At 71.6% G+C, this 57,671-nt stretch carries 48 protein-coding genes (2 of these 48 cut by a window edge); 30 read left to right on the forward strand and 18 right to left on the reverse strand.

Annotation, left to right across the window (positions count from 1 at the left end; translation table 11 throughout):
* The 6 genes from betA to HC031_RS23440 all read left to right on the forward strand — a co-directional run.
* Positions 1–1,275, forward strand: the 3' portion of a protein-coding gene (gene betA / locus HC031_RS23415; protein WP_167927553.1) for a choline dehydrogenase. It extends 384 nt beyond the left edge of the window; only the last 1,275 of its 1,659 coding nucleotides appear in the window; its start codon lies beyond the left edge, outside the window; the stop codon is at positions 1,273–1,275.
* Between the two features lie 192 nt (positions 1,276–1,467).
* Positions 1,468–2,937 carry an aldehyde dehydrogenase family protein gene (locus HC031_RS23420; protein ID WP_167927554.1) on the forward strand — a complete coding sequence of 490 codons (1,470 nt, stop codon included), beginning with the start codon at positions 1,468–1,470 and terminating at the stop codon, positions 2,935–2,937.
* 45 nt (positions 2,938–2,982) lie between these two features.
* Positions 2,983–4,062, forward strand: a complete 1,080-nt coding sequence (locus HC031_RS23425) for a quaternary amine ABC transporter ATP-binding protein (protein ID WP_167927555.1) — start codon at positions 2,983–2,985, stop codon at positions 4,060–4,062.
* A complete protein-coding gene (locus HC031_RS23430; protein WP_167927556.1) occupies positions 4,062–6,113 on the forward strand; it encodes an ABC transporter permease in 2,052 nt (683 codons plus the stop codon). The genes HC031_RS23425 and HC031_RS23430 overlap by 1 nt, the downstream gene beginning before the upstream one ends.
* 100 nt (positions 6,114–6,213) lie before the next feature.
* Complete coding sequence (locus HC031_RS23435) at positions 6,214–7,200, forward strand: ABC transporter substrate-binding protein (protein WP_167927557.1); 987 nt, start codon at positions 6,214–6,216, stop codon at positions 7,198–7,200.
* An 86-nt stretch (positions 7,201–7,286) separates the two neighbouring features.
* Positions 7,287–8,891: a Na+/H+ antiporter gene (locus HC031_RS23440; RefSeq protein WP_167927558.1), complete on the forward strand. Its 1,605-nt coding sequence runs from the start codon at positions 7,287–7,289 to the stop codon at positions 8,889–8,891.
* A gap of 30 nt (positions 8,892–8,921) precedes the next feature.
* Here HC031_RS23440 and HC031_RS23445 read toward each other — a convergent pair whose 3' ends face one another.
* Both HC031_RS23445 and HC031_RS23450 read right to left on the reverse strand, forming a co-directional pair.
* Positions 8,922–9,905 carry a phosphotriesterase family protein gene (locus HC031_RS23445; protein ID WP_167927559.1) on the reverse strand — a complete coding sequence of 328 codons (984 nt, stop codon included), beginning with the start codon at positions 9,903–9,905 and terminating at the stop codon, positions 8,922–8,924.
* Positions 9,906–11,426 carry a long-chain-fatty-acid--CoA ligase gene (locus HC031_RS23450; RefSeq protein WP_167927560.1) on the reverse strand — a complete coding sequence of 507 codons (1,521 nt, stop codon included), beginning with the start codon at positions 11,424–11,426 and terminating at the stop codon, positions 9,906–9,908.
* Positions 11,427–11,599: 173 nt separating this feature from the next.
* Here HC031_RS23450 and HC031_RS23455 point away from each other — a divergent pair, with 173 nt between their 5' ends.
* Entirely contained in the window at positions 11,600–12,187 is a 588-nt protein-coding gene (locus tag HC031_RS23455; protein ID WP_338090795.1) for a chloramphenicol phosphotransferase CPT family protein, read from the forward strand.
* A 50-nt stretch (positions 12,188–12,237) separates the two neighbouring features.
* Here HC031_RS23455 and HC031_RS23460 read toward each other — a convergent pair whose 3' ends face one another.
* The 3 genes from HC031_RS23460 to HC031_RS23470 form a co-directional block, all read right to left on the reverse strand.
* Positions 12,238–13,026 carry a GNAT family N-acetyltransferase gene (locus HC031_RS23460; RefSeq protein ID WP_338090796.1) on the reverse strand — a complete coding sequence of 263 codons (789 nt, stop codon included), beginning with the start codon at positions 13,024–13,026 and terminating at the stop codon, positions 12,238–12,240.
* Between the two features lie 215 nt (positions 13,027–13,241).
* Positions 13,242–14,156, reverse strand: a complete 915-nt coding sequence (locus HC031_RS23465; protein WP_167927562.1) for a phosphatase PAP2 family protein — start codon at positions 14,154–14,156, stop codon at positions 13,242–13,244.
* Between the two features lie 82 nt (positions 14,157–14,238).
* Positions 14,239–15,273, reverse strand: a complete 1,035-nt coding sequence (locus HC031_RS23470) for a hypothetical protein (RefSeq protein WP_167927563.1) — start codon at positions 15,271–15,273, stop codon at positions 14,239–14,241.
* Between the two features lie 229 nt (positions 15,274–15,502).
* Between HC031_RS23470 and HC031_RS23475 the strand changes: the two genes are divergently transcribed.
* The 8 genes from HC031_RS23475 (at position 15,503) to HC031_RS34870 (ending at position 23,721) form a co-directional block, all read left to right on the forward strand.
* Positions 15,503–16,729 (forward strand): sarcosine oxidase subunit beta family protein, encoded by a 1,227-nt coding sequence (locus HC031_RS23475; protein ID WP_167927564.1) that lies wholly within the window; start codon positions 15,503–15,505, stop codon positions 16,727–16,729.
* Between the two features lie 62 nt (positions 16,730–16,791).
* On the forward strand, positions 16,792–17,070 hold the full coding sequence (locus HC031_RS23480; RefSeq protein ID WP_167927565.1) for a sarcosine oxidase subunit delta: 279 nt from the start codon (positions 16,792–16,794) through the stop codon (positions 17,068–17,070).
* Entirely contained in the window at positions 17,067–19,904 is a 2,838-nt protein-coding gene (locus tag HC031_RS23485) for a sarcosine oxidase subunit alpha family protein (protein ID WP_167927566.1), read from the forward strand. Before HC031_RS23480 ends, HC031_RS23485 begins: the two co-directional genes overlap by 4 nt.
* Positions 19,897–20,511 (forward strand): sarcosine oxidase subunit gamma, encoded by a 615-nt coding sequence (locus HC031_RS23490; protein ID WP_167927567.1) that lies wholly within the window; start codon positions 19,897–19,899, stop codon positions 20,509–20,511. The genes HC031_RS23485 and HC031_RS23490 overlap by 8 nt, the downstream gene beginning before the upstream one ends.
* A 195-nt stretch (positions 20,512–20,706) precedes the next feature.
* Positions 20,707–21,864, forward strand: coding sequence for a tryptophan synthase subunit beta (gene trpB, locus HC031_RS23495; protein WP_167927599.1), 1,158 nt, complete (start codon positions 20,707–20,709; stop codon positions 21,862–21,864).
* Positions 21,861–22,676, forward strand: coding sequence for a tryptophan synthase subunit alpha (trpA, locus tag HC031_RS23500; protein ID WP_167927568.1), 816 nt, complete (start codon positions 21,861–21,863; stop codon positions 22,674–22,676). The genes trpB and trpA overlap by 4 nt, the downstream gene beginning before the upstream one ends.
* Position 22,677: 1 nt before the next feature.
* Positions 22,678–23,460, forward strand: coding sequence for a GntR family transcriptional regulator (locus HC031_RS23505; RefSeq protein ID WP_167927569.1), 783 nt, complete (start codon positions 22,678–22,680; stop codon positions 23,458–23,460).
* 24 nt (positions 23,461–23,484) lie between these two features.
* The gene (locus tag HC031_RS34870; RefSeq protein WP_167927570.1) at positions 23,485–23,721 is read left to right on the forward strand and encodes a VOC family protein; all 237 of its coding nucleotides are present in this window, start codon (positions 23,485–23,487) and stop codon (positions 23,719–23,721) included.
* Between the two features lie 18 nt (positions 23,722–23,739).
* Here the strand turns inward: HC031_RS34870 and HC031_RS23515 are convergent, their stop codons facing one another.
* Complete coding sequence (locus HC031_RS23515) at positions 23,740–24,102, reverse strand: DUF4440 domain-containing protein (protein ID WP_167927571.1); 363 nt, start codon at positions 24,100–24,102, stop codon at positions 23,740–23,742.
* 414 nt (positions 24,103–24,516) lie between these two features.
* On the opposite strand from HC031_RS23515, the gene HC031_RS23520 reads away from it, so the two are divergent.
* Positions 24,517–25,683, forward strand: coding sequence for a HAMP domain-containing protein (locus HC031_RS23520; RefSeq protein ID WP_167927572.1), 1,167 nt, complete (start codon positions 24,517–24,519; stop codon positions 25,681–25,683).
* Positions 25,684–25,687: 4 nt separating this feature from the next.
* Here HC031_RS23520 and HC031_RS23525 read toward each other — a convergent pair whose 3' ends face one another.
* On the reverse strand, positions 25,688–26,947 hold the full coding sequence (locus HC031_RS23525; RefSeq protein ID WP_338090797.1) for a D-alanyl-D-alanine carboxypeptidase family protein: 1,260 nt from the start codon (positions 26,945–26,947) through the stop codon (positions 25,688–25,690).
* A 209-nt stretch (positions 26,948–27,156) separates the two neighbouring features.
* Complete coding sequence (locus HC031_RS23530; protein WP_167927573.1) at positions 27,157–27,822, reverse strand: hypothetical protein; 666 nt, start codon at positions 27,820–27,822, stop codon at positions 27,157–27,159.
* Between the two features lie 261 nt (positions 27,823–28,083).
* Between HC031_RS23530 and HC031_RS23535 the strand changes: the two genes are divergently transcribed.
* Positions 28,084–28,797: a TetR family transcriptional regulator gene (locus HC031_RS23535; protein WP_167927574.1), complete on the forward strand. Its 714-nt coding sequence runs from the start codon at positions 28,084–28,086 to the stop codon at positions 28,795–28,797.
* A gap of 12 nt (positions 28,798–28,809) precedes the next feature.
* On the opposite strand, the gene HC031_RS34045 is transcribed toward HC031_RS23535, so the two are convergent.
* Entirely contained in the window at positions 28,810–29,238 is a 429-nt protein-coding gene (locus HC031_RS34045) for a LuxR C-terminal-related transcriptional regulator (protein ID WP_205863134.1), read from the reverse strand.
* A gap of 135 nt (positions 29,239–29,373) precedes the next feature.
* On the opposite strand from HC031_RS34045, the gene HC031_RS23545 reads away from it, so the two are divergent.
* From HC031_RS23545 to HC031_RS23555, 3 genes are read left to right on the forward strand one after another with little or no spacing between them, the layout of a single operon-like run.
* The gene (locus HC031_RS23545; RefSeq protein ID WP_167927576.1) at positions 29,374–30,357 is read left to right on the forward strand and encodes an ATP-binding cassette domain-containing protein; all 984 of its coding nucleotides are present in this window, start codon (positions 29,374–29,376) and stop codon (positions 30,355–30,357) included.
* Positions 30,354–31,010 (forward strand): methionine ABC transporter permease, encoded by a 657-nt coding sequence (locus HC031_RS23550; RefSeq protein WP_167927577.1) that lies wholly within the window; start codon positions 30,354–30,356, stop codon positions 31,008–31,010. The genes HC031_RS23545 and HC031_RS23550 overlap by 4 nt, the downstream gene beginning before the upstream one ends.
* Before the next feature lie 22 nt (positions 31,011–31,032).
* Positions 31,033–31,863, forward strand: a complete 831-nt coding sequence (locus tag HC031_RS23555; RefSeq protein ID WP_167927578.1) for a MetQ/NlpA family ABC transporter substrate-binding protein — start codon at positions 31,033–31,035, stop codon at positions 31,861–31,863.
* A 73-nt stretch (positions 31,864–31,936) separates the two neighbouring features.
* Here the strand turns inward: HC031_RS23555 and HC031_RS23560 are convergent, their stop codons facing one another.
* The 5 genes from HC031_RS23560 to HC031_RS23580 form a co-directional block, all read right to left on the reverse strand.
* On the reverse strand, positions 31,937–34,447 hold the full coding sequence (locus HC031_RS23560) for a glycosyl hydrolase 2 galactose-binding domain-containing protein (RefSeq protein WP_205863135.1): 2,511 nt from the start codon (positions 34,445–34,447) through the stop codon (positions 31,937–31,939).
* On the reverse strand, positions 34,444–35,277 hold the full coding sequence (locus tag HC031_RS23565) for a carbohydrate ABC transporter permease (protein ID WP_167927580.1): 834 nt from the start codon (positions 35,275–35,277) through the stop codon (positions 34,444–34,446). The genes HC031_RS23560 and HC031_RS23565 overlap by 4 nt, the downstream gene beginning before the upstream one ends.
* A complete protein-coding gene (locus tag HC031_RS23570; protein WP_167927581.1) occupies positions 35,274–36,320 on the reverse strand; it encodes a carbohydrate ABC transporter permease in 1,047 nt (348 codons plus the stop codon). Before HC031_RS23570 ends, HC031_RS23565 begins: the two co-directional genes overlap by 4 nt.
* 2 nt (positions 36,321–36,322) lie before the next feature.
* Positions 36,323–37,537 carry a sugar ABC transporter substrate-binding protein gene (locus HC031_RS23575; RefSeq protein WP_338090798.1) on the reverse strand — a complete coding sequence of 405 codons (1,215 nt, stop codon included), beginning with the start codon at positions 37,535–37,537 and terminating at the stop codon, positions 36,323–36,325.
* Positions 37,538–37,639: 102 nt separating this feature from the next.
* Positions 37,640–38,746: a substrate-binding domain-containing protein gene (locus tag HC031_RS23580; RefSeq protein WP_167927582.1), complete on the reverse strand. Its 1,107-nt coding sequence runs from the start codon at positions 38,744–38,746 to the stop codon at positions 37,640–37,642.
* Between the two features lie 119 nt (positions 38,747–38,865).
* Here HC031_RS23580 and HC031_RS33395 point away from each other — a divergent pair, with 119 nt between their 5' ends.
* The 4 genes from HC031_RS33395 (at position 38,866) to HC031_RS34525 (ending at position 46,181) form a co-directional block, all read left to right on the forward strand.
* Positions 38,866–41,019 (forward strand): glycogen debranching N-terminal domain-containing protein, encoded by a 2,154-nt coding sequence (locus HC031_RS33395; RefSeq protein ID WP_167927583.1) that lies wholly within the window; start codon positions 38,866–38,868, stop codon positions 41,017–41,019.
* Positions 41,016–42,122, forward strand: coding sequence for a serine hydrolase (locus HC031_RS23590; RefSeq protein ID WP_167927584.1), 1,107 nt, complete (start codon positions 41,016–41,018; stop codon positions 42,120–42,122). The genes HC031_RS33395 and HC031_RS23590 overlap by 4 nt, the downstream gene beginning before the upstream one ends.
* A 260-nt stretch (positions 42,123–42,382) precedes the next feature.
* The gene (locus tag HC031_RS23595) at positions 42,383–43,939 is read left to right on the forward strand and encodes an MFS transporter (protein ID WP_338090799.1); all 1,557 of its coding nucleotides are present in this window, start codon (positions 42,383–42,385) and stop codon (positions 43,937–43,939) included.
* Positions 43,940–44,186: 247 nt separating this feature from the next.
* On the forward strand, positions 44,187–46,181 hold the full coding sequence (locus tag HC031_RS34525; protein WP_205863136.1) for an FUSC family protein: 1,995 nt from the start codon (positions 44,187–44,189) through the stop codon (positions 46,179–46,181).
* Between the two features lie 48 nt (positions 46,182–46,229).
* On the opposite strand, the gene HC031_RS23605 is transcribed toward HC031_RS34525, so the two are convergent.
* The 3 genes from HC031_RS23605 to HC031_RS23615 form a co-directional block, all read right to left on the reverse strand.
* On the reverse strand, positions 46,230–47,861 hold the full coding sequence (locus HC031_RS23605) for a phospholipase C (protein ID WP_167927585.1): 1,632 nt from the start codon (positions 47,859–47,861) through the stop codon (positions 46,230–46,232).
* A gap of 91 nt (positions 47,862–47,952) precedes the next feature.
* A complete protein-coding gene (murQ, locus tag HC031_RS23610; protein WP_167927586.1) occupies positions 47,953–48,888 on the reverse strand; it encodes an N-acetylmuramic acid 6-phosphate etherase in 936 nt (311 codons plus the stop codon).
* Positions 48,885–49,850 carry a MurR/RpiR family transcriptional regulator gene (locus HC031_RS23615; RefSeq protein ID WP_167927587.1) on the reverse strand — a complete coding sequence of 322 codons (966 nt, stop codon included), beginning with the start codon at positions 49,848–49,850 and terminating at the stop codon, positions 48,885–48,887. The genes murQ and HC031_RS23615 overlap by 4 nt, the downstream gene beginning before the upstream one ends.
* A 78-nt stretch (positions 49,851–49,928) precedes the next feature.
* Here HC031_RS23615 and HC031_RS23620 point away from each other — a divergent pair, with 78 nt between their 5' ends.
* Complete coding sequence (locus HC031_RS23620; RefSeq protein ID WP_205863137.1) at positions 49,929–50,990, forward strand: BadF/BadG/BcrA/BcrD ATPase family protein; 1,062 nt, start codon at positions 49,929–49,931, stop codon at positions 50,988–50,990.
* Here HC031_RS23620 and HC031_RS23625 read toward each other — a convergent pair.
* Positions 50,969–52,306, reverse strand: a complete 1,338-nt coding sequence (locus tag HC031_RS23625) for an exo-beta-N-acetylmuramidase NamZ family protein (RefSeq protein ID WP_338090800.1) — start codon at positions 52,304–52,306, stop codon at positions 50,969–50,971. The two genes, HC031_RS23620 and HC031_RS23625, sit on opposite strands and share 22 nt — an antisense overlap.
* Positions 52,307–52,503: 197 nt before the next feature.
* On the opposite strand from HC031_RS23625, the gene HC031_RS23630 reads away from it, so the two are divergent.
* The 5 genes in view from HC031_RS23630 to HC031_RS23650 are tightly spaced (at most 46 nt apart) and all read left to right on the forward strand, a layout consistent with a single transcriptional unit that may run on beyond the window.
* Positions 52,504–54,288 (forward strand): serine hydrolase domain-containing protein, encoded by a 1,785-nt coding sequence (locus tag HC031_RS23630; protein ID WP_167927589.1) that lies wholly within the window; start codon positions 52,504–52,506, stop codon positions 54,286–54,288.
* A 40-nt stretch (positions 54,289–54,328) separates the two neighbouring features.
* Positions 54,329–55,759: an N-acetylglucosamine/diacetylchitobiose ABC transporter substrate-binding protein gene (gene ngcE / locus HC031_RS23635; RefSeq protein ID WP_205863138.1), complete on the forward strand. Its 1,431-nt coding sequence runs from the start codon at positions 54,329–54,331 to the stop codon at positions 55,757–55,759.
* A gap of 15 nt (positions 55,760–55,774) precedes the next feature.
* On the forward strand, positions 55,775–56,683 hold the full coding sequence (locus HC031_RS23640) for a carbohydrate ABC transporter permease (RefSeq protein ID WP_167927590.1): 909 nt from the start codon (positions 55,775–55,777) through the stop codon (positions 56,681–56,683).
* A gap of 16 nt (positions 56,684–56,699) precedes the next feature.
* Positions 56,700–57,614 (forward strand): carbohydrate ABC transporter permease, encoded by a 915-nt coding sequence (locus tag HC031_RS23645; protein ID WP_167927591.1) that lies wholly within the window; start codon positions 56,700–56,702, stop codon positions 57,612–57,614.
* Positions 57,615–57,660: 46 nt separating this feature from the next.
* Positions 57,661–57,671: the 5' end (the start) of a DinB family protein gene (locus HC031_RS23650; protein ID WP_167927592.1), read on the forward strand. 508 nt of this gene lie beyond the right edge of the window; only the first 11 of its 519 coding nucleotides appear in the window; its start codon is at positions 57,661–57,663; the stop codon falls past the right edge of the window.

A 57,671-nucleotide genomic window follows, 5' to 3' on the forward strand; every position in this document is an offset into this window, starting at 1 on the left:
AAGAAGATGGAGAACTGCCTGGCCGCCGACCCCGACGACCCGTACCGGGGGCACGACGGCCCGCTGGTCCTGGAGCGCGGCCCCGCCACCAACCCGCTGTTCGGCGCGATGATCGAGGCTGGCCGGCAGGCCGGGTACCCGATCACCAGCGACGTCAACGGCGAACAGCAGGAGGGCTTCGCCAGGTTCGACCGCAACATCCGTAACGGCCGGCGGCTGTCGGCGGCGCGGGCGTACCTGCACCCGGTGATGAACCGGCCCAACCTGGAGGTGCGCACCCGGGCGTTCGTCACCCGCGTCCTCTTCGACGGCACCCGCGCCGTGGGCGTGGAGTACACCAAGGGCAAGGGCGCGCCGCGCCGGGTGTACGCCGGGGACGTCATCCTCTGCGGCGGCGCGATCAATACGCCGCAGATCCTGCAGCTGTCCGGTGTGGGCAACGCCGACGAGCTGCGCGCGCTGGGCATCGACCCGGTCCACCACCTGCCCGGTGTCGGCGAGAACCTCCAGGACCACCTCGAGGTCTACGTCCAGTACGCGTGCACCCAGCCGGTGTCGATGCAGCCGTACCTGGCGAAGTGGCGCGCACCCTGGATCGGCGCGCAATGGCTGTTCGCGCGCACAGGTCCGGCGGCCACCAACCACTTCGAGGCCGGCGGCTTCGTCCGCAGCAACAACGAGGTGGCGTACCCGAACCTGATGTTCCATTTCCTGCCGATCGCGATCCGCTACGACGGCTCGTCGCCGGCGGGTGGCCACGGATTCCAGGTCCACGTGGGCCCGATGTACTCCGACGCCCGCGGCACCGTGAAGATCAAGAGCCGCGACCCGCGGGTACACCCGGCGCTGCGCTTCAACTACCTGTCGACCGAGCAGGACCGGCGCGAGTGGGTGGAGGCGATCCGGGTCTCCCGCGACATCCTCAACCAGCCCGCGCTGGGCCCCTACAACGGTGGTGAGATCTCGCCCGGCCCGTCGGTGCAGACGGACGAGGAGATCCTCGACTGGGTGGCCAAGGAGGGCGAGACCGCGCTGCACCCGTCCTGCACGGCCAGGATGGGCACCGACGAGATGTCGGTCGTGGACCCGCTCACCATGCGGGTGCACGGCCTGACGGGCCTGCGCGTGGTGGACGCCTCGGCGATGCCGTACGTCACCAACGGCAACATCTACGCCCCCGTAATGATGGTGGCGGAGAAGGCCGCGGACCTCATCCTGGAGAACACGCCGCTGCCCCCGGCCACCGTCGGCTTCTACCGTCACCAGCACAGCTGACCTGCGGACGTCGTCCTGCCCGCCTGCAGCGGTCCGCGGCCGCCGACAGGCAGGACGACCGGCCGGAATATCACCGGCACCCCCTTGACGCCGCTCCCCCACCGGGGAAGGGTGGTGTTTCTCACTAAGCGGGTTAATGCGTAAGACGCAACTGAACAGGCGCCCGACGAGTGGGCGCACCTTGGAGCCCATGTGAAACATTTGTTCATCGGCGGTGAGTGGCGCGAACCGGTTGCCGGCGGCAGCCGCGAGATCCGCTGCCCCGCTGACGGCAGCCTGGTAGCCACCGTCGCCGAGGCGACCGGCGAGGACACGCTCGCCGCCATCGCCGCCGCACGGCGCGCGTTCGACGAGGGGCCGTGGCCCCGCACGCCCGAGCGCGAGCGCGGCGACCTGCTGCTGCGCGTCGCCGACCTGCTGCAGCGCGACAAGAACGAGCTCGCCCGCGCGGAGGCGCTCGACACCGGCAAGCGCCTGGTCGAGGCCGAGTACGACATCGACGACGTCACCGCCTGCTTCCGGTACTACGGCGGCATCGCGGGCACCGACAGCGGGCGGGTCATCGACACCGGCCGCGCCGACGCAATCAGCCGGATCGTGCACGAGCCGCTCGGCGTGTGCGGGCTCATCACCCCGTGGAACTACCCGCTCCTGCAGACGTCGTGGAAGGTCGCCCCGGCGCTCGCCGCCGGCAACACCTTCGTCCTCAAGCCCAGCGAGCTCACGCCGTCGACGGCGATCCTGCTCATGCGGCTGCTCGAGGAGGCCGGGCTGCCGGCCGGGGTCGCCAACCTGGTGCTGGGCGCGGGCGCCGAGGTCGGCGCGCCGCTGGGTGAGCACCCGGACGTCGATCTGGTGTCGTTCACCGGCAGCCTGCCGGTCGGTCGCAGCCTCATGGCCGCGGCCGCCAGGACGGTCAAGCGGGTGGCGCTCGAACTCGGCGGCAAGAACCCGAACATCGTGTTCGCCGACGCCGACTTCGACACCGCCGTCGACTTCGCGCTCACCGCGGTCTTCCTGCACTCCGGGCAGGTCTGCTCGGCCGGCGCGCGGCTGATCGTCGAGGAGTCCATCCACGACGCCTTCGTCGACGCCGTGGTCGACCGCGCCCGGCGCATCCGGGTGGGCGGGCCGTTCGACGCCGAGGCCGAGACCGGCGCTCTCATCTCGGCCGCGCATCTGTCCAAGGTGGAGTCCTACGTGGTGGCCGGTATCGCCGAGGGCGCGACGCTGCGCTGCGGCGGCCGCCGCCCCGACGACCCCACCCTCAGCGGCGGCTACTTCTACCTGCCGACCGTGCTCGACAACTGCCACGCCGGCATGTCCGTCGTACGGGAGGAGTCCTTCGGCCCGGTCCTCACCGTCGAGACGTTCAACGGCGAGGACGAGGCCGTGCGCATCGGCAACGACACCGACTACGGCCTGGCCGGAGCGGTGTGGACACGCGACGCCGGCAAGGCGCAGCGGGTCGCGCAGCGGCTGCGCCACGGCACCGTCTGGATCAACGACTACCACCCGTACGTCCCGCAGGCGGAGTGGGGCGGCTTCAAGCAGTCCGGTCTCGGCCGCGAGCTCGGCCCCACCGGCCTGGACGAGTACCGCGAGACCAAGCACATCTGGCAGAACATCGACCCCCGACCGCAGAACTGGTTCCGTGGCTAGCGCGTAAGCGGTAGGCGACCGTCAACCCGCGACATGAGAGGCGTCATGAGTACTGAGACGGCGGCGCCGCCGCGCCAGACCAAGACCGGAGGCCGCTCCCCGGTCATCTCGGTTCGGGATCTGTGGAAGGTCTTCGGACCGAACGCCGACAAGGTGCCGGGATCGCCGGAGCTGGCCGCGCTGTCCCGGCGCGAACTGATGGAGCGGGCACACTGCACCGCCGCGGTCCGGGAGGTCGGCTTCGACGTCGCCCCCGGCGAGGTCTTCGTCGTCATGGGGCTGTCCGGCTCCGGCAAGTCCACCCTGGTGCGATGTCTGACCCGGCTGGTCGAGCCGACGGCCGGCGAGGTCGTCTTCGAAGGCGAGGACATCCTGCACGTCGACGCCAAGCGGCTGCGCGACCTGCGCCGCCGCAAGTTCTCCATGGTGTTCCAGCACTTCGGCCTGCTGCCCTACCGCAAGGTCGTCGACAATGTCGCGTACGGGCTGGAGATCCGCGGTACCGGCCGTGCCGAGCGCACCCGCCGCGCCATGGAGGTCATCGAGCTCGTCGGCCTCGGCGGCTACGAGAACTCGTACCCGAGCCAGCTCTCCGGCGGCATGCAGCAGCGGGTCGGGCTGGCCCGGGCCCTCGCGGGCGACCCGGACGTGCTCTTCTTCGACGAGCCGTTCTCCGCCCTCGACCCGCTGATCCGCCGCGACATGCAGAACGAGGTCATCCGGCTGCACCGCGAGGTGGGCAAGACGATGGTCTTCATCACCCACGACCTGTCCGAGGCGCTGAAGCTGGGTGACCGGATCCTCATCATGCGCGACGGGCGCATGGTCCAGTGCGGTACCGGCGACGAACTGGTCGGCGCGCCGGCCGACGACTACGTCGCCGACTTCGTCAGCGACGTGCCCCGCTCCCATGTCCTCACGCTGCGCTGGATCATGCGGCAGCCCCGGCCCGACGACGTGCTCGACGGCCCGGAGCTGGGGCCGGACGTCATCGTCCGGGACGCGACCCGCGTGGTGCTCGGCGCGGAGAAGCCGGTGCGGGTGGTACAGGACGGCAAGCTGCTCGGCATCGTCGGCAACGAGGAGATCCTGGCCGTCGTGGCGGGCACCGAGGCCGGTGCCTGATGGCTGTCACCACCACCGCGACTCCGCCCACCGCCCCGGCCGCCGGTGGCGCGTCGGCCGCCACCCCGCCGGCCGCGTCCGGACGTGCCGGTCGGCGGTTGCTGACCCGGCCGGCGGCGGTGGCCGGCACCGTCGTCGTCTGGATCGCCGTCTGGCTGCTGACGCGCGGCCGCGACACCCTGCACCTGTCCGGCGCGCAGCTGACGCCGCTGCACCGCTGGCTCAACAGCGTCAACGACTCCGTCGGCGCCAGCCGCAACTCGAACCCGCTCTTCCTGTACTTCTTCAACGAGATCCGGCTGGTGATCGACACCCTGGTCACGTTCATCCAGGGGCTGATCTCCCAGCCGGCGCACGGGCGCCCGGTACCCATCCTGGGCTGGCTGGGCGTCGTCGCGATCGTGACGTTCGTGGCGTGGGCGGTCGCGAACTGGCGCGTCGCGCTGCTGGCGGCCGCCGGGTTCGTGCTGTTCGGTCTGCAGGGCCTGTGGCAGGAGAGCATGGACACCCTCGCGCTGACGCTGTCGGCGGTGCTGGTGTCGCTGCTGATCGGCATCCCGCTTGGGATCTGGGCTGGCCTGTCCAACCGGTTCAACAAGCTGATCACGCCGGTGCTGGACTTCATGCAGACGATGCCGACCTTCGTCTACCTCGCTCCGCTCACCCTGCTGTTCGCCATCGGCCCGGCGTCGGCGACGATCGCGACCCTGATCTACGCCGCCCCGCCGGCCATCCGCATCACCGCGCACGGGATCCGGTCGGTGCCCGAGTCGCCGCTGGAAGCGTCCGACTCGCTCGGCGCGACGCGCTGGCAGACCCTCACGAAGGTGCTGCTGCCGCTGGCCAAACGCACGATCGTCATGGGCGTCAACCAGACCATCATGGCGGCGCTGTCGATGGTGACGATCGCGGCGCTCATCGACGCCCCGGGGCTCGGCAAGACGGTCATCAAGGCGCTGCAGACCCTCGACGTCGGCACCGCGTTCAACGCGGGCCTGGCGATCGTGGTGATGGCCATCGTCCTGGACCGGGTCACCACGGCGGCCGGCGCCAAGGTCGAGGAGGCCCAGAGCGCCGCGCGCCCAGGCGCGCAACGGCTGCGTAAGCCCCTGCTCATCGCGTTCGGCCTCGGCGCGCTGGTCTGCGCCTACCTGTCCTACACCTATGTGTGGGCCGCCGAGTTCCCTAGCACCATCGACCTGGGCAGCTACCTGTCGCGGGCCGCCACCGCCGTGTACGACTGGGCGCAGGGCGACGTGTCCCGGTTCACCGGCGCCATCAAGGACACGCTCACCAATGCGCTGCTCAACCCGTTCCAGACCTTCCTGACGAGCTCCCCGTGGTGGCTGGTCGGCGCGGTCGTCGTCGCACTGGCGGCGCTGCTGGGCAGCGTCCGGGCCGCGATCACCGCGGCGATCTGCGTGGGGCTGCTGGTCGGCACCGGAGTCTGGCAGGACGGAATGACGACGCTCGCCAGCACCATCGTCGCGACCTTGCTGACGATGGTGCTGGGCGTGGTCATCGGGGTCTGGATGGGCCGTAGCACACGGGCCGACCGGATCATCCGCCCGATCCTGGACGCCGGGCAGACGATGCCGGCGTTCGTCTACCTGATCCCGTTCCTGGCGCTGTTCGCGGCCAGCCGGTTCACCGCGATCGTCGCGGCGATCGTGTTCGCCGCGCCGGTGTCGATAAAGATCGTCGCCGACGGTGTCCGGGGCGTCCCGGAGACCACCGTCGAGGCCGCCACGGCCGCCGGGTCGAGCACCTGGCAGACGATCACGAAGGTCCAGCTGCCGATGTCGCGCAAGGCGCTGACGCTAGCGGCCAACCAGGGCCTCATCTACGTGCTGTCGATGGTGGTCGTCGGCGGCCTGGTCGGCGGCGGCGCGCTCGGCTACGACGTGGTCGCCGGCTTCTCCCAGGACTCGCTCTACGGCAAGGGCCTCGCCTCCGGCGCCGCCATCGTGCTGCTCGGCATCATGCTCGACCGGATCACCTGCGCCGCGGCGGAGCGGTCCGGCGGCGGCACGACACCCCGTTACAGGTAGTTCCCATCTCCCCTCCCGTGTGCGCCGGTCGGTGCCTACCGGGAGCACGGACATCACGCACCCACACATCGGCCCCACCGACACTCCGGAGGACCAGATCATGAAATTCACCAACAGTAAGGGAGCGAGACTGGCCGGCGTCTCCATCGCCGCCGCGGCAGTCCTCGCCCTCACCGGCTGCGGCGGGGCCAAGGTCGGCGCCTCGTCCGGCTCCGGGTCGGGCTCAGGCTCGGGCAAGTGCGGGACGTTCAACCTCGCCGTCAACCCGTGGGTCGGGTACGAGGCGGACGCGGCCGTCGTCGCGTACGTCGCGCAGCACGACCTCGGATGCAAGGTGGTCAAGAAGGACCTCAAGGAGGAGATCGCGTGGCAGGGCTTCGGCACGGGTGAGGTCGACGCGATCCTGGAGAACTGGGGCCACGACGACCTCAAGAAGAAGTACATCGACGACCAGAAGACCGCGGTCGAGGCCGGCTCGACCGGCAACAAGGGCGTCATCGGCTGGTACGTTCCGCCGTGGATGGTGCAGAAGTACCCGGACATCACCGACTGGAACAACCTGAACAAGTACGCCGACCTGTTCAAAACCTCGGAGTCCGGCGGCAAGGGCCAGCTCCTCGACGGCGACCCGTCCTACGTCACCAACGACGAGGCCCTCGTCAAGAACCTCAACCTGAACTACAAGGTGGTCTACGCCGGCAGCGAGACGGCCCTGATCCAGGCCTTCCGGCAGGCCGAGGAGAAGAAGACCCCGCTCCTCGGGTACTTCTACGAGCCGCAGTGGTTCCTGTCCGAGGTGAAGCTGGTCAAGGTGAACCTGCCCGCCTACACTCAGGGCTGCGACGCCGACGCGGAGAAGGTCGCCTGCGACTACCCGGCGTACGACCTCGACAAGGTCGTCAGCAAGAAGTTCGCCGACGCCAACAGCCCCGCGTACCAGCTCGTCAAGAACTTCCACTGGACGAACGAGGACCAGAACCTGGTCGCCAAGTACATCGCCCAGGACAAGCTGTCCGACGACCAGGCCGCCAAGAAGTGGGTCGACGCCAACCAGGCCAAGGTCAAGGCCTGGCTGCCCAAGAGCTGACCCGCTCCCCATTTGTCGATCTTGGACGGTTGTGCCACCCATAGCCGGCACAATCGTCCAAGATCCAGACAGATACGCTGAGTCGTATGACAGCGGTGATAGCGCTGGCGCTCGCCGAGCTGATCGTGGTGATGGCGGCCCATGTCGTGGCGCAGCGCAGCGGCCTGCCGGCGGCCGTCCTGCTGGTCCTCGCCGGCATCGGGTACGGCTTTCTACCCGGCCCGAACCTCCGGCTCGACCCGCAGTTCGTGCTCTACCTCGTGATCCCGCCGCTGCTGTACGGCGCCGCGTTGCAGTCCAGCCTGACCGCGCTGCGCAACAACGCCCGCGCCGTCATCAGCCTGTCGGTGGGGCTGGTGCTGGCCACCGCGCTCGCCGTCGGTTTCGGGCTCAGCGCGGTGGTGGCCACCGTGCCGCTGAGCCTGGCGATCGCGATCGGCGCGGCCGTCGCCCCGCCCGACCCGGTGGCGGCGCTGTCCGTCGGCCGGCGCGCCGGGCTGCCACCGCGGCTGACCACCCTGGTGGAGGGCGAGGGGCTGCTCAACGATGCCACCGCGCTGACCCTGCTGCAGGTCGCGGTCGCGGCCTTCGTCAGCGGATCCGTCTCCGTGGGCCTGGCGTTCGGCCAGTTCCTGCTCGCCGTCGTCGGGGGCGTGATCTGCGGCATGGTGGTCGCGCTGCTCATCACCGGCATCCGCAGGGTGATCATCGACCCGTTGACCGACAATGTGCTGTCGCTGGGCACCCCGTTCGCCGCCTATCTCGCGGCCGAGACCACGCACGGCTCCGGCGTACTCGCCGTCGTCGTCGCCGGCCTGTGGCTGGGCCACCACAACCCGTCGCAGCAGTCCGGCCGCGCCCGGCTCCAGACACGCGCCGTCTGGCGCCTGGTGGAGTACGTGCTCGAAGGCTACGTGTTCCTGCTGATCGGCCAGCAGCTACCCGCGGTCATACGCGGCCTCGGCTCCTACCCCACCACCACGCTCGTCGCCGCGTCGGCCATGACCGTCGGCGCGGTGCTGCTCGTGCGACCGCTGTGGCTGTGGGCCACCGCGCACCTGCCGGGACGGCTGCACGCCCGCCTCGGCGGCGACCCGCAGGCCGGCAACCCGCCGCTGTCCGGGCGCGAACTGCTCGCGCTGACCTGGGCCGGCACCCGGGGAGTGATCACCCTGGCCGCGGCGTTCTCCCTGCCGGCCACCGTTCCCTCCCGCAACCTGCTGCTGTTCTGCGCCTACCTGGTGGTCCTGGTCACCCTGGTCGGCCAGGGCCTGACCTTCGCCCCGCTCCTGCGACTGCTGCGCCTGCCCGGATCCGACGTGACCAGGGCGCTCACCCGCAACGAAGCCCGCGCGGCGGCGGTGCAGGCCGCGCTCCAGCGGCTGAAGGAGCTGCGCGACGCCGACCCCGAGCTGCGCGAGGTCCTCGACCCGCTGCGACGCGCCGCCGAATCCCGCCAACGGCGGTACACCGACCGGGTGGCGATGCTGTCCGGCATCGAGGACGAGACGCTCCCCGTCGACGAGCGCTACCGGGCGGCGCTGCGCGCCCGGCGCGAGATGATCGCCGCCGAGCGCGACGAGCTGCTCACCTGGCGCGACACGGGCCAGCTTTCCGACGCGGACCTGCGCGTCCTCGAAAGCGAACTCGACCACGAAGAGAGCATCCTGCCGACACCACATCGGGAGTAGCCCGAGCCGAGCGATCTGATCGGGTAGGCCTCACCCGCCCTCGAAGAAGCGCCGCGGGACGTCCACGAGCATCGTGGTGATCTGCTCGTCGGTCACGCCACGCTCGCGCACGTACGGCAGCACGTCCTTTTCGATGTGCAGGTAGTTCCACTGGCTCAGCAGGGGCACCACGTTCGGGTCGACCCAGTCGAGGTAGCAGGAGGCGTCCTGCGACAGCACCATCCGGTCGGCGTACCCGCGCCGGCACATCTCCACCAGGGTGTCGGCGCGGGCCTCGAACGTCGTGTCGAGGTTGAGACCGAACCGGTCCATGCCGAGGACGAACCCCGCCTCGGCCAGCTCGGTCAGGTGGTCGACGTCGCCTGTGTCGCCGCTGTGCCCGAGCACCACCCGGCGGGGGTCGACCCCCTCCTCGTCGCACAGCACCCGCTTGACCGCCAGCCCGGTCCGGCTGCCCGGGTGGGTGTGTACCGTGATCGGCGTTCCGGTCCGGTGGTGCGCCTTCGCCACCGCGCGCATCACCCGCTCCACGCCGGGCGTCAGCCCCGGGTGGTCGATTGCGCACTTGAGCATGCCGGCCTTGACCCCGGTACCTGCGATTCCGTCCTCGATGTCGCCGACGAACATGTCGACCATCGGATCGGGCAGCTCGGCGCCGACGGCCGCGTTGAGGGCCGGCCCCCGGTAGTGGAAGAAGAACGGCACGTCGCCGTAGGTGTAGCAGCCGGTCGCGACGACGATGTTGAGGTCCGGGACCTGCTCGGCGACCCGCTGGATGCGCGGAATGTAGCGGCCGAGGCCGATGACGGTCGGGTCGACGATCGTACGCACCCCCTGGCCGGCCAGTTCACTCAGCTTCGCCACGGCGTCCGCGACACGGGCCTCCTCGTCGCCCCACTCGTCCGGGTAGTTCTGCTGGACGTCCGCGGTCAGGACGAAGATGTGCTCGTGCATGTAGGTACGGCCGAGGTCGGCGCTGTCCACGGGTCCGCGGACGGTGTTGACCGGTGACATTCAGCGCAGCTCCTTCTTGAGTATCTTGCCGGTGGGGCCCTTGGGCAGCTCGGGGACGATGCGCACCTCGCGCGGGTACTTGTACGCGGCGACCCGTTCCTTCGCGTACTCGATGATCTCCTCGGGCGTCGCGGTCGCGCCGGGCTTGAGGGACACGATCGCCATGACCTCCTCGCCGAGCTTCTCGTCAACCCGGCCGATGACGGCGGCTTCGTTCACCGCCGGGTGCGCGTACAGCACCTCCTCGATCTCGCGCGGGTAGACGTTGAAGCCGCCGCGGATGATGAGATCCTTCTTGCGGTCCACAATGAACAGATAGCCGTCGGAGTCGCGGTAGGCGAGGTCGCCGGTGTGGAACCAGCCGCCGCGGAACGCTTCGGCGGTGGCCTCGGGCTTCTTGTAGTACCCCTTCATGATGTTGTGACCCCGGATCACGATCTCACCGACGTGCTCCGGGCCGGACGGCAGCTCCCGGTCGATGTCGTCGACGATGCGCACCTCCACACCCCAGATCGGCTTGCCGATCGACAGCACCTTGCGCTGCTCCGCACTGACGTTGAAGGTCGTGGTGCTGGCGCTCTCCGACAGCCCGTAGCCTTCGAGGATCACGCAGCCGGGGAACTTCTCCTCGAACGCGCGGATCACCTCGCCGGGGATGGCCGCACCGCCGGAGACGCCGACGCGCAGCGACGACAGGTCGCGGCCGGACACATCCGCGGCGTTCAGCGCGAAGTACATGGTGGGCACGCCGGAGAAGATGGTGCACCGGTGCTTCTCGATGGCGTCGAGGACGGCACTGGCGTCGAACCGGGGCACCAGCACCATCGTCCCGGCGAAACGGACCACGACGTTGAGCACGCTGGACAGTCCGAACACGTGGAACAGCGGGAGGACCGCGACGCCGATGTCGTCGTCGCGGAACTCGAACAGCTCGCCGGCGACAGTGCAGTTCATGAAGAGCTGGAAGTGGGTGAGCTCGGCGCCCTTCGGCTTGCCCGTCGTACCGCTGGTGTACAGCAGCACGGCCGTGTCGTCGGGGCTCAACGGGACGATGTCGCGGGTGTCGGCGGCGGCGTACAGCTCGTCGTAGTGCCGCGTACCCTCCGGCCGTTCCTGGCTTCCCGGCAGCGGCACCACGTACGTCGGCACCGGCGTCTCGAGCTGCGCGACGCCCTTGCACGCCTCAGCGGTGAACAGCTCGAAGGTCACAAGCACCCGCGCGTCGCTGTCGTCCAGGTGGTAGGCGACCTCCGGCGCCTTGAGCAGCGGGTTGAGCGGCACCATCACGAGCCCGGCCTTCAGGATCCCGAAGTACGTGAACAGGAACTGCGGCACGTTGGGCAGCTGGACCGCGACCTTGTCGCCGCGCTCCAGGCCCAGCGCCAGGAGGCTCGCGGCGACCCGGCCGCTGATCTCGTCGACCTGCCGGTAGGTGAACGTGAAATCGTCCAGGTGGCACAGTGGCTTGTCCGGGTTCGCGGTCGCGGACTCTCGCAGCATCGTCGCGAGATTGAAACTCATCGCTCCTCCTGCCGGGACACGGTGCGGGTGCCAGGAACATACCGGCCGGTCGGTACGGTGTGAAGAGCACATGCACAACACAGCCGGTGACGAGTGCGGCAGCAAGATGAGTTAGTGGGTATATGTCCGCGCGGGGCGGCTACGCCTCGACAGCGGCCAGGTACGGTCGACGGGTGACACCGGTCGTAGTCCTGAACGGCGGCTCGAGCTCGGGCAAGACCTCGATCGCTCGCTCCCTCCAGCGGCTGCTCGGTCCAACCTGGATGACGCTGGGGGTCGATGACCTTGTCCGGGCACTGCCGGGCGGTGATGAAGTCGATGACCTCATCCGGGCGCAACAGGACCGGGACGGGCCGGAGGGAGCTCAAGGCTCCATCGAGTTCGGTCCGGACGGATCCGTGACCGTCAGCGAGGACTTCCGTCGGGCCGAGGCAGCCTGGTACGCGGGCCTGGCGGTGATAGGGCGCTGCGGAACGGGTCTCATCCTCGATGAGGTCTTCCTGGGCGGCGGGTCGTCACAGAAGCGGTTGGCGGCCGCCCTGTCAGGCCTTCCGGTGGTGTGGGTCGGAGTGCATTGCACCCCCGAGGTCGCCGCCGCTCGGGAACGCGGCCGGCCGGACCGGGTTGTCGGGATGGCTCGTCTCCAGGCCGAACGGGTGCACGAGGGCGTCATCTACGACCTGGTCGTGGAGACCACCGCCACCAGCGCCGCCGACTGCGCCAGCGCGATCGCGTCCCACCTGACCGCCCTCGAGGGCTGACCCGACCACCAAGCGACCCAGCCGACACGCCGAGACAGCGCCGACTCAGATCAACTCGGCGCCCACACATACGGTGTCGTAGTCGTCACCGCCAGGAAGCCCAAGCGCTGGAGGATCGGCCGGCTGTCCTCGGAAGCATCGACCTGCAGGTATCGCACTCCCCGGTTGGCCGCGAGCTTCGCCCGATGAGCGACCAGGGCACGGTAGATGCCTCTGCCTCGCCAATCCGCCGACGTGGAACCGCCCAACAGTCCGGCGAACTCGGTGCCGGACCTGAACATCAGCCACGCCGCCGAGACAACGGCGCCAGCGGCTTCGGCGGCGAACACGGCGATGCCATTCGGGTCGGCCTCGATCCGTGAGATCAGGTCGTCTGCCAGCCGGCTCAGGTCCTGGCCCCAGACTTCCGACTCCAGCTCGGCGATGCGACGTAGGTCCTCGTCGGCGGTCACCTGCCGTATCGTCACGCTGTCAGGCGCTGCCGGCTCGATCGCGAGTGCCTCGACCGGCGCGATGAGTACGGTCTCCTGCTCCTCCGGCGAGAAGCCGGCGGCGCGCAGGCGCGCAGACAGATCTGCCGGCTCGTCATGACCCCGGACCTTCCATGCCACCGCCTCACCGCGCGCGCGGAAGTAGTCGCGCTGGCGGACGATGAGCTCATCCAGTTCGCGGCCCTGCAATCCCACGTCACGCGGTGCGCTGATGAAGCCGCGGAACTGTCCGACGATGCGTACGACCGGACCATCACGTTCCACTGTGACCCCGGCAGGTAAGTTCGTCGTCTCTGCCATGCGGAGTTGCTGGTCATAGACGCGGAGCAGAGCAGCAGTATCGATCACAAATACCTCTTCCGTGAAGGCAGGTGGTCGCCGTCGGCTTGCGCCGGCGGTACTGCCGTGCGGATCTCGGCTACCCCCTCGATCGGGCTGGTTCCCGGGTCGGTTGTGCACGGCCCATTGTCGCGGCGTGGGCCGCTGCCTGGGCATTTCGCGACCGACGGATTCATACCCACCAACTCATCTTGCTGCCGCACTCAGCCGGTGACGACGCTGGGTCAGCCGATGGCCGCGCGCTCCTGCGGGTCATCGGCCGAGGGCACGACCTGCGGCACGACCCGGTGCGCCGTCGCCAGCACCGAGGCGAGTACGAGCCCCGCCGCGCCGGCGATCCCCATCGCCCCGCCGGCGTAGGCGACAAACAACTGGTGCCGGCTCAGCTCGTCAGGCGGCGTCGACAGCACCTGACCGGTCAGCGCCAGCGCAAGGCCCGCGCCGGCCAGCAGGACGACCCCCGCGGCGGCGAGTACCCGCACCGCCAACCGGTTCGACGGGCCGTACCGGACTCCGCCGTGGCGGCGCTGCGCGGTGACGATGACCAGGCCGGCGACGCCGGCCCACCCGCCGACGACCAGCAGGGCGGCCACCGCGTCGCTGGGACGGTGCCAGCCGGCCGACAGCGTCGCGATTCCGGCGACCGCGGCGAACCCGGCGCCGATCACGGCGCCGACACCGCGCAGCCGGGCCGGCAGGACCAGCATGAACGCCACCGCGACCGAGGCCGCGATGGTCGTGTGGCCGCTCGGCAGGCTGTTGCCGGCCGCCGCCCGCTGCGGGTCGACCCCCAGCTCGGGGCGGTCGATGAACTGCTTGAGCAGCTGGGTGGTGACGTTGGCGCCGACGATGAGCACGACGACCCCGAACGCCACCGCTGCGCGGCGCCGGATCAGCGCGATGAAACCGACGACCGCGGTGGCGACCAGCAACGACACGACCGACATCCCGTTGAGGACCGTGTCGACCAGACCTTCGATCCGCGCCTGCCCGATACTGTTGCCCGCCAGCGCGACCGTGTCCAGAAGCTGCCCGTGTCTGGATCGCACGAAAATCCGCCAGACCGCCACGATGCCGGCAGCGTCGGCAGCCGCCAGCACCAGCAACCACAGCGTCAGACCGACCGGCCACCCGCGCATGCTCAGCAACCTAGCCGATCGGGGCCACACCGCGGGGTCACGGCGCGGGACCACACTGCGCGGCCGCACTGCGCGGCCATCGCTAGCCGGGCTCGTTGATCTGGTCCGAGGTGGACGGGCCGGTGGCGCGCCACTCGGCGCCGGTGATGGCACGGGTACGGCCGGCCAGGCGCGCAAGCGCGGCGACGGCCTCATGGTCCGGCCCGGCGCCGCTGTACCCGACGTACGCCACCACTCCTGGCGCCGGCTCCCAGGCGAGGGTGGCGTTACCGCCGAGCAGGGTCGACACGACGGTCGGTGCGCCATGGACCAGCCCGCCGTGGACCAGCCCGCCGTCGTCCGCGTGGCTGGCGTAGAGCCGGTCTTCGAACCCGCCCCCGCCGGCCACCCCGGTATAGACCAGGCCGGCACCGAGCGCCTCCTGCTCGCCCAGCGCCGTCGTGCCGTAGCGGACTTCGTGGATGGTCGCCGGCCGGTACGGTCCGGTCGACACCACCACGTACCCGTTCGGCGGGTCCACCACGGGCCGGCCGGCGGCGACCGTCGTGCGGGCGGCTATCGCCACCAGGTCGGCTTCGGCCAGGTCGCCCCGTACGCGCGCGTATGCCCCGCCGACCGGCCACACCACCGTTCCCGCGGCCGCCGTGCCGGGCGCTGTGCCGGACGCTGTGCCGACCTTGACGGTACGGGCGGGCACCGGCGCCGGGACCGGAAACGTCACGACCGCGCCGTGCCTGCCGAGGGAGCCGTCGGCTCGGCGTACGACCACGGTCCAGGGCCCGTCCGTGGCGGTACGGTCGCATCGCTCCAGGGTCGACGCGCCGCCGTACCCGAGCCGATCGACGACCAGCGCGGCCACCTGGTCTGTCGCCCAAGGGTTCGCTGCCGGGCACGGCGTACCGGCCGGCGCGGGCGTACGCGCTGCCGGGGTCACGGCCGGAGCTGATGCGGCCGCCGGGGTAGCGGCCGCGGGCGGAGCCGGCCGCCGCCCGTGACCGGCGTCGAGCGCGACCACGGCGATCCCGGCGACGACGAGCAGGACGACGCCGGCCACGACCGGCGCGCGCCGCCGCGGCCGGTCCGGTCGGACCGGCCCGTTGGTGAGGACGTCTCCCACGTCAGCCAGTGTCGGTCAATCGACGATCGCCGTCACTCCACCGGGGAGCCACCAAAAGCGCTGCCGTGCCATGCGGTCAGATATCGGGCAGAGCGGTCATCAAATGCCGTCGCGGACCCTTGACATGTGCCTACCCCGAGAGCACCCTGGTTGCGAATGGCGATAGCTGTTGCGTATGCCGAGACGTCGGTACCTGGCGACGCGGGCATTCAGAAACGGAAGGATCCCGATGGCCGGACCTGGAAGCGATCTGCCCGACCACCCGGATTGGCTCTGGCGCACGCCCGAACCCAAGCGCAGCTATGACGTCGTCATCATCGGCGGCGGCGGGCACGGCCTGGCCACCGCCTACTACCTGGCGAAAAACCACGGCATCACCAACGTCGCCGTGCTCGAACGCGGGTGGCTCGCCGGCGGCAACATGGCCCGCAACACGACGATCATCCGATCGAACTACCTCTGGGACGAGAGCGCCGGCATCTACGAACACGCCCTGAAGCTGTGGGAGGGGCTCGAGGAACAGCTCGACTACCCGATCCTGTTCAGCCAGCGCGGCGTGCTCAACCTCGCCCACAGCCTCCAGGACGTCCGCGACAGCGTGCGCCGGGTGGAGGCCAACCGCCTCAACGGCGTGGACGCCGAATGGCTCGACCCGCAGCAGGTCAAGGAAGTCTGCCCCATCGTCAACATCTCCCCCGACGTGCGCTACCCGGTGCTCGGCGGCACCTACCAGCCCCGCGCCGGCATCGCCAAGCACGACTACGTCGCCTGGGCCTTCGCCCGCGCCGCCGACGCGATGGGTGTGGACCTCATCCAGCACTGCGAGGTGACCGGCATCGACATCGTCGACGGCCGGGCGGTCGGGGTGCGGACCACGCGCGGCCCGATCGCGGCCGGGAAGGTCGCCATGTGCGCCGCGGGCCACGCCAGCGTGGTCGCCGCGATGGCCGGTGTCGACCTGCCGGTGCAGAGCCACCCGCTACAGGCGCTCGTCTCCGAGCTTCTCGAGCCCGTGCACCCGACGGTCGTGATGTCCAACGCCGTGCACGTATACGTCAGCCAGGCCCACAAGGGCGAGCTGGTCATGGGCGCCGGCATCGACAGCTACAACGGCTACGGCCAGCGCGGTTCGTTCCACATCATCGAGCGGCAGATGTCCGCGGCGCTGGAGCTGTTCCCGACCTTCGCCCGCGCCCACGTCCTGCGCACCTGGGGCGGCATCGTCGACGTCACCCCGGACGCCTCCGCCATCATGGGGCTGACCCCGGTCGACGAGCTGTACGTCAACTGTGGCTGGGGCACCGGCGGTTTCAAGGCCACGCCCGGCGTCGGCTGGTGTTACGCGCACACGATCGCCAACGGCGAGCCGCACCCGCTCAACGCACCCTTCAGCCTGGAACGCTTCACCACCGGCGCGCTCGTCGACGAGCACGGCGCCGCCGCGGTCGCGCACTGAACCGCCACCCTGCGCGGCCGAGGCCGCACCCAACCGCCACGTACTCCAAGGAGCCCGCGACGATGATGCTCATCTCCTGTCCCTGGTGCGGCCCCCGAGAGGAGGCCGAGTTCCACTACGGCGGTCAGGCGCATGTGTCCTATCCGGAAGACCCGTCCGCGCTCTCCGATGAGGAGTGGGCCCGGTTCCTGTTCTACCGCGACAACCCGAAGGGACCGTTCGCCGAGCGTTGGAACCACAGCGCGAGCTGCCGGCGCTGGTTCAACGTCATCCGGGACACGGTGACCTACGAGATTCTGGCCGTCTACCCGGTCGGCACGCCTAAGCCGGTGATCGCATGAGCACGCAAGAATTCCGGACGGCCCAGGGCGGCCGAATCGACCGGAGCCGTCCGATCCGCTTCCGCTTCGACGGGAGCGACTACACCGGCTACGTCGGCGACACGCTCGCCTCGGCGCTACTGGCCAACGGCGTGATCCAGACGTCGACGAGCATCAAGTTCGACCGGCCGCGCGGCATCTTCGCCGCCGGTGCCGAGGAGCCCAACGCGCTCGTACAGGTCGAGGCGCCGTTCCCCGAGCCGATGCTGACGGCGACGACCGTCGAACTGTACGACGGTCTCGTCGCGTGCGGGCTGGGCGGCCAGGGTCGGCTGAGCCCCGAGCCGGACCCGGCCCGCTACGACTCGGTACACGTCCACTGTGACGTCCTCGTCGTCGGCGCCGGCCCCGCGGGCCTCGCCGCCGCGGCGGTCGCGGCTGAGACCGGCGCCCGGGTCATCGTCGTCGACGAGCGGCCCGAGCCCGGCGGCAGCCTGCTGGGCACCCGCGAAACGTCGGTCCTCGAGTGGGCGACGTCCGTTGCCGACCGGCTGCGGTCCAACCCGGAAGTCAAGCTGCTGACCCGCACCACCGCGTTCGGGTACTACGACGACAACTTCGTCCTGGCGGTCGAGCGGCGTACCAACCACCTCGGCGCCGCGGCGCCCGCCCACCGGTCGCGCGAGCGGATCTGGCGCATCCGGGCCCGGCGCGTCATCCTTGCCACCGGCGCGCACGAGCGGCCGCTGGCGTTCAACGGCAACGACATCCCCGGTGTCATGCTGGCCGGCGCCGCCCGGACTTACGTCAACCGGTACGGGGTCCTGCCGGGCCGCCGGGCGGTCGTGCTCACCACCAACGACAGCGCGTACGAGGCGGTCTTCGACCTGCTCGACGCCGGTGTCGAGATCGCGGCGGTGGCCGACCTGCGCACCGGCGGCAGCCCGGTGTGGGGCCCGCGCTGTGCCGAGCGCGGCGTCGAGGTGCTGGCCGGGTACGGCGTGGCCGACGTGACGGGCGCCGACCGCGTCTCGGCGGTGACCCTCGCCGGCCCGGACGGCAGCCGGGACGTCGCGGCGGACCTGCTGCTGGTCTCCGGCGGCTGGAACCCGGTCGGCGCCCTGTACAGCCACGCCGGCGGGCGGCTGCGCTTCGACACCGACCTGGGCTCGTTCGTGCCGGACGGCTGCCGCCAGGCGGTGGCGGTCGCCGGCGCCGCGAAGGGTACCTTCGGCCTCGCCGGCTGCCTTGCCGAAGGGGCCGCGGCGGGCCGCGAGGCGGTCGAGGCGGCCGGCTTCACCGCCCCCGCCGACACGCGGCTCCCGGCTGCCGACGAGCAACCCGCTTCGCCCACCGCCCAGGTGTGGGTGCTGCCGGGCGACGAGTCCCGGCAGTACGTCGACCTGCAGCGCGACGTCACGGTCGCCGAGATCCGCCGCGCCACCGGCGCCGGCATGCGGTCGGTGGAGCACGTCAAGCGCTACACCACCGCGGGAACCGCGCACGACCAGGGCAAGACCTCCGGGGTACTGACCAGCGGGGTCGTGGCGCACCTGCTCGGCGTCGACGTCGGCGAGCTGGGCACGACGACGTTCCGGCCGCCGTACACGCCGGTGAGCTTCGCCGCCCTGGCCGGACGCGACCGCGGCATGCTGTACGACCCGGTACGGGTGACCGCGCTGCACCCGTGGCACGAGGCGGCCGGGGCGCTGTTCGAGAACGTCGGCCAATGGAAGCGGCCGTGGTACTACCCGCGCGACGGCGAGGACATGCACGCCGCGGTACTGCGGGAGTGCCGGGCGGCCCGCGAGGGCGTCGCCATGATGGACGCCTCCACGCTCGGCAAGATCGACGTGCAGGGCCCGGACGCGGCGGTGCTGCTGGACCGCCTGTACACGAACATGATGAGCACGCTGAAGGTCGGCTCGATCCGGTACGGCGTGATGTGCCGCGCGGACGGCATGGTCTTCGACGACGGCACCGTGATCCGCCTGGCCGAGGACCGCTTCCTGGTCACCACGACGACCGGTGGCGCGGCCGCGGTGCTGGAGTGGATGGAGGACTTCCTCCAGACCGAGTGGCCGGACCTGCGGGTGCACTGCACGTCGGTGACCGAGCAGTGGGCGACCGTCGCGCTGGTCGGGCCGCGCTCCCGCGAAGTACTGGCGACGCTCGCGCCCACGCTCGCCGTCGACAACGCCAGCTTCCCGTTCATGACCTGGCGCGACACCGAGGTGGCGGGCATCCCGACCCGGGTGTGCCGGATCAGCTTCTCCGGCGAGCTCGCGTACGAGCTGAATGTGAGCTGGTGGGACGCGCTCGCGCTGTGGCAGGCGGTGTACGACGCCGGTCAGCCGTTCGGCATCACCACGTACGGCACGGAGACGATGCACGTGCTCCGCGCCGAGAAGGGGTTCCCGATCATCGGCCAGGACACCGACGGCACGGTGACGCCGCAGGACCTGGGCATGGACTGGATCGTGTCGAAGAAGAAGGCCGACTTCGTCGGCAAGCGCTCCTTCGCCCGCGCCGACAACCACCGGCCCGACCGCAAGCAGCTGGTGGGGTTGCTGCCCGACGACGGCACCACCCTGCTGCCCGAAGGCGTCCACCTGGTCGCCGCCGAGACCGTGGCGACTGGTGCGCTGCCGGAGCCACCGGTGCCGATGCTCGGCCACGTCACCTCCAGCTACCACAGCGCGGCGCTCGGTCGCCCGTTCGCGCTCGCGCTCATCCGTGGCGGCCGGGGCCGCATCGGCGAGCGGGTGTACGCGCCGCTCGGCGACGCGCTCGTACCGGTGACGATCACCAGTTCGGTTCTGTACGACCCGGAAGGGGCCCGACGTGATGGCTGAGCAGACGACCGTACGACCGACCGTACGACGCAGCCCGCTGGCCCTCGCCGCGGACCGCCTCGCCGACGTCGCCGCCGCGACCGGCGGTGCGGTCTCGATCGCCGAGGTGCCGTTCCTGGCCCAGCTCAACCTGCGGCTGGACCCGAAGGGCCCGGCGGCCGACGCGGCCGGCAAGGAGCTCGGCGTGGCGCTGCCGACCGCGGCGGGCGTCGCCGCCCGCGCCGGCGAGCTGACGATCGCCTGGCTCGGGCCCGACGAGTGGCTGGTCATCGGCCCGGCTGGCGGCGAGGGTGACCTGGAAGCCCGGCTGCGGTCGGCCCTCGGGACCGGGCACCCGGCGGTGGTGGACGTGTCCGCGCAGCGGACCGTCCTGGAGCTGTCCGGACCGCGGGTGCGCGACCTGCTGGCCTTCGGCTGCGCGCTCGACCTGCACCCGCGCTCGTTCAGCGAGGGCGCCTGCGCGCAGACGCGACTGGCCCAGGCGCAGGTCGTCCTGATCGCGCGTGAGTCCGGGGCGTTCTGGGTGCTCGTCCGCTCGTCATTCGCGTCCTACCTGGCCGACTGGCTGATCGACGCGAGCGTGGAGTTCACCGGCCCCCAGGCGTAATCATCCGCCCACCCGACCGTCCGCACACCCGCCACCCCGGTCCGGCAGATGCCGGGCCGGGGTGGCGTGCGTTCCGGGTCCTGTGCGACACTTCCCCAACAGTTCTAGAACTCTTAGGAGGTGGCTGTGAGCGACGTGTCGTTACGGCCGGTGTCATTACGGCCGGGGTCGACGCTCGTCGGCCGGCGGACGAAGATGGGCGATCCGGACCGGCTCGGCCGATTCGGTGACCACGGTGGACAGTTCGTGCCCGAGTCCCTCGTACCGGCCTGCCAGGAGCTCGAACAGGCGTTCCGCGAGGCGTGGGCCGATCCCCGGTTCCGGCGCGACCTCGACCGGCTGCTCGCCGTACAGGCCGGCCGGCCGACCCCGGTCACGCCGGCTTGGAACCTGTCGGTCGAGCTCGGCGTCACGATCCTGCTCAAGCGCGAGGACCTCGCCCACACCGGCTCGCACAAAATCAACAACGTCCTGGGCCAGGCGCTGCTCGCCCGCCGCATGGGAAAGACCCGACTGATCGCCGAGACCGGCGCCGGCCAGCACGGCGTCGCCACCGCCACCGCGGGCGCCCTCCTGGGGCTTCGCGTCACCGTGTTCATGGGCGAACGCGACATGGAGCGCCAGGCGCTGAACGTGTTCCGAATGCGCCTGCTCGGCGCCGAGGTCGTACCGGTGACGGCCGGCAGCCGCACCCTCAAGGACGCCACCAGCGAGGCGATGCGCCACTGGGTGACGTGCGTGGACTCCGCGTACTACTGCGCCGGCTCGGTCATGGGCCCGCACCCGTACCCGTGGATGGTGCGCGAACTCCAGCGGGTGATCGGTGACGAGGCGCGCACGCAGTGCGCCGCCGAGCTGAGCACCGGCGTTCCCGACTACGTCGTCGCCTGCGTCGGCGGCGGTTCGAACGCCGCCGGCACCTTCGCCGGCTTCGTGGACACCGCGGCGCGGCTGGTCGGGGTGGAAGCGGAAGGCGGCGCGGCCGCCACGTTCGGACGGGTCGGGGTGCTGCACGGCTTCCGTTCCTATGTCCTTCAGGACGACAACGGGCAGGTCGTCGAGGCCCACTCGATCGCCGCCGGGCTCGACTACCCCGGCATCGGCCCGGAACACGCCCACCTCGCCGACAGCGGCCGGGCCCGGTACGTGACGGTCAGCGACGACGAGGTGATCGCCGCGGTGGCCCGGCTGGCCCGTACCGAAGGCATCCTGCCCGCGCTCGAGTCCGCGCACGCGGTCGCGTGGGTGTTGCGGGCGGCCGACAGCGGCGAACTGCCGCCGGGCTGCACGGTCCTGGTGACGCTGTCCGGCCGGGGCGACAAGGACATCACCGCGCTGATGGAGCGGCTGTGACCGGCGTCGAGGTACATCTTCGGGAGCAGCGCGCGCGGGGCCGGAAGCTGCTGGTGCCGTACCTGACGGGCGGCATCACGGCGGACTGGATCGAGTACGCGCGCGGCTACGCGAGCGCGGGGGCCGACGCGATCGAGATCGGACTGCCGTTCTCCGATCCGATCCTGGACGGGCCGACCATCCAGGAGGCGTCCGACCGGGCCCTCGCCAGGGGCGTCACGACCCGGAGCGTCCTCGAGGAGCTGGCCGCCGTCCGGCTCGGCGTCCCACTCATCGCGATGACCTACTACAACCTCGTCGTCCACGAGGGGGCGGCCGCGTTCTGCGCCGCGCTCGCGGCGGCCGGGGTACGCGGGCTCATCGTGTCGGACGTCCCGCTCGACGAGGCGGACGACCTGCGCGGGCACGCCGAGACCGCCGGGGTGGAGCTGACCCTGCTCGCGTCCCCGGTCACCGGACCCGAGCGCCTCGCGCGGATCGCGGCGCTGAGCAGGGGCTTCGTGTACGCGGTCAGCCTCATGGGCACGACCGGCGAGCGGGACCGGGTCGCCGGGTCGGCGGCCCTGCTCGCGCGTCGCCTGACCGCGCTCACCGACCGCCCGGTACTGCTCGGCTTCGGTATCTCCACACCGGACCACGCCGCCGAGGCGGCCACGCTCGCCGACGGGGTCGTGGTCGGAACGGCTCTCATGCGCAGGATTCTCGACGGCGCCACGCCGGCGCAGGTAAGCGCCGTCGTGGCCGGCATGCGCCAGGCGCTGGACGCTGGGTCGCCCTCAGAAGTCTCCGGATCGGCCTCAGTAGTCTCGTGACATGGCTGAACCGACCGCGGACTCGAACACCGGGCGCCGGGGCCCGGCGCGCTACCGGGTGATCGCCGCCGAGCTCGCCGGCAAGATCCGGCGCGGCGAGTACCGACCTGGTGAAGCCCTGCCGGCGCAGCGGGACCTGAGCGCGCAGTACGGCGTCACTCTGATGACGCTGCGCCAGGCGCTCCAGTCGCTCCAGGACGAGGGGCTGGTCGTGCAGCAGGCCGGTCGCGGCACCTTCGTGACGCCGACGCATGCCGCGTACCGTGTCGACACGCTGCGCAGCCTGGCGGACGACCTGCGAGAGCAGGGCCACGACGTCGCCACCGAGGTGCTGTCGCGGGCGCTGCGCCGCCCACCGTCCTGGGTCGGCCAGCGCCTGTCCGTGGACGGGGACGACGGCCGGGTGCTGCGGTTGGAACGGCTCCGGCTGCTCGGTGGCCACCCCGCTGTCCACCAGGTCTCCTGGGTCCGCCAGCCGTACGCCGAGGCGGTGCAGCACCGGGATTTCAGCGAGGTGTCGCTCTACGCCGCCCTGGCCGACGCCGGCGTGTCGATCGTCCGGGCGTCGGAGACCATCCGGCCGGACACGCTGTCGGCGTCCTCGGCGGCGTGGCTGCGCCAGCCCGCCGGCACGGCGATCTTCGTCAGCGAACGCACCACCTTCGCGGTGGACGGGACCGCGCTCGTCGTGGACCGCGCGGAGATCCTCGGCAACGCGATGGAGATCCGCACCGAGCGCGCCGCCACACGGCTGTCGGTGTCGTGGGGACCGGCGCGCGGTTGACCGGTACAGAGAGAGCGGTCATGGATGGGTACCGAAGCTGCGAGTCGGGAGGAGTCAGCGGACGGTACACCAGATCATGTGGTGATGGCCGATCCAGAGGGAAACGAGTTCTGCGTGCTCTGCCTTACGTCGGCCGCACCGTATCAAGCCGGTGGTCTACCGCAGGTACCCACTTCGCGCTCCGAACCATCCTCATCTAGCACCAGTAGACAAGGGGCCTATGGCAGCGCGTTTCACCCAGGTTGCCGGCGGCCCCGATGACGAGGCAGGAAGCCCCGATCAGTCTAAGTCGAGGGTACTGAACTGGATTCCCGCCAGCCGCCATCCGTCCGGCTGTTCGATCCACACCTGGCTCAGCCGGACGGCCAGCGTCATCAGATCGCCACGCCAAGACGCACGACTGTGCTGCACGCACCGCACGATCGCCGTTCGGTCATAGCGCCGCACGTCCACTTCGGTCGTCTCGATGGAGAGGTAGTGGAAGTCGCGATGCCTTTCAAGCCACTGCTGTTTGTCAAGCTGAAAGCCCCGCTCGCCGATGGAGAGGAAGTCGTCAGCCAGCAGATCATTTAGAAGATCCGTGTCGGCACGCAGCTCGGCGTCGTCGAAGGCCCGCTGGAGTTCAAGGATGTCGGTCACCACACCGTCATCCTCCTCGAGATCAAGTCACGCCTGAAGCGGTTTTCCTGCCGCGGCCAGACGACGCACTGCGCACACTCTCCTGCTGCTGTCCGGGCCTCGTCGACGTAGCGCGGTTGCGCGCCTGAACCGAAGAGTGTTCTACGAAGTTTGGGCTTTATGGCCAATGCTCGCGCATCAACGAAACCCGCCCGACCCGACCGGCCCCCGCCCGAACCGGCCGAACTGATCGAACAGATCGGCCAAATCGGTCAAGAGGTGGAGGTAACTACCCAAGAGTGGCAGATAGGGTCATCATGCCGGCGCGAGAGCGTACCCGCCGGTGCCTGGCGAGCGTGCCTTGACGGACCGACGGTTCGACCGCCCCGCGCGAGGGCGCGCGCCACGGGCCCGACGCCGACGACGAGGGGTTCGACAGTGGGGTTGGCGCTACGGCTGCGGCTGATGGTGAGCGGCGCGGTGGTCGCCGCCATCCTGACCATCGCGGGGATGGTGGTGCTGGTCAATCAGGTGTCCCACCAGTACGCGGGGCTCCTGTCCGGCGCCGTACGGCAGAGTCAGGACGCGCGCGCCATGGAGGTGGCGTTCAAGAAGCAGGTGCAGGAGTGGAAGGACATCCTGCTCCGCGGCGCCGACCCGGCCGACCTGCAGACGTACAGCCAGCAGTTCACCGCGCAGGAGAAGGCCGTACAGGCTCTGGCGGCGAAGCTGACCGACGAGGTCACCGATCCCGGGGTGAGCAGCGAGGTCGACCGGTTCCGTGACCAGCACTCGGTGCTGAGCGCCAAGTACCGCAACGCGTACCAGGCGTTCGTCGCGAGCAAGGGCCTCGACATCAAGGCCGCCGACACCGCCGTACGGGGGCAGGACCGGGGGCCGACCGACCTGATCGAGAAGATCGTCTCCGACCTGAGCGCCCAGCAGCAGCGGGTGCTCGCCGACACCAACCGGCGGGTCCGCGAAGAACAGCTCATCGTCGTCGGAGGCGGCGCCGCGCTCATCCTCGCGGTGCTGATCGGCCTGTACTTCGCCTCCCGCGGCATCGCCGAGCCGGTGCGCACCGCGACCTCGGTGCTCGGCGACATCGCGTCCGGCGACCTCACGGTGTCGATGACCGGAACGTACAACGACGAGTTCGAAGCCATCAAAGACTCCATCAACACCGCCGTCGAGGACCTCAACGCCGGGCTCAACCGGGTCGTCGCCGGGGCCGACCGCGTGGCCGACACCTCCCGGTTCGTGGAATCGGTCGGCGAGCAGCTCATCCAGTCGGCACAGATCACCCGCGTGTCGCTCAACGTCATCGAGCAGGCGGTCCGCGGCATCGACACCGCCGGCGGACCAGCCAACCTGGCCCGTCAGCTCGCCGAGGTGCGGCACGCGCTCGGCGCGATGGCGACCATCGCCGACCGGAACGTGCGGGCGGCCGAGGACGCCAGGCGCGCGACCAGCGAACTGCGGACCAACTCCGACAACCTGCAGCGGCTGGTCGCCACGTACCGGCTCAAGCCCGTGGAGACACCGGCCTGGGTCAACGAGCGCCCCCGTACTCCGGTCGCGGAGATCGCCGCGGCGGCGCGTTGACCCGCTACGGCGTACGGGTCAGCCGCCACCACAGCGACGGCCCGGGCAGCGCGCTTCCCGTCTGTACGTCCACAGCGGTGTCATCGGCCGCGTCGTGGACGGCGAGCGTGCCGACCCGCTGCCCGGCCGGGACCGCACCGCCCCATTCCACCGGGCGCTCGTCGATCGTGACGGTACGGCCGGCCCAGCCGACGACCTGCACCGGTGCCGCCGTGCGCACCGGCACCGAACTCCCCCAGTCGCCGCGCAGCTCACCGACCTGACCGGCGGGGGCGACGGTGTACACCTGTACGAGCCGACGGGCGGCTTCGAGAAGTTTCCGGGTGGCGTCGCCCGCCGCGGCGAGCTGTTGCGGTGTCGCGGCTCCCGGCTGCCCGAGCACCGCGCCGACCAGCGTGACGGTCCGGCCGCCCACGGCGAGGTGCGCGGCGAAGACCAGGTTGCCGCCGGCCTCGGTGGTGGACCCGGTCTTGACCCCGAACACGCCGTCGGTGCCGAGCAGGCTGTTGTAGTTACGTACGGTGCCGGCGACCGGCAGCGTGGTGCTCGGCAGCGCGACGATCTCGGCGAAGGCCGGTATCCGCAGCGCCCGCTGGGCGAGCAGCGTCTGGTCGGACGCGGTGCTGACGGTGGTCGGCGCGAGCCCGCTCGGGTCGGTGTAGTGGGTGCCGGTCAGCCCCAGCTCGGCCGCGGTGGCGTTCATCTTCGCGACGAACGCGTCGACGCTCCCGGCGTCCCAGGCGGCAAGGATCTGGGCGATGTTGTTGGCCGACGGCAGCATCAGCGCTTCGAGGGCCTGCCGCTCGGTGAGCTGCTCACCGGCCGCCACCTCCACCAGCGACTCGTCACTGGTCGCACGGGCGCGGTAGTCGGCCTCGTCGGCCGCGGTGATCGTGATGGCCGGGCCGGGCTGGCCGGGGCCGATGGCGTGGTCGGTGAGCACCAGGTAGGCGGTCATGACCTTGGCGACGCTGCCGATCGGAACCGGTTTGCCGTAACCGGACGAACCGAGCGTGCCGAGCCCGTCGACGTCCAGCCGCCCCTGACCCTGCGCCGGCCACGGGAGATCCGGTGCCGGTCCGGGCAGGGTAATTGAGGCCGGCACCGACAGGCGCAGCGCGGCGGGCGGCACCGGCCGGGAGAGCTGCAGTCCGGCCAGCACGCCGAGCACCGCCAGGATCGTGACGACCGCCAGCACGAACGTCAGCGGCCGGCGTCCGCGCCGCTGTCCCCGTACCGCCGGTGCTGCCGTGCCGACCGCCACAACGCCTCCCCCGTATTCGTCACCGTCCCGCCGGCCCCCCCGCCGGCCGATCGCTCACGGTGAACCCGACAACCCCGTGCACCCGACTACCCCGTGCCGTGTGCGCCATCGCCCGCCGGATACACGGCGAAACGCCGCAACGCAGACAGTAGCGGGGCGGCGCACGGCGGACTGCGGCGGCGCGACCGCCGCGTGCTACGCCGGAACCGTTACGGGCGCCAGGCTACAGCGGCTGCCGCCACGTGTCCTCGGATCCGCGCAGCGCGCAGTTCCGCGGCCCGCTGAGCAGGACCGTACTGGGCCTCCCGGACGCCGCAGGGCGTACGCACCCCGAGCCAGGGTCCGAACAGCACGAAGACCCGCCCGTCCTGCGCGGCGGCGTCCCGCCATGGCAGGTGCGGCCGGACGGGTACGTGTGCCCACACGTTTCCGGCGTGGTCGCGCAGCGCCAGCCCGCTTCGGCAGCCGCTGAGCGCCCAGCCGGGGGGCGCGGCGGGGATGGCGGCTCCGGGCAGGAACCGGCGGAACCCGCGCAGGAGGAGCAGCTCCACCTGAAGGTCGTCGGTACGGCCGGTCGCCGGGTGCCGGATCATCAACGGCTCGGCCGGCTCGATCAGCAGGAAGGCTGCCGGTGTGCGCCCGGGGCGTCGCCGCCCGATACAGCGCGGCACCGGATCGCCGGCCGGTCCGAGAGCCGGGTCGTCACCCAGCAGCGCGCGCCCAAGCGGGTCGCCGGCAGCCATCAGGTGGCTGATGTCGTCCCACGCCGACGGCTGCGGCACTGAAGGGGGCACGGAAGGGCCGGCACCGGACGACGGCGACGCGGGGCGGGTACGGTGCAGGGCCCGCGCGGTGAGTAACTTGGTCCGTGGCACTGGGACAGACCTTTCTCCCGGCCGTACCCTGTTGCCGACCGGGGACCGTGGCGGAGGGCGCCGCGCCCCGATCATCGACACACGTCATCGACGTCTCGGAATGCGTCCCTCAGTGCCAGAATGTACGGCACTGAGTGCCACACCGGAAGGGTCGGTGCTCCGGGTCACGCGATCTCGCGTGACGTGGCGTACCCGGAGCATGGAGACCCGGAGGATGGAGACCCGGACGATGGAAGGACCCGCAGATGGGAGGACCCGCAGATGGCCGGTCAGCGCCGGATCCGGGATGACCTGTCCGTAGCCGCCATCGAACTGTTCGCGGCCCGTGGCTACGACGCGACCACCGTCGACGAGATCGCCGCGCGTGCGGGCGTCGCACGGCGCACCTTCTTCCGCCACTTCCGCACGAAGGAAGACGCGGTCTTCCCCGACCACGACGCCTACCTCAAACGGATCCAGGAGTTCCTGGACGCCGCGGACAGCACCCAGCCACCGCTGGATGTGATCAGGGAGGCCGCCCACCTCGTGCTGGCGATGTTCACCGACGACCCCGCGACGGCGGTCCGCCGGTACCGGCTCACCAGGCAGGTCGAGCCGCTGCGCGAACGCGAGATCACCGCCAGCAGCCGGTACCTGCGCGTCTTCTGCGAGTACCTGCACCGGCGTACGGGCGGCGGGGACGAGGCCCGGCTGCGCGACGAGGTCGCGGCGGCCGCCGTGGTGACGGCCCACAACCAGGTACTGCGCCAGTGGCTGCGGGCCGGCGGCACCGGGGATCCCCACCCCCGCCTCGACGAGGCCCTCCGGTCGGTGGCGGCGGCTCTCGGTCCGTGGCTGGCCGGCAGCCGGGCAGCCGACCCCGGTACGCCCACGCCCGGCGACGAGGTCGTCGTCGTCGTGATGCCGCGCGGCACTCCGATGTGGCGGGTCGTACAGCAGGTGGAGGCGGCGACCGGCACGGCCGACGACGGCTGAGGACCGACCGGGTCAGCGGCCGAGCCCGGCCTCGCGCGCCCGTACGATCGCCTCGGCCCGGTCGACGACCTGGAGCTTGGCGAAGATGCTGGAGACGTTGTTGCGCACGGTCTTCGGCGACAGGTACAACGCCGACGCGATCTGGACGTTGGACCGGCCGGCGGCCACCATTTCGAGGATCTCCCGCTCGCGCGGGGTGAGCTGGGGAAAGGCCACGCTCGGCGCGGGCGGCCCGCTGGCGAAGAAGTCGGCGATCCGGCGCGCCAGCGCGGCGCCGAACACAACGCCACCGGCGGCGACCGTGGTGATCGCCCGGACGATCTCCTCCTGCTCGGCGCCCTTGACGAGGTAGCCGCGCGCGCCCGCCCGTACCGCCGTCCGGGGTGCTTTGTCACATCTGTGATCTCGACGACGCTGAGCTGCGCGGGACCGTGCCGTCACGTTAGGTTGATCGCCATGCGCCGCAGCACCCACCTCACCCGACGCCGTTGCGTCGACTTTCTCCTGGTGTGCAGCGGCACCTGTTAGCGGCGGCGACACCTCGCGCGTACTGTCCCGACTGCACAGGAAAGCTCCGTGATTCAGATCGAAGGCCTGCGGAAGGCCTACCACTCCCGCGGCCGTACCGTCGTCGCCGTCGACGGCGTGGACCTGGAGGTCCGCGAGGGTGAGGTGTACGGCGTGCTGGGCCGCAGCGGCGCCGGCAAGAGCACCCTGCTGCGCTGCGTGAACCTCCTGGAGCGCCCCGACGCGGGCACGGTCACCGTCGACGGCGTCGACCTGACGGCCCTGCCGGAGCGCCGGTTGCGCCAGCACCGCCAGCGCATCGGCATGATCCACCAGCACTTCGCGCTGCTGTCGTCGCGCACGGTCGCCGGCAACGTCGCCTTCCCACTCGAGGTCATGGGCGTGGACCGGCGCGAGCGGGCGCAGCGCGTCGCCGAACTGCTGGACCTGGTCGGGCTCGGCGACCGGGCCCGGGCCTATCCCGCGCAGCTGTCGGGCGGGCAGAAGCAGCGGGTCGGTATCGCCCGCGCCCTTGCCGGACGTCCGACGGTGCTGCTGTCCGACGAGGCGACGTCGGCGCTCGACCCGGAGACCACCGCCTCGATCCTGGAGCTGCTGCGCGACCTCAACCGACGCCTCGGCCTGACCATCCTGCTGATCACCCATGAGATGGAGGTGGTCAAGCGGATCTGCGACTCGGCCGCCGTGCTGCGGGAGGGCCGGATCGTCGAGTCGGGGCGGGTACGCGATCTGCTCACCCGGCCGGGCTCGGCGCTCGGCCAGGAGATCTTCCGGCTCGGGCCGCCGCCTGACCTGCCGGGCACCACGATCGTCGACGTCACCCTCCCCGACGACAGCGCCGGCCGGTCGTTCGTGGCCGACCTGGCGCGCCGGTACGACGTCGACGTCCGCATCCTCGCCGGCTCCATCGAGACCGTCGCCGACGGGCAGGCCGGCCGGCTGCGCATCGCGCTGCCCGGCAGCGCCGAGGTCAACGAAGCGCCGCTGCGCCGCCTACGGGAGGCCGGGCTCGCCGTGGAGGTGGCACGATGACGTGGGCCGATCTGGGCCCGCTGCTGTGGCAGGGCGCCAAGGAGACCGGCTACATGGTGGGGGTCTCCACCGTGCTCACCGCGATCGGCGGTCTGCTGCTGGGCGTGCTGCTCGTGCTCACCGCGCGGGGTGGACTGCTCGCCGCACGACCGGTCCACGCCGCCCTCGGCCTCATCGTCAACATCGGACGGTCGCTGCCGTTCATCATCCTGCTCGTGGCGATCATCCCGTTCACCCGGGCGCTGGTCGGTACGACGATCGGCACCGCCGCGGCGATCGTGCCGCTGACGGTCGCGGCGATCCCGTTCTTCGCCCGGATCGTCGAGACCGCGATCCGCGAGGTGGACCGCGACGTGGTCGCGGCGGCCCGCGCGATGGGCGCCTCCCGCCCGGAGATCGTCTTCAAGGTCCTGCTGCGCGAGGCCCGCCCGGGCCTCGTCGCGGGTCTGACCATCACCGTGATCGCCCTGATCGGTTACTCCGCCATGGCCGGCGTGGTGGGCGGCGGCGGGCTCGGCGATCTGGCCATCCGCTACGGCTACCAGCGGTTCGAGAACTCCGTCATGGTGGCCACCGTCGTGCTGCTCGTCGTGTTCGTGCAGCTCATCCAGTCCCTGGGCGACCTGATCGTCCGGTGGCTGTCCCACAAGTAGGACCACATCAGAGAGGTACACCGTGCGACGCACCCTGTCCGTCACCCTCGCCGCGGCCGCGCTGGCGTTGGGCCTCGCCGCCTGCGGCTCCTCGTCGTCCAGCGACAGCGGCGCGACCAACAAGGCGGATGCCCCGCTGAAGGTCGGCGTGTCCCCCGTACCGCACGGCGAGATCCTCAAGTACGTCAAGGACAACCTTGCCGCCAAGGCGGGCCTGAAGCTGGACATCATCGAGTTCAGCGACTACGTACAGCCCAACGCCGCGCTCGCCGACAAGAAGCTCGACGCCAACTACTTCCAGCACGTGCCGTACCTGGACGAGGAGAAGAAGTCCAAGGGGTACAAGTTCACCGCGGTCGCCCCGGTGCACCTGGAGCCGCTCGGCGTGTACTCCAAGAAGGTCAAGAGCCTGTCCGACGTGCCGCAGGGCGCGGTCGTGTCGATCCCCAACGACCCGTCGAACTCCGGCCGGGCGCTCAACCTGCTCGCCGCGAAGGGGCTGATCACGCTCAAGGCCGGCGTCGGGGTGAACGCGACCGAGCGCGACGTCACCGACAACCCGAAGAAGCTCCAGTTCAAGGAGCTGGAGGCGGCGCAGCTACCGCGCAGCCTCGACGACGTGGCGCTGTCGGTGATCAACGGCAACTACGCCATCCAGGCCAACCTCACCCCGTCCAAGGACGCCCTGGCGATCGAGAGCGCCGACAACAACCCGTACGCGAACGTCGTCGTGGTCCGTACCGGTGACGAGCACGACCCGCGGGTGGTCAAGCTGGAGTCGCTGCTGCGCTCCCCCGAGGTCAAGAAGTTCATCGAGGACAAGTACCACGGTTCGGTCATCCCCGCGTTCTGATCGCGAATCGCGACGGCGGCGGCCGGCCCGGAGCAGTCCGGGCCGGCCGCCGCCGTTTCGGCTGTCTTTTCGGCTACGTGTACAGGGCCCGCACGCTCAGCTCGGCCGGGTCGAGCCGGTCGCCGGCGTGGCGTACCCGCACCGTCCGGGTCACCCCGGGATCGAGGGCGAAGTAGTTGTCGTCGTAGGCAAGGTCCAGGTGTGGATGTTCGACGGCGACCATCGGTACGAAGGCGCTCGCCGTGATGTCGAGCTCGACGACTCCGGGTGCGACGCCGCGGCGTGCCACGGTCAGCTCGGCCTCGGGCAGCTCCAGCTGCCGGAAGTCGGCGAACAGCTGTCGGCTGGCGGGCACGGTGCCGCGCGCGGAGGAGATGCTGACGTAGCAGCTGCGCGGCTGGATCACCCGGCCCCAGCCGAAGCGGCGCAACAGCCGCGCCTCCGCGTGCGGCTCGGCGCACGCGGGGAACTCCTCCTGCCGCAGCACCGTGCCGTCCAACCGCATCACCTGCAGGGTGATGACGTCGTCGACGCGTGAGCCCGAATCGTTGATCAGCCAGAGCTCGAAGGCGCCGCCGCGCATCGGCTTCACCGTGGCCAGCACGGGCGAGAAGGCCCGGCGCACCGCGTAGTACGCCGGCTTCGGCCGGCCGTCGAAGTCGACGATGCTCCAGGTGAAGCCGGGCCAGCAGTCGTTGAGCTGCCAGAGCAGCGCGCCCGAGCAGTGTGGTTTGCGCTCCCGGAACCGCTCGATGCCGAACCGCAGGCCCTCGGCCTGGATGAGCTGGATGTAGTCGACCCACTCGCGGGCGTCGCGGGGAACGCCGGTGATGGTCTCCAGCAGCGGCATGTGGGCGTCGCCCTGCACGTAGCGGATCCGGTCCTGCCAGGCGTGCGCGCGCGGGTCGCGGTGCGCCGGGGAGTTCCAGTGCTCGATCGTCGCAAGAGTGGACGGCGCGGCGAAGCCGAACTCGCTGACGAACCGGCCGACGTCCTCGGCGTACTGGTGCCAGTGCCGACCCGGCCCGGACGGGTCCTGCCAGCCTTCCGCACCGAACGGCGCGGAGTGCGTGCCGTGGAATCCCCGCCAGTCGTGGGTGTCGCCGTCGTAGGTGCTGGCGTACCCGTTACCGCCGTACGGGCTGCCCGGCCAGTATGGCGTCCGTCCGTCCTCTTCGGCCACCGCGCGCGGCAGGACCTCGGCGAACAGCGCAAGGCTGTCGCCGGCGCCCTGCGCCTCGTTGTTGCCGCACCACAGCGCGAGGCTGGGGCGCGCCTGCAGGCGGGCCACCTGGTAGCGGGCCTCGGCCTCGCACTCGGCGAGGAACTCCGGGTCGTCGGGGTATGCCAGGCAGGCGAACATGAAGTCGTGCCAGATCAGCAGGCCGAGTTCGTCGCAGGCCTCGTAGAAGGCGTCCTTCTCGTAGATCCCGCCGCCCCAGATCCGGATCATGTTCATGTTGGCGGCCGCGGCTTGAGCCAACCGCTCGCGGTAGGTCCGGGGCTCGACGCGGGCGATGCGGAGGTCGTCGGGCACCCAGTTGGCGCCGCGCGCGTAGATCGGCTGCCCGTTGAGCACGAACCGGAAGAACCGGCTGCCCGGCTCGTGCTGGTCCGGTGACTGGTCGAGGGCGATCGTACGGATGCCCACCCGGCTCTCCCGGACGTCGACCACCTCGCCGTCGACGCCGGTGAGCGAGACGGTGAGCCGGTACAGGTCGGGCTGGCCGAGGTCGTGGGTCCACCACAGCGCCGGCCGGTCGACGACCAGGTACGCCGAGGGCGCGAGCGGCCCCTCTCCGGCGGACCGACCCTCTCCGGTAAGCGGCCCCTCGCCGGCGAGGGTGCCGTCCGGGCCGGTGAGCCGGTAGTGGACCCGCAGCCGCGCGGGGTCCGCGGCGAACGCGTCGACCCGGGCCCCGATCTTCACGACCGCGCGGTCGCCGTCGGGATCCAGGTCCACGGTGGCGAACGACAGCGGCCCGAGCCGGGCGACCCGCTCGCGGCGCACCTCGATCGGCTGCCACACCCCGACGGTCAGCAGGTAGCAGGAGATGTCCCAGCCGAAGCCGACCTGCATCTTGCGTCGGCGTACCCGCAGGGTGTCGCGCACCGACACGTCGGAGACGTCCTCGTCGCCGACGATCGGCGCGAACCGGATCGCGAGAACGTTGTCGCCGCCCACGTCGAGCAGGTCGGTCACGTCGAACTCGGCGGGCCGGAACATCGAGTGGTGCGCGCCGACGGGTACGCCGTTGACCCAGATCTCCGCCTCGGTGTCGAGACCGTGCAGGATCAGCCGTACCCGCTCGTCGGGTGCGGGCGCGGCCTCCGGCGCGGGGATCGGGCAGCGGTACCACCACTCACGCCGTGCGACCCAGGCGACCTCGGACTCGCCGGCGTCGGCGTACGGCTCGACCAGCCGCCCGGCGTCGACCAGCGCGGTGTGCACGTCGGCGGGCAGCCGCACGTCGAGCCACGAGGTGTCGTCGAACTCGCGGGCGGACGCGCCGGCCGCGACGCCGCCACCCGGGGAGAAGTCGGCGATCCGGGCAGTTGACAGCGCGGCAGACAGCAAGGTCACTCCTTAACCGCCCCCGCGGAGGCGTTCATGATCCGGCGCTGGAAGATGAAGAACAGCACCGTGACCGGGATGGTCATGATGAGCGCCGCGGCCAGCTTGATCGGGTACTGCGTGCCGGCGCTGAGCTCCCCCGAGGCGAGCTGGGCGACGCCCTTGGTCAGGGTGGTGAGCCGGGGGTCCTGCGACGAGATGATGAAGTGCGACAGCTCGTTCCACGACGCCTGGAACGACAGGATGAAGATGGTGATGACGGCCGGCCGGGCCATCGGCAGCACGACCGACCAGAACCGCCGGAACGTGCCGGCACCGTCGATCGTGGCCGCCTCCTCCACGCTGCGCGGGATCGACTCGAAGAAGTTCTTCATGATGAAGATGCCGGCCGCGTCGGCGAGCAGCGGGATGATCATTCCCGAGTACGAGTCGTACATGCCGAGCTGGTTGATGACCAGGAACTTCGGGATCAGCAGTACCACGGGCGGCACCGCCATGACCCCCACCACGCCGGCGTAGACCAGCCCCCGGCCCCGGAAGTGCAGCCGCGAGAGCGCGTAGCCGGCCATCGACTCGAAGAGCACCCGGCCGGCGGTGACCGTGGCGGCGACGATGACCGAGTTCATGAACCAGGTCGGGAAGTCGGCCTGGAAGAGCCGCCGGTACGCGGCGGAGGTGATCGTCTGGGGGACCAGGCCCAGCGGGTGGGCCGCCGCCTCGGGCTCACTCTTGAACGAGTTCGCGATATCGACCAGGAACGGGAGGATGTACAGCACCGCGAGGATGACGAGCACCGCGTAGGTGACGACCGCGCCGGGCCGGACCCGGGTCCTGCTCATGCCCGCCCCCTCAACAGCAGACGCTGGAAGATCGTCAGTATCACGATGATCGCGAACAGCACGAACGCGATCGCCGCCCCATGCCCCCACTCCTGGTTCTGGAACGACGCGCTGTAGGACAGGTAGGCCGGCGTCAGCGTCGTCTTCGCCGGGCCACCCTGGGTACCCGTGTAGATCTGATCGAAGATCTGCCAGGTACCGATGAGGCCCAGCGTGAGCACCGTGAACATGGTGGGTCTGATCATCGGCAGGGTGACGAAGCGGAACCGCTGCCAGCCGCTCGTGCCGTCGAGGGTCGCCGCCTCGTCGATCTCGGCCCCGATGTTCTGCAGCGCCGACAGGAACAGCAGCATGAACGTGCCGGACGTGGTGAACACACCCATCAGGATGAACACGCACATGGCGACGCTCGGGCCGGAGATCCACTGCCACCAGCTCAACCCGAGCAGCGAACCGCCGGCCAGCGCCGCGGGCGGCTGGTGGACGCCGAGCCCACCGAGCAGGAGGTGCACGACGCCGCGCGGGTCGGCGAACCAGCTGGGGCCGTGCACGCCCAGGTACGACATGACGTCGTTGACCGCCCCGGTGGACGAGAACAGGAAGAGGAACACCACCGTGATGGCCACGGAGCTGGTCACCGACGGGAAGTAGTAGGCGGTCCGGAAGAACCCCCGGGCCTTGAGGAGCCGCTGGTTGACCATCACCGCCAGGAACAGCGCCACGACGGTCTGGATCGGTACGACGAGCAGCACGTAGTAGGCGTTGTTGCGGATCGCCGTGCCGAAGTCCCGCTGCGCCAGGCCCGGTGTGGCCAGCAGGTCACCGTAGTTGTCGGCGCCCACGAAGTGCACCCCCGCCGCGAACGGGCTGCCGCGGCCGGTCCAGTCGGACACGCTCACCCACGCCGCCATCAGGACCGGCAGTACCAGGAACAGGCCCAGGATGACGATCGCCGGGGTGAGGAAGAGCCAGCCGGCTGCGGCCTCGCGGCCCCGGATCCCGGGGCCGCGATCCCGATGACGGCGGACCGTCACTAATGCCATTGCTACTTCCCGACCGCCGCTTGGAGGTTCTGCTGGACCGTGCCGAGGATCTGCTTCGGGTCGTTGTTCGCCAGGCCCTGCAACTGCGAGTTGAAGTCCTTGACGACGTCGGCGATACCGACGATGTTCGGGATGCTCTTGGCGTAGTCGGCGCCGGCGAGGAACGGGGCCTGCGTCGGGTACGCCTGCTTCCACTGGTCGGCGGCGGACTTCACGGACGGCATGACGCCGAACGCCTTGGCGAAGCCCATCTGCTGATCGGTCTGCGTCAGGTACTGCACGAGCTTGACCGCGTTGTCCTTGTTCTTCGAGTCGGCCGCGATGCCCCAGCCGCCGTTGAACTGCATGGTGCCCTTGCCGGCGGGGCCGGCGGGAAGCTCAGCGACCTTGTACTTCACGTCGGGGAAGTCGTGCTGGAGCGCACCGACGATCCAGTTGCCCTCGATGGTCATGGCGGCCTTACCCTTGCCGAACGCCTCGCCGCCCCAGCCGGCGCCGACCGCGGACGAGAACTTCAGCGAACCGTCGGCCAGCAGCTTCTTCACGTACGTCAACGCGTCGACGTTCTGCTGGCTGTCGGCGGTGGCCGTCTTGCCATCCGGCGACACGAGCCAGCCGCCCGCCTGCGCCATGAAGACGCCGACCCGGGCGAACTCCGGCGAGATCGACAGGCCGACCTGGTCGCCGGTGGTGAGCTTCTTCGCCACGGCGGCAAGCTGGTCCCAGTTGGTCGGGATGTCGGCGTCGGTCAGCCCGGCCTTGGCCCAGGAGTCCTGGTTGATGATGAGCGCGAGCGTGGAGAAGTCCTTGGGCGCCGCGTACAGCTTGCCGTTGTAGGTGAAGGACTGCTTGATGGTGTCGTAGAAGTCGCCGACGTTGCTCAGCTTGGCGGCGAACGGGTCGAGGTCGCCGGCCTTGGCGTACGCCGGGAAGGTGTCGTTGCCCAGGTAGAAGACGTCCGCCGGCTTGCCCGAGGTGAAGCCCTGGCTGAGCTGCTGGGAGATGTCGTTGGCGACCGTGACGTTGGCTTTGACGCCCGACGACTTCGACCAGTCGGCGACGGCCGACTTGACCGCGTTGGTCTCGGCGTCGCCGGACGATCCGATCAGGACACTGATCGGGCCGTTACCCGAGCCGCCGGAGCTGCCTTTGTCGCCTGAGTTGAAGCCGGAACCGCAGGCGGCGAGCGTGACGGCACCGGTGGCCAGAACTGCCACGGCGGCGAGACGCAAGGGTACGTGACGCAACGGTACGTGACGCAGGCGCGCGAACGCGCTGCGCCCTGGGTGGGCTCTCACCGGGAATCCTCCTTGAACGGGCTATCGGGGGGTTGCGGCCGCGCTGGAGGCCCGGACCACGAGGGTGGGCGCCAGCAACCGACCGGCGAAAACTTCTGATGTGGACGGTTCGGTCTCCGGCTGTGGCGGGGTGCCGCCGGCCGGCAGGTGGGGCTGCAGGGCGCGCACGATGCTGCGGGCCACCGCCTCGATCGGTTGCCGCACGCTCGACAGGTCGAACACGCCGGCGGTCGGCGTGTCGTCGAAGCCGACCACGGCCAGGTCCCGCCCGACGACGAGACCGCGGGCGCGGGCCGCCTGCACCACGCCGACGGCGAGCGTGTCGCTTGCGGCGACCACCGCCGTCGGCGGCGCAGGCCGGTCGAGCAGGATCCCGCCGAGCGTGACGCCGTTGGCGATCTCGTCCTGCCCGCGAAGGTCGAGTCCGGCGCACTCGCCCAGCAGGTCGTGCTTGTCGAGTACGCCGCGCAGGCCGGCGACGCGGCGGTCACCGACGCTCGAGCCCTCCGGCCAGCCGACGAATCCGATGCGCCGATGGCCGCGGGCCACGAGGTGCTGCGCCACCGCCGCGCCGCCCGTCTCGTCGTCCACGTCGACCCAGAGGTGGTCGGTGTCGTGGCCGGTGCGGCCGAACGTGGCGAACGGGGCGCCCAGGTGCAGCATCTGCCGGGGCCGGACGTCGTCCTCGTCGATGCCGTAGAGCACGAACGCGTCCACCGCGCCCGTGCGGTGCAGCCGGGTGTAGGTGCCGATCTCGTCGTCCGGGTCGTCGGCCGCGAAGACCAGCAGGTGATGATCGATCGCCTGCACGGCCTCGGCGAGGGCGTGCAGGAACCGGTCGTGGACGGTCGTGAGTGAATCGATCTGGATGGACTCGATGCGGATTCCGATCACCCGGGACGTCTGGGCCCGCAGCGCCTGCGCGGCGCGGTTCGGCTGGTAGCCCAGGGCCGTGATCGCCGCTTCCACGCGTCGGCGGGTCTCCTCGCGTACCCGGTGCGGCGCGTTGAGCACATTCGACACCGTCTGCCGGGAAACTCCCGCCGCGGCGGCGACGTCGGCGATGCTGGCCGTCGGCGTGCCGCCGTCCACACCCGCCTCCGCACCATCTTTGTCGCGCTTCAACACATCGACTCCCGGGACTTCCAACTCCGCTGGGTGATCCGCTACCGTGGATTTCAATTTGATCGTTCAAATTGATAACCGGGAGATTGCACCCGCGTGAACAGCCGTGTCAAGAGGTGAACATGACCGATACGACCCCGATACCTTTCGACGGCGCCACCGCGACCCAGACGACCACCGCGCTGCGCCAGCCGTACCTGCACGAGCACGTCACGTGCCTGTGCGCGCCGGTGCTGTGGACGTCTCCGCGCCACGGTGACCTGCACGGCGGGGTGGACGGCCTCTTCATCGCCGACCGGCGTGTCCTGTCACGTCTGCGGGTGACAGTGAACGGCGAACCGCCGACCCCCATCTCGACCGGCTCGATGCCGCCGTCCGACGCCCGGTTCCTGGCCGTGGCGCGCAGCCTCGACGGTCCACGGCCCGATCCGGCGGTGACCTGCGAGCGGTGGCGGCGCGTCGACGCCGACTCCGGCGTCGAGACGATCCGCATCGACAACCGGTCGGGGGCCGCGATCGTCGCCGAGATCGCGGTGTACGCCGGCACGGACCTCGCACCCATGGGCCGGGTCAAGGCCGGCGAGCAGGCCACCCTGCTGCCCGCGTCCGAAGTGGACTCGGGGCTCGGTTGGACCGCCGACGACGGGACCCACGCGCGCCTGACCGCGTCGCCGCCGCCCAAGGTCGACGCGCGCGGCGGGCGGCTGCGGTGGCGCGTCGAGGTGCCCGCCGGCGAATCGTGGACCGCCGAGCTGACCGCCCGGTTGACCAGGCACCCCGCGCCGGCGGACGGCGCGACACCCGACGGCGCGACGCCCGACGGCGCGACGCCGCACGACGCGTTCCGGCCCCTGCGGCCGTCGAGCCCGGCGCCGTGGCAGGCCGACACGCTCCGCGTACGCGCCGACGACCCCCGCGTGGGCGCGCTGGTCCAGCAGAGCGTCGCCGACCTCGACGCGCTGCGGTTGTGCGACCCGGCCGACCCCGCCGACAGCTACTTCGCCGCCGGCAGCCCCTGGTACCTGACCCTGTTCGGCCGCGATGCACTGTGGGCGGCGCTGATGGCGCTCCCCCTCGGCTACGAAATGCTCGCCGGCACGCTGCGCACCCTCGCCCGGCGGCAGGGCACCCGCGTCGACCACGAACGGGAGGAGGCACCGGGCAAGATCCTGCACGAGCTCCGCCCGGCCGACGCCGCCGTCTGGCTGCCCGCCACGTACTACGGCACGGTCGACGCCACTCCCCTGTTCGTCGTGGCCCTGGCCGAGGCGTGGCGCTGGGGCATGCCCGCGGACGAGGTCGAGGCGCTCCTGCCCGTCGCCGAACGGGCCCTGGAGTGGATGCGCGGCTACGGCGACCCGGACTCCGACGGGTTCATCGAGTACATGCCGGCCGGCACCGCCCTCATCAACCAGGGCTGGAAGGACTCCTCCGACGGCGTGCAGTGGGCCGACGGCGAGCTGGCCGAAAGCCCGCTGGCGCTCGTCGAGGTACAGGGCTACGCCTACCAGGCCGCGATGGACGGTGCGGCGCTGCTCGAGGCGTACGGCCGGCCCGGCGCCGACAGCTGGCGGCAGTGGGCGGCCGACCTCGCGGCGCGGTTCCGGCAGAAGTACTGGCTGTCCGATGCGGACGGGCCGTACCCGGCGATCGCGCTGGACGGGCGCAAGCGCCCCGTCGACGGCCCGGCCTCCAATATGGGGCATCTGCTGGGCACCGGGCTGCTCAGCCCGGCGGAGGAGGCCACCGTCACCCGCCGCCTGCGGTCGCCGTCGCTGGCGTCCGGGTACGGGCTGCGCACCCTGGCCGACTCGACCAAGGGCTTCAACCCCCTGTCGTACCACGTCGGCTCCGTGTGGCCGCACGACACCGCCATCGCCGCCCTGGGGATGCGCCGCGCCGGGCTCACCGGCGAAGCGGTCGCCCTGCTGTCCGGCCTGGTCGTGGCGGCGCCGTCGTTCGACTACCGGCTGCCCGAACTGTATGGCGGCCACCGCGCCACCCCGCCGCTGCCACCCGTGCCCTACCCCGCCTCCTGCCGGCCGCAGGCGTGGGCCGCCGCCGTCGGTCCCGCGCTCGCGCGGGTCCTGCTCGGGCTCGACGCCGACATCCCCGCCGGCCGCGTCACCCTCGCGCCGGTCACCCCGTCACCGGTCGGCGCGTTCGAGGTGCACGGCTTCCGGGTGGGCGCCGGCGCGCTGTCGGTACGCGTCGACGACCAGGGCCGGGTCACGGTCCTGCAGGCGCCCCCCGGTGTCCAGGTGGTGGTGCGGTGACCACGTCCCCGCCCCTCGGCGGGTACGCCGACGCGCGCTTCGCCCCGGTACGTGACGTGTTCGCGCGGTTGCTGGCCAGCGGCGCGGAGACCGGCGCGGCGCTCGCGGTCACGTACGACGGCACACCCGTGGTGGGGCTGCACGGCGGCTGGCGGGATCCCGGCCGCCGGCAGCCCTGGGCGCCGGACACGCTCGTCAACACGTACTCGGTGAGCAAGCCGGTAGCAGCGCTGTGCGCGCTGGTACTTGTCGACCGCGGCCGCCTCGGTCTCGACGACCCGGTGGCCGCCCACTGGCCGGGGTTCCGCGCCGGGGACGTCACCGTCCGGCACGTGCTCTCCCACACCGCCGGCCTGCCGCGATTCCCGGTACCCCGGCCGGCCGCCGCCTTCGGCGACTGGGCGCAGCTCACCGGCGACCTGGCCGGCGCCGCCACCGAGTGGGTACCGGGCACGGCCGCGGCCGAGCACGCGCTCACGTACGGGCACCTCGTCGGTGAGCTGGTCCGCCGGGTCGACGGCCGGACCCTCGGCCGCTTCCTCGCCGAGGAGATCGCGGCGCCGTGGCGGCTCGACCTCGGCTTCGGCCTGGGCGCGGCCGACCAGCGGCGCTGCGCGGACCTGCGCTACGGCGACCCGCAGTGGCCGCGCGTCACGCGGGGCCGGGCCGGCTCGCTGCACGCCGCGGCGCTGGACAACCCGACCGGGGCGCTCGACCTGTCGGTGGTCAACGGCCCGCTGTGGCGCGGCAGTGAGATCCCGGCGGTGAACCTGCACGCCACCGCCGAGGCGGTCGCCCGTCTCTACGCCGGGCTGCTCGCCGGCGGGGTCCTCGGCGGCGTACGGCTGGTCGGCCGGGACACCGTGGCCGAGGCCGTCAGGGTGCAGTACTCCGGCCCTGACCTGATGCTGGAGCGCCCGGTGCGGTGGACGCTCGGCATGCAGGTCGACGACGACGGCAGCTGGGGCATGGGCGGCCTCGGTGGCAACGTGGGCTTCGCCGACCCGGTCCGGGGGTACGCCTTCGCGTACGTGACCGGCCATCTCGCCGGCTTCGAGCGGGTCGACGCGCTCGCCGACGCCGTCAACGACGTGATCGGCTGACGACGTGATCGGCTGACGATGTGATCGGCTGACGACGCGCGTTCGGCCGGCCGGCGCCGGGCCTGTGATCTGGGCGACCGGTCCAGCTCGACCATGGCGTACGCCACGCATGGGTTGACACAAATTGGACCGTGCCCGCGCGGGGCCGCCCGCTATTGTCGACTTCGCCCGCTGATCACGACGTGGGAGCGGCCGCGCCGACGCGGCCTCCCGTCCTCCCGGGCACCGAACCCCGACCGCCAACGAACGTTAGGACACACGTGCCCGGCTCCGTCTCCGAAGACCTCGCACGGCCGATCTCCCCGCCGGCTGCCCCGGCCCCCGACCCACGACGCTGGGTGGCGCTCGCCGTGATCGCGGTCGCGCAGCTCATGGTCGTGCTCGACGCCACCATCGTCAACATCGCCCTGCCGAAGGCGCAGCAGGCGCTGCACATCACCGACGCCAACCGGCAGTGGGTGGTCACCGCCTACACGCTGGCCTTCGGCGGGCTGCTGCTGCTCGGCGGCCGGATCGCCGACTACTGGGGCCGCAAGCGCACGTTCGTGGTCGGCGCGATCGGCTTCGCGCTCGCGTCCGCGCTGGGTGGCGCCGCCAACAACGGCCAACTGCTGTTCGGCGCGCGGGCCCTGCAGGGTGCGTTCGGCGCGCTGCTGGCTCCGGCCTCGCTGGCCCTGCTGACGGTGCTGTTCACCGACGCCAAGGAGCGCGCGAAGGCGTTCGCCGTCTACGGCGCGATCGCCGGCGGCGGCTCGGCGGTGGGGCTGCTGCTGGGCGGCGTGCTCACCGAGTACGCCAACTGGCGGTGGTGCCTGCTGGTCAACATCCCGATCGCGGCGATCGCCGTCGCGCTGGCGATCCCCCTGGTACGCGAGAGCCGGGCGCACGGCGACACCCGCTACGACATCCCCGGCGCCGCGACCGCGACCGCCGGCCTGGTCTCACTCGTGTACGGGTTCACCAAAGCAGCCACCGACGGCTGGCACGCCGCCGCGACGCTCGGCTTCATCGCCGCCGGCGTGGTGCTGCTGGCCGCCTTCGTGCTCATCGAGGCGCGGTCGGCCAACCCGCTGCTGCCGCTGCGCATCGTGATCGACCGCAACCGGGGCGGCGCCTACCTGGCGTCGACGCTGACCGGCGCCGGCCTGTTCGGCGCGTTCCTGTTCATCACGTTCTACTTCCAGGCCGTGCTGCGCTACACCCCGCTGAAGGCCGGCGTGGCTTCGCTGCCGGTCACCGCCGGGGTCATGGTGGCCGCCGCCGTGGCCAGCCAGCTCGTGCCGCGGGTCGGCCCCAAGGTCCCGATGGTCATCGGCGGCGTCACCGCCACGGCCGGGATGCTGTACCTGACGCAGATCGGGGTGTCGACGAGCTTCGCCACCCACGTCCTGCCCGCCGAGCTCGTCCTCGGCCTCGGGCTCGGGTTCACGTTCGTGCCGCTGTCGAGCCTGGCGCTCGTCGGCGTGCCCGAGCACGACGCCGGCGCCGCCAGCGCCACCCTCAACGCCACCCAGCAGGTGGGTGGTTCGCTGGGTACCGCGCTGCTCAACACGATCTACACCACCGCGGTCACCCACTACGTGCACAGCCACCTGCCGGCCACGCCGCCGACGTCCGCGCCGCCGACGCCGCAGGCCCAGCAGGCGATGCTGCTCGCCCGAATGAAGCTGCAGCTGGAGGCGTTCGTGCACGGCTACGCGGTCGCGTTCGCCTGGGGCGCCGCCATCCTCGCGGTGTCGGCGTTGGTGATCATCACCCTCATCAGGGTGCGCAAGGACGACCTCCCGGCGCCGGGCGGTGCCGTACACATGGGCTGAGCCCATCGGCTCTGACCCCATCAGTAGCGGACGGTGCCCCCGCCGCGCCCGGACGGGCGCGGCGGGGGCACCTTGCATTCCCCTACAAAAGCGGCGATCACGACGGGTGTACCTTCGTTGACAGACACGCGCCGCATGCAAAGGAGGGGCTTCCGGTGACCGCCCGAGGTTTCGACCAGGCCGGCACGGGGCACCCCACCGGCTCAGCGGCGTGACCGGCACCACTCGGCTCGCACCGTCACGCGTCGTGCGCCGCACGGTCGACGGGGTGCGCGCCACCCTCCGCGCCGTCCGTGCCGTCGCACCCCAACGGTTCCGGGTCGCCGTGCGCGCCATGTTCAGCATGACCCTGCCGCTGGCGATCGCGGTGGCCCTCGGCCATCCCGGCTGGGGCGCGCTGGCCTCCATCGGCGGCTTCGCCGGCTTCTACGTCCCGGACGCGCCGTACCGGTACCGGGCCCGCATCGTGGCGGGCATCGGCGCGGGGCTCACCGTCGGCGTGCTGCTCGGCGCGCTCGTCTCGACGCACGGCTGGCTGGCGCCGCTGGTCGCCGGGGCCGTGACGGGCATCGCCTCGCTGGTGTGTCTGGCGGCGGAGATCCCGCCGCCGCGCGAGTACATGATCGTCCTGGCCGTCCTGGCGGCGACGGGCATCCCGGCCAATCCCCGCCAGGCGTTGCTGCACGCCGGTCTCACCGCCGGCGGCGCCGCGATCGGCTGGCTGGTGACCATGTCCCCGGTTCTCGGCCGGGCCCGCGCCCCGGAGCGCCGGGCGGTACGGGCCGCGCTGGACGCGATCGCCGCGCTGCTCGCCACCACCGGGAACGCCGCCCCCGGCAGCCCGGACAGCCGGGCGGCCCGCCACGCCGCGGTCACCGCCGTGCGGCAGGCCCGCCGGGTCGTCATGCAGGGCTCGCTGCCCGCCGAGCACCGGTACACCCGCGTCGTCATGGCGATGGAGGCGCTGCTCGAGGCAGCGCTGCACGTCGAGGTGGAGGCGTCCGGGCCGCTCGACCCCGGCTGGGCCGACGCCGTCCGCGCGCTGGGCCCGGCCGTCGGCCAGCCACCGGTGCCCGACGGCGCCCTGCCGCCCACGGGTGTCACCACCGGCGACGCCCTGCTCAGCCGGGCGGTGCTGCGGGTACGGGCGGCGCTCGCCGGCACCGAGCGGCCCGCCGCGGGTGAGGAGCCGGTCGGGCTGCCGCCCTGGCCGGGGCTGGTCCCGCAACTGCGGGCGGCCGTCAACCGGCACTCGGTGATCCTGCCCGCCGCGGCGCGGCTCGCCGTGGCGGTCGCGGCCGGCGCCGGCCTGGGCCGGGCGCTCGGCCTGGATCACTCGTACTGGGTGGGCCTCACCGTGGCGGCGGTGCTGCTGGCGAGCAACTCGACCCTCGCGCTCCGGCGCTCGGTGCACCGGGTGGTCGGCACCGTGGCCGGGGTGGCCCTCGCGTACGCGCTCCTGTCCTGGCACCCGCCGCTGTTCGTGATCGTGGCGTGTGTCGCGGTGATCCAATTCGCGGCCGAGATGGTCGTCACCACGACGTACGGGCTCGCGGTCATCGGGATCACCGTGCTGGCGCTGGTGCTGTTCCACCTCGGCGCGCCGGGCGCGGCCGTGGGCACCGCCCTCGGCAGCCGGCTCGGTGACACCGTCCTCGGCGCGGCGGTGGCGCTGGTGCTGCGCGGCGTCCTGTGGCCGCGGGCCACCGCGGCCCGGCTGCCGCAGGTGCAGGCCCGCACGCTGCGCGCGGCGGGCCGGGTGCTGTGTGCGAGCTGGACGGATGACGGCGACCGGCGGCGTGTCGCCGAGGAGCGGCGACGGCTGCAGTCGGCCCTCGTCACGCTGCGGACCGTACACGCCGACGCCCTCGCCGACGACCGGTCGGCGTCCCCCGACACCGACCGGAGCTGGCCGGTGACGCTGGCCGTGGAGGAGTTCGCGTTCCTCGTCCTCTCGCTGCCCCGGCACCGTCGGGCTCCGGAGGCCGACGCCGCGCGGTCGGTCGGGCGGTACGTGGAGGAGCTGTCGGCCACCATCGACGGCACCGGTGCCGCGGTGGTGGGTACGGCGGTGGGTACGGCGGAGGATGCTGCGGTGGGTGCCGCGGTGGGTGCGGCGCCGGAGGTGCCGGGCTACCCGCGCACGTCAGCGGCGCTCGGCGCGCTCGCCATCGCCGTCGCCCATGTCGCCTCCCCGGCGCGCCCCGTCGCTTCGCGCACGGAATCGTCCCGCCGGCGGTAGTCACCGGCGGGACGATTCACGCGTGGCGTCGATTCAGAGATAGTCGGTTCAGTGGTCGCCGTGCAGGGGCGCCCCGCTGGTCGGATCGAGCAGGAGCTTCCGGTCGTTGCGGTGGCCGAAGTCGAACATGTTGGTCAGCGGACCGGCGAGAGCGTCGAACGAGTAGTCGCCGATGCGGCCGGTGCTCCAGTTGTCCTCGATGAACCGCAGGATCGAGGTCTGGTCGGTGGTCGTGTGGTCGACGAAGTTGCTCTTCGCGTACGGCGAGACGACCAGCAGCGGTAGGCGAGGCCCGTACCCGCAGCGGTTGGCGTACCCGCCCAGCGGCGCCCGGTTGGCGCTGCCGCACTTGCCAGCGCCGTTCAGCGCGTCGAGCGACGTGTTCGAGGCGTTGACGATCGGCGGCATGACGTGGTCGTACCAGCCGTCGGAGTCGTCGTAGGCGATGACCACGGCCGTGGACTTCCAGTCCTTCGACTTCTGCAGCGCGTTGATCATGTTGACGACGAAGTGCTGCTCGTCGATCGGGTCGGAGTAGCCGGCGTGGCCGTCCTGGTAGTTGGCCGCCTTGAGGAACGAGACGGCGGGCAGGTTGCCGTGGGCCAGCGCCGCGTCGAAGTCGGCCAGGTCGTACTGGTGGTTGGCCCGGTCGGTGTGCCCGATCGCGGCCACCGAGGACGGCGGGAGGTGGTGCGGGTTCGAGGTCGACTGGTAGTACTGGAACGGCTCGTGGTGCGGGTTGTAGTCGGTCTGCATCGCGCCGCCGACGTTGGCGTGCTGCGATCCGCACACCGCCGTGCCGTTCACCGTCGAGGTCGGCCGGAAGCCGCCCTGGAACCAGCCCCAGGTGACGTTCTTGGCGTTGAGCAGGTCACCGACGTTGCGGCCCTGCATCACCACGCGGTTGTGCTTGGTGCTGGAGCAGTCGTCGAAGGCCGGGTCCGGGTCGTTGATCACCGTGCCGACGCCGTTGGCGTCCGGCGAGACGACCGCGTACGAGTCAGTGGTTTTCGCGCCGGCCGGGGTGACCGCGTACCCGCCGTGGGTCTGCCCGGAGATCAGATTGAGCGCGCCGGGCGTGGACGGGCCCAGGACGGTGTCGAACGAGTTGTCGCTCATCGCGTAGTTCTGCGCGTAGTTCCACATGGCCGTGACGGTGTTGCCGTCGTAGTAGTCCATGACCAGGCCGGGCAGGCTCTTGTCCGGCGCCGCGCAGGACTCGACGTCGGTGTTCTGGATGAACGCGTCCATCAGGCCGCCGTCGAACGCCTTCTGCTCCGCGGTGTACCCGTGGTCCTGGTCGCAGGTCAGCGGAGTGGTGGACGGGATCCGCTGCGGGTTGGCGGTGTTCGGATTGGCCGTCAGCAGCGGCCCGGTCAGCCCGTTGACGGTCGGGGTGCCGGGCTTCGCGACGAACCGGGTGCCGTCGGTGTTCGCCGCCGTCGGGTAGGTGCCGAAGTAGTGGTCGAACGAGACGTTCTCCTGGAAGATCACCACGAGGTGCTGGATCGGGGTGGCGGTGGCGCCCTTCGGGTGGTCGTCGCCGGCGGCGAAGCCGGGCGCCGCCGCGGCCAGCGCGAGGCCGGCGGCGGCCACGGCCGCGAGGCCGGCGGTGCGCCGGGTTCGCGGCCGCAGGCGGGCCAGCCGGCTGCCGTGGGTGGGGGGCACGTGTCGGTCCATGGTGCCGACGCTAGGCCGTCGGCATCCACAAACGAAGATCTATCGCCTGATCAACTCGTGACAGCCGGGTGAATTTCACTGCCATCGACAATTATCGCTGGTAGGGATCGCCGGCGGGGCCGGGCGCCGGCGGCGCGAGCGCGCGCAGCGCGTTGCGAACCATGCCCCGCGCGTCGGCGAGAGCCCGCCGCGCGTCCTCGGGACCGGCCGGTGACAACAGCGTCACCAGCGCCACCTTCGGGTCACCGGCCGCCGCCGTCAGCGCTTCCCGGCAGGCGTCCGGGTCGGCCCCCGTGGCCTGGGCGAGCATCCGGACCTGGCGGCCGCGCAGCTTGTCGTTGGAGGCCACCATGTCGATCATCAGGTTGGAGTAGGTCCGGCCGAGACGGATCATGACGGCTGTCGACAGGGAGTTCAGCACCAGCTTGGCCGCGGTGCCGGCCTTGAGCCGGGTCGAGCCGGTGATCGCCTCGGGCCCGGTGTCGACGGCGACGTGCACGTCGGCCAACGGTGCCAGCGCCGCCCGCGGGTCGGCCGAGACGAGCACGGTACGCGCGCCGCGCTCCCGTCCGGCGCGCAGCGCGCCGCCGACGTACGGGGTACGCCCGCTGGCGGTCACCCCCACGGCGACGTCACCGTCGCTGAGCTCCGCGGCGGCCGCGGCGCCGGCCGCCACGTCGTCCTCGGCCGACTCGGAACTGTGCGTCATCGCCCGCTCTCCCCCGGCCAGGTGCGCCACGACCCGATCGGCCGCGAGCCCGAATGTCGGCCGCACCTCGGCCGCGTCCAGCACCGCGAGCCGGCCCGACGTGCCCGCGCCGAAGTAGTGCAGTCGACGGTCCGCGGCGAGCGCGGCGGTCACCAGGTCGACCGCGTCGGCCAGGCGCGGCAGCGCGGCGGCCACCGCGGCCGGCACGGTCGCGTCCTCGGCGCTGAGCAGTCGCAGGACGTCGAGCGTCGGCAGCTCGTCGATGGCGACCGTCCGCGGGTTGCGGGCCTCGGTGGGCGGGCCGTCCATGCGCGTCATCGGCGCTCCCGGGGGGTGCGGGCGCGGCGGGACCGCACCGCCTCGTACGTGGCTTCCAGCGCCGCCCGGGTCTGCGGGTAGGTCCGCTGCGCCACGCCGACGAACACGCAGTCGACGACGGTGAGCTGGGCGAGGCGGCTGACCATCGCGCCGGAGCGGAAGGTCGTCTCGCGCGCGGCGGTGGTGAGGACGAGGTCGGCGACCTCCGCGATCGGCGACCTGGGGAAGTTGGTGAGCGCGACGGTCAGGGCGCCCCGCCCGCCGGCTTCCCGGAGCGCCTCGATGGTGTCGATCGTCGCGCCGGTGTGCGAGATCCCGAACGCGACGTCGCGCTCACCGAGCAGTGCGGCGCTGGTCAGCGCGGCGTGCAGGTCCGACCAGGCGTACGCGATCCGGCCGATCCGGTACAACTTCTGCTGGAAGTCCTGGGCGACGAAGGCGCTGGCGCCCACGCCGTAGATGTCGACGCGGCCGGCGGCCACCACCGCCGCCACGACCCGTTCCAGCACGTCGACGTCGAGCTGCGCGCCCGTGTCCTCGATGGCCCGCGCGTCGGCGAACGCGATCTTCTGGACCACCTCGGCGAGGTCGTCGCTCAGGCCGATGTCCCCGCCGAGCGCCCGGTCGTGCGCGCCGTCGTCACGCGACCGCCCGGCCTCGGCCGCGAGCGCGAGGCGCAGCTGCGGGTACCCGGCGAAGCCCATGGTGCGGCAGAGCCGGATCACCGTGGTCTCCGAGGTCTCCGCGCGCCGGGCAAGCTCGGTGATGGTGAGACCGGCGGCGGTCGCGCCCTGCTCGATCACCACCTGCGCGACGCGCCGCTCGGCCGGTGACAGCGCCGGCAGCAGGCCGCGCAGCTTCACCGTCGCCGGCGCGGCCGCACCGACGGCCGCACCGACGGCGGTCCCAGCGGCGGTCCCAGCGGCGGTGACCTCCGGGGCGTCGCCATCCTCGTCGCTCATGTGGGAAAGTTTCCTTCCATTCGAGTGTTCCGTCAATGAGTGCAGTGGGGCCGGCACACGACCGGCTACCGTCCAGGTGTGCGCGCACGGTTGGTGATCGGCGTCGATGCGGGCGCCACGACGACCCGGTGTGTGGTCGCGACACTCGACGGCCACGTCGTGGGCCGGGGCCGTGCCGGCGGGGCGAACCAGCGGTCCAGCGCCGGCGACCCCGCCGACGCCCTTGCCGCCGCGCTGCGGACCGCGCTGTCCGGTGTGGACAGCGCCCGCGTCGCGCTCGGCGTCGTCGGCATGGCGGGCGCGGGTGCGGCCGGACACCCGGCGGCGCAGGCCGCGGCGACGACGGCCTGGCGACGGTTCGGCCTGTCCGGCGAGGTACACGTGCTGCCCGACCTCGACGTCGCGTACGCCGCCGGTACCGCCGCGCCGACCGGCCTGCTGCTGGTGGCCGGCACCGGGGCGGTGGCGGCGGCCTACCGGGACGGCGCCCGCGTGCACCGCTGCGACGGGTACGGCTGGCTGCTCGGCGACGAGGGCTCGGCGGTGTGGATCGGCCGGGCGGCGGTCCGTGCGGTCCTCGCCGCCCTCGACGGGCGCGCCGCCCCGACCGCCCTGACCGGACCGGTCGTCGCACAGTTGGCGCCCACCCCGGAGGTCCGTCGCGACCCGGATCAGCAGGCCCAGGCGCTGGTCGCGGCCGCGTACGCGGTGCCGCCCGCCGAGCTGGGCCGGCTCGCCCCGGCGGTCAGCCGGGTCGCCGCGGCCGGCGACCCCGCCGCCCGCCGGATCACCGACGACGCCGCCGGCCGGCTGCTGCACGCGCTCGACACCGTGGCCCGGTACGCGACCGGCCCCGTCGTCCTCGCCGGCTCGGTGCTCCTCGCAGCGGGCCCGGTGGCCGACGCGGTCCGTCACGGCGTACGCGAGCGCTTCGGCCTCGACGCGCTCAGCGCGCGCGACGGCGCGGCCGGCGCCGCCGCCATCGCTGTCGGCCGGCTGCGCGGCGGGCCGGTGCCGGCCGAGGCGCACGCGCGGTTGACCGGGACACCGCCGCCCGCCGGAGCTCAGCCGCCCGCCGGAGCTCAGCCGCCCGCCGGAGCTCAGCCGCCCGCCGGTGCTCAGCCGCCCGAGCCGGGATGACGCTCGGAGCGCCGGTACAGCAGGTACGGTCGCCGGCGCGCGTCGAACGCGGCCAGTTCGGCGCGCCACGCGTCGACGACGTCCGCGGTCGAGGCGCCGGCGTCGATCATGGTTCGTAGCCGGTCGGAGCCGGTGAGCTTGTCGATCCAGTACGGCCGGACGGGGTCCCAGGAATCGGCCCGCCAGGCGAACGACGGGTACCGTCGGGCCTCGACGAGCATCGCCACGCCGGTCCGGATCGGGTCGTACGCGCGCCGGTCGGTCACCTTCACCTCGACGCCCGCGCACAGCACGCCGGCGAACCTGCTCGACGTCGGCGTGAAGTACGCCTCGCGGAAGCGCACGCCGGGCAGCCCCGCGGCGTTCAGCCGGTCGACCCAGTGGAAGTCGAGCTCCGGCCCGCCGATCAGCTCGAACGGCCGGGCGGTGCCGCGCCCCTCGGAGATCGACGCGACCCCCTCGAACATCCCGGTGCCGGGGTACACGACAGCGGTGTCGGGCGTGGGCATGTTGGGACTGGGCAGCACCCAGGGCACATCGGTGTCACCGGCCATCATCTCGGGCGACCAGCCCCGGCAGGCCACGACGTCGAGCGCGACGGCGCGGCCGGCCTCGGCCGGCACGAACTCGCCGTTGAAGAGGCGGGCCAGCTCGCCGACGGTCATGCCGTGCTGCTGCACGATCGCCTTCCGGCCAACGCCCGAGGCGCAGGCGGGGGTCAGCATCGGCCCGTACGCCCGGCCTCCGATCGGGTTCGGCCGGTCGAGTACGACGTAGCGCAGGCCGGCGCGGGCGGCGGCCACCATCGAGTCGTACATGGTCCAGATGTACGTGTAGAAGCGCGCGCCGACGTCCTGGATGTCGAAGACGACGGTCCGCACGCCGGCGCCGGCGTACATCTCGGTCCACCGGTCCTGGCTGGCGCCGTAGGCGTCGTAGACGGTCAGGCCGGTCCGGGCGTCGACGCCGGTGCCTTCGCCGCCGCCGGCCTGTGCCGAGCCCCGGAAGCCGTGCTCGGGCCCGAAGACCGCACGGATGTGCACCCGTGCGTCGGCGTGCATGAGGTCGACGAGGTGGCGGTACCCGCGGTCCACGCCCATCGGGTTGGAGATCACCCCGATCCGCTGGCCGGTGAGGGTGGCCCAGCAACTGTCGACCAGCCGGTCGAGGCCGGTGCGCACGGAGGTTCGGCACGCGGAGGTTCGATACGGCGATTGGCGGGTATCCGCGGCGCTCGCCGGGCGCTGCCCCGCCACGCCGCTGCCGGCAGCGGCGATCGCGGCGGCCCCGGCGGTCAGCAGGCGACGACGACGCACGGCTCCTCCCCACCATCCCCCCATGACGGCAAATTAGTTGGCCCCCTCCCATGTTGGCAAGAACCTTCCGTCCACTTGAAACAGCTGAAGGAAAACTTCATCCTGGACATCGACGATCGTGGAGGTGATCGATGATCTTTCGATGGGCCGCCGTCGCAATCGGACTGGCCAGCACGGTCACAATCTCGACACCCGCAATGTCGACACCCGCATTGGCGTTCTCCGGCCTGCCCGGACTACCGGTCACCGCGCCCGTGACAACGGCCGGCAACGGCGGACCGGACGCGGCGCCGCCCAGCGTCTCGCCGGCCGACATCCGGTTCGAGCACCGCACGCTGCACCCCGGCTCGCCCGAGCAGGTGGGCCTGCTCCGCGGGCCCGTCGAACGGATCCGTACCGATCTCCGGGCGTACCTGTCGCCGACCGCCGACCACCCCGACCACCCCACCTACGCCGGCGCCACCGTGCTGGCCGCCCGAGACGGCGTCGTGGTCGCCCGCGCCGCGGCCGGAAAGGCGGTGCGGTACAGCGCCGTCGGCGGCCCACCGGGCCGGGCGGGCGTGGAACTGCCCCCGGACCGGCAGATCCCGGCGCGGCCGGACACGATCTTCGACCTGGCGTCCGTGTCGAAGCTGTTCACCGCCGTCGTCGTGATGCAGCAGGTGGAGCGGGGCCGCATCGACCTCGACACCCCGGTCGCGCACTACCTGCCCGAGTTCGCCGCGGGCGGCAAGGCCCGCGTGACCGTACGGATGCTGCTCACCCACACCGGTGGCCTGCCGGCGGACCTGTCGCTGTGGAGCGACTACCCCGACCCGCCCAGCCGCCTCGCCGCCGCGCTCGCGGTCCCGCTCATGCCCGGCGCGGTCCCCGGCGGCCAGTACCTTTACTCCGACCTCGGCCTGATCGCGCTCGGCGAACTGGTGCACCGGGTCACCGGCCAGCGCCTCGACGCCGCCGTCCGTACCGGGATCACCGAGCCTCTATCCATGGTGGACACCGGCTACAACCCGCCGGCCGCCAAACGGGCCCGCATCGCGGCGACCGAGTACGAGCCGTACGCGGGGCGCGGCATGGTCTGGGGCCAGGTACACGACGAGAACGCCTGGTCGCTCGGTGGCGTCGCCGGGCACGCCGGCGTCTTCTCCACGGTGGACGACCTCGCGATCTTCTGCCAGATGCTGCTCAACGGCGGCGAGTACGCCGGCCATCGGATTCTGCGCGAGAGCACCGTCCGCGCCATGCTCGTCAACTACAACGCCCGGCTCGAAACCAGCGACCCGGAGAGCCGGCGCGGGCTCGGCTTCGAGCTCGACAAGCACTGGTACATGGACGGGCTCGCCTCCCCGGTGACGTTCGGCCACACCGGTTTCACCGGTACCTCGCTCGTCATCGACCCGCTGGCGCACTCGTTCGTGATCCTGCTGACCAACCGCGTACACCCGGACCGCAACTGGGGCGGCAACAACAACTCCCGGCGTGCCGTGGCCCGCGACCTCGCCGACGCCGTGCCGGTACGCTCCCCCGCCGGCGGGGTCGCCTGGCGGGCCGCCGAGCGCGACAGCACCACGATGACGCTCACCGCGCCGCTGCGCCGGCCGGCAGGCGGCGACGCCGCGGCGTCGTTCCTGCTGTGGTACGACACCGAACCGGGCTTCGACCCGGTCCGCTTCGAAGCCTCGTCCGACGGCGGCCGCACCTGGACGCCGGTCGCGATGCGGCTGCGCGCGCCGGGCGCCGACTGGAGCGCCGCCGGCACCGTCAGCGGGTACGGCGGGCGCGGGTGGTGGGAGGTCACCGCTGCCCTCCCGGCCGGCGCCACGCACCTGCGCTGGAGCTACACCACCGACCCGGCCGGCCTGGGGCGCGGCGTCTACGTCGACCGGGTGCTCGCCCGCGACCGTACCGGCGCTCTGTTCAACGGCAAGACCACCGACGCGGGCAGATTCCGCGCCGTCGGCTGGGCCCTGTCGGACAGCTAGGGCCGCAGCCGGCGTACGGCCGCACCGGAGGAGGGTACACATGCGACCAGCCAGCATCCACGACGCACCGGTGACCCGGCGGCGCCTGCTCACGCGCGCGGCCACGGCCGGGGCGGTCGTCGTCGCCGCCGCCGGCCTGCCGGGCTGCGCCATGGCCGGCGGCGCCCGTCGGGAAACGGCACGGGGAAAGAAGAACAGCGAAAACCCGCTCGGGGTGTCCGAGACCGCGCCGCTCGAGGTGGTCATCTTCAACGGCGGCTTCGGCGAGGAGTACGCCCGGGCGCACGAGGCGATGTACCGGCAGCGCCACCCGAAGGCCGAGGTGCGGCACACGGCGACGCAGGAGATCGCGAAGACGCTCCAGCCGCGCTTCGTCGACGGCAGCCCACCGGACGTGGTGGACAACTCCGGCGCGGGCCAGATCGACTTCAACGGCCTCGTGTCGCAGGGGGCCCTGACCGAGCTGGCCCCGCTGCTCGACGCGCCGAGCCTCGACGACCCGGGCCGCACCGTCCGCGAGACGCTGCTGCCGGGCTCGCTGCTGCCCGGCACCTACAACGGCCGCACGATGGCGCTCAACTACACCTACACGGCGTACGGGATCTGGTACTCGGCCAAGCTGCTCGCCGACCACGGCTGGCACTACCCACGGACGTGGGACGAGATGATCGCCCTCTGCAAGGTGGTCAAAGCGGCCGGCATCGCCCCATGGACCTACCAGGGCAAGTACCCGCGGTACATGAGCTGGCCGATCCTCGCCGCCGCGGCCAAGCTCGCCGGCCCGCAGGTGCTGGTCGCGATCGACAACCTCGAGCCCAACGCGTGGAAGCATGACGCCGTGAAGGCCGCCGCCGACGCGTACTACCAGTTGGCCGTCGACGGCTACATCCTGCCCGGTTCGGAAGGCATGGACCACATCCAGTCGCAGACCGAATGGTGCCGGGGCAACGCGGTCTTCATCTCCTGCGGCTCCTGGCTGGAGAACGAACAGAAGGCGGTGACACCGGCCGGCTTCCAGATGACGGTCGCTCCGACGCCGAACCTCACCGCCGGAGACAAGCTGCCGTTCGCGGCGCTGCGCGGCACGACCGGCGAACCGTTCGTGGTGCCCGCCAAGGCCCACAACGTCGCCGGCGGCTTCGAGTACCTGCGGATCATGCTGTCGAAGCAGGGCGCCGCGGACTTCACCCGCAAGGTCGCGAGCCTCACCTGCGTACGGGGCGCGGCCGACGGGCTGCCACTGCCGCCGGGGCTGGCGTCGGTGACGAAAGCGCTCACGGCGTCCGGCGACGCGACCTTCAACTGGGTGTACAACTCGTACTACCGCAAGCTCGAGCGCACCCTCGTCGACGCGGCCTGCGGGGACCTGTTCACCAGACGGATCACTCCTGCCGAGTTCGTGGCCCAGTGTCAGCGGGGCGCCGACGAGATCGCCCGGGACAGCTCCGTCGCCAAGTACCGGCGCGGCTGAGGGGGTGCGGCGGCCATGCGCCACGGCAAGCGCCTGTTCATCGCGACGTTCCTGGTGCCGCCGCTCGCGCTGTACGCGCTGTTCGTGATCTCGCCGTACGTGCAGGCGTTCCAGATCTCGACCACCGACTGGGGCGGCCTGTCACCGGAGTACCACGTGGTCGGGCTCGCCAACTTCACCCGGCTGCTGCACGACCACTACGTGTGGAACGCGCTGCGCAACAACGCGATCCTGCTCGCGGTGCTGCCGGTCGTCACGATCGTGCTCGGGCTGTTCTTCGCGTCCATGCTCAGCGTCGGCGGCCGCCGCGACCGGGCCGGCGTACGCGGCGTCCGCGGCGCCCCGCTGTACCGGCTGGTGTACTTCTTCCCCCAGGTGCTGTCGGTATCGATCATCGGCGTGCTGTGGAAGGAGATGTACGCGCCGGACAGCGGCCTGGTCAACGGCGCGCTGCGCGCCGTCGGCCTCGGCGGGCTGGCCCGTCCCTGGCTGGGCGATCCCGCCCTGGCGTACTGGTGCGTCGTCGCGGTCATGGTGTGGAGCAACGTCGGCTTCTACGTGGTGCTCTTCGGCGCCGGCATGCAGGCCGTGCCGCGCGACATCTACGAGGCGGCCCTCCTCGACGGCGCCGGCCGGGCCACCACGCTGCTGCGCATCACCGTGCCGCTGCTGTGGGACACCGTGCAGGTCGCCTGGGTGTACCTGGCGATCGTGGCGCTCGACGGCTTCGCGCTGGTGCAGATCATCACCGACGGCGGGCCGGGCCTGCGCACCGACGTGATCGGGCTGCGGCTGTACAGCACCGCCTTCGGCGACGCGAAGTTCGGGTACGCCTCGGCCATCGGGGTGGCGATGCTCTTCCTGACCCTGTCCATCGCGGTCCTCGCGCTGCGCGCCACCCGGCGCGAGCGGGTGGAGCTGTAGAGAGGGGTGTCGCACGATGACGACGACCGCCGCGCCCCCGGTTGACGCCGTCGCCGACGGACGGCGCCGGGACGTCGGTGACCGGCCGCCGCAGCGGGGCTCCGGCCTCGTCGACGCGTTCTCCCACGTGTTCCTGCTCGGATGGGCGCTGCTCACCACCTTCCCGCTGCTGTGGGCGGTGGTCAGCTCGTTCAAGACCGACGAGGAGATCCTGACCCGGCCGTGGAGCCCACCGACGGCCCTGCGTTGGGACAACTGGGTACGCGCCTGGCACACCGCGCACATCGGCCGGTACTTCGTCAACAGCGTGATCGTCGTCTGCGGCTCGCTGACGCTGACCATGCTGCTCGGCGCGATGGCCGCGTACGTGCTCGCCCGGTACCCCTTCCGGGGCAACCGAGTGATCTACTACGCCTTCGTGGGCGGCATGATGTTCCCGGTCTTCCTCGCCCTCGTACCACTGTTCTTCGTGGTGAAGAACCTCGGCCTACTCGGGACGCTGCCCGGGCTCATGCTCGTCTACACCGCGTACTCGCTGCCGTTCACGGTCTTCTTCCTCACCGCGGTGTTCCGCGCGCTGCCCCTGGCGGTGAGCGAGGCCGCGCTCGTCGACGGATGCGGGCACTACCGGCTGTTCTTCCGGGTGATGCTGCCGATGGCCCGGCCCGGCCTGGTCAGCGTGGGAATCTTCAACTTCCTGAGCCACTGGAACCAGTACATCCTGCCCATCGTGCTGATGCAGGGCCGGGACGCCGAGCACCGCTGGGTCCTCGCGCAGGGACTGACCGCGCTCGCGGTCAACGAGGGGTACGCCGGTGACTACAGCGGCCTGTTCGCCGGCATGGTGATCGCGATGCTGCCGGTCCTGGCGGCCTACGCCGTCTTCCATCGACAGGTGCAGTCCGGACTCACCGCCGGCCAGCTCAAGTAGGCGCGCGGGCGGGACAGAATTGATCGACCTGGGTCATGATTCTCGGATGACGTGGAT

The organism is Planosporangium thailandense, assembly GCF_011947195.1.
GTDB lineage: Bacteria > Actinomycetota > Actinomycetes > Mycobacteriales > Micromonosporaceae > Planosporangium > Planosporangium thailandense.

Bases quoted from the DNA above. Each gene is read 5' to 3' on its own strand.
- HC031_RS23425 (WP_167927555.1), top strand. From the start codon at position 2,983: ATGAGTACTGAGACGGCGGCGCCGCCGCGCCAGACCAAGACCGGAGGC.
- HC031_RS23430 (WP_167927556.1), top strand. From the start codon at position 4,062: ATGGCTGTCACCACCACCGCGACTCCGCCCACCGCCCCGGCCGCCGGT.
- HC031_RS23435 (WP_167927557.1), top strand. From the start codon at position 6,214: ATGAAATTCACCAACAGTAAGGGAGCGAGACTGGCCGGCGTCTCCATC.
- HC031_RS23440 (WP_167927558.1), top strand. From the start codon at position 7,287: ATGACAGCGGTGATAGCGCTGGCGCTCGCCGAGCTGATCGTGGTGATG.
- HC031_RS23445 (WP_167927559.1), bottom strand. From the start codon at position 9,905: ATGTCACCGGTCAACACCGTCCGCGGACCCGTGGACAGCGCCGACCTC.
- HC031_RS23450 (WP_167927560.1), bottom strand. From the start codon at position 11,426: ATGAGTTTCAATCTCGCGACGATGCTGCGAGAGTCCGCGACCGCGAAC.
- HC031_RS23465 (WP_167927562.1), bottom strand. From the start codon at position 14,156: ATGCGCGGGTGGCCGGTCGGTCTGACGCTGTGGTTGCTGGTGCTGGCG.
- HC031_RS23475 (WP_167927564.1), top strand. From the start codon at position 15,503: ATGGCCGGACCTGGAAGCGATCTGCCCGACCACCCGGATTGGCTCTGG.
- HC031_RS23480 (WP_167927565.1), top strand. From the start codon at position 16,792: ATGATGCTCATCTCCTGTCCCTGGTGCGGCCCCCGAGAGGAGGCCGAG.
- HC031_RS23485 (WP_167927566.1), top strand. From the start codon at position 17,067: ATGAGCACGCAAGAATTCCGGACGGCCCAGGGCGGCCGAATCGACCGG.
- HC031_RS23490 (WP_167927567.1), top strand. From the start codon at position 19,897: ATGGCTGAGCAGACGACCGTACGACCGACCGTACGACGCAGCCCGCTG.
- trpB (WP_167927599.1), top strand. From the start codon at position 20,707: ATGGGCGATCCGGACCGGCTCGGCCGATTCGGTGACCACGGTGGACAG.
- HC031_RS23505 (WP_167927569.1), top strand. From the start codon at position 22,678: ATGGCTGAACCGACCGCGGACTCGAACACCGGGCGCCGGGGCCCGGCG.
- HC031_RS34870 (WP_167927570.1), top strand. From the start codon at position 23,485: ATGGGTACCGAAGCTGCGAGTCGGGAGGAGTCAGCGGACGGTACACCA.
- HC031_RS23535 (WP_167927574.1), top strand. From the start codon at position 28,084: ATGGCCGGTCAGCGCCGGATCCGGGATGACCTGTCCGTAGCCGCCATC.
- HC031_RS23550 (WP_167927577.1), top strand. From the start codon at position 30,354: ATGACGTGGGCCGATCTGGGCCCGCTGCTGTGGCAGGGCGCCAAGGAG.
- HC031_RS23565 (WP_167927580.1), bottom strand. From the start codon at position 35,277: ATGAGCAGGACCCGGGTCCGGCCCGGCGCGGTCGTCACCTACGCGGTG.
- HC031_RS23570 (WP_167927581.1), bottom strand. From the start codon at position 36,320: ATGGCATTAGTGACGGTCCGCCGTCATCGGGATCGCGGCCCCGGGATC.
- HC031_RS33395 (WP_167927583.1), top strand. From the start codon at position 38,866: ATGACCGATACGACCCCGATACCTTTCGACGGCGCCACCGCGACCCAG.
- HC031_RS23605 (WP_167927585.1), bottom strand. From the start codon at position 47,861: ATGGACCGACACGTGCCCCCCACCCACGGCAGCCGGCTGGCCCGCCTG.
- murQ (WP_167927586.1), bottom strand. From the start codon at position 48,888: ATGACGCGCATGGACGGCCCGCCCACCGAGGCCCGCAACCCGCGGACG.
- HC031_RS23615 (WP_167927587.1), bottom strand. From the start codon at position 49,850: ATGAGCGACGAGGATGGCGACGCCCCGGAGGTCACCGCCGCTGGGACC.
- HC031_RS23630 (WP_167927589.1), top strand. From the start codon at position 52,504: ATGTCGACACCCGCATTGGCGTTCTCCGGCCTGCCCGGACTACCGGTC.
- ngcE (WP_205863138.1), top strand. From the start codon at position 54,329: ATGCGACCAGCCAGCATCCACGACGCACCGGTGACCCGGCGGCGCCTG.
- HC031_RS23640 (WP_167927590.1), top strand. From the start codon at position 55,775: ATGCGCCACGGCAAGCGCCTGTTCATCGCGACGTTCCTGGTGCCGCCG.
- HC031_RS23645 (WP_167927591.1), top strand. From the start codon at position 56,700: ATGACGACGACCGCCGCGCCCCCGGTTGACGCCGTCGCCGACGGACGG.